General features: G+C 54.9%; 55 protein-coding genes, 1 tRNA gene and 2 pseudogenes (1 of these 58 running past the window's edge). 25 read left to right on the top strand and 33 right to left on the bottom strand.

All coding sequences use genetic code 11. The annotated features are described in order from the left end of the window. On the top strand, positions 1-146 hold the end of the coding sequence (locus tag H6G13_RS18905; protein WP_190485659.1) for a GTPase. 1,759 nt of this gene lie to the left of the window's left edge; the window shows 146 of its 1,905 coding nt (coding positions 1,760-1,905); its start codon lies off the left edge, out of view; it ends in the stop codon at positions 144-146. Between the two features lie 154 nt (positions 147-300). Here the strand turns inward: H6G13_RS18905 and H6G13_RS18900 are convergent, their stop codons facing one another. Both H6G13_RS18900 and H6G13_RS18895 read right to left on the bottom strand, forming a co-directional pair. After that, complete coding sequence (locus tag H6G13_RS18900) at positions 301-915, bottom strand: class I SAM-dependent methyltransferase (protein WP_190485657.1); 615 nt, start codon at positions 913-915, stop codon at positions 301-303. A 13-nt stretch (positions 916-928) separates the two neighbouring features. Then, positions 929-1,597 (bottom strand): class I SAM-dependent methyltransferase, encoded by a 669-nt coding sequence (locus H6G13_RS18895; RefSeq protein ID WP_190485654.1) that lies wholly within the window; start codon positions 1,595-1,597, stop codon positions 929-931. 158 nt (positions 1,598-1,755) lie between these two features. Between H6G13_RS18895 and H6G13_RS18890 the strand changes: the two genes are divergently transcribed. Continuing rightward, positions 1,756-1,947: a hypothetical protein gene (locus H6G13_RS18890; RefSeq protein ID WP_190485652.1), complete on the top strand. Its 192-nt coding sequence runs from the start codon at positions 1,756-1,758 to the stop codon at positions 1,945-1,947. Positions 1,948-1,964: 17 nt separating this feature from the next. On the opposite strand, the gene H6G13_RS18885 is transcribed toward H6G13_RS18890, so the two are convergent. After that, positions 1,965-2,576 carry an SRPBCC family protein gene (locus H6G13_RS18885; RefSeq protein WP_190485650.1) on the bottom strand — a complete coding sequence of 204 codons (612 nt, stop codon included), beginning with the start codon at positions 2,574-2,576 and terminating at the stop codon, positions 1,965-1,967. 230 nt (positions 2,577-2,806) lie between these two features. On the opposite strand from H6G13_RS18885, the gene H6G13_RS18880 reads away from it, so the two are divergent. After that, entirely contained in the window at positions 2,807-3,031 is a 225-nt protein-coding gene (locus H6G13_RS18880; protein ID WP_242028417.1) for a hypothetical protein, read from the top strand. A 7-nt stretch (positions 3,032-3,038) separates the two neighbouring features. Here H6G13_RS18880 and H6G13_RS18875 read toward each other — a convergent pair whose 3' ends face one another. Continuing rightward, complete coding sequence (locus H6G13_RS18875) at positions 3,039-3,998, bottom strand: YihY/virulence factor BrkB family protein (protein WP_190485648.1); 960 nt, start codon at positions 3,996-3,998, stop codon at positions 3,039-3,041. 9 nt (positions 3,999-4,007) lie between these two features. Continuing rightward, entirely contained in the window at positions 4,008-5,189 is a 1,182-nt protein-coding gene (locus tag H6G13_RS18870) for a histidine kinase (protein ID WP_190485646.1), read from the bottom strand. Positions 5,190-5,753: 564 nt separating this feature from the next. Here H6G13_RS18870 and H6G13_RS18865 point away from each other — a divergent pair. Continuing rightward, the gene (locus H6G13_RS18865) at positions 5,754-6,251 is read left to right on the top strand and encodes a hypothetical protein (RefSeq protein ID WP_190485644.1); all 498 of its coding nucleotides are present in this window, start codon (positions 5,754-5,756) and stop codon (positions 6,249-6,251) included. Between the two features lie 64 nt (positions 6,252-6,315). Here the strand turns inward: H6G13_RS18865 and H6G13_RS18860 are convergent, their stop codons facing one another. Then, complete coding sequence (locus tag H6G13_RS18860) at positions 6,316-6,699, bottom strand: histidine kinase (protein ID WP_190485641.1); 384 nt, start codon at positions 6,697-6,699, stop codon at positions 6,316-6,318. A gap of 197 nt (positions 6,700-6,896) precedes the next feature. Between H6G13_RS18860 and H6G13_RS18855 the strand changes: the two genes are divergently transcribed. The 9 genes from H6G13_RS18855 (at position 6,897) to H6G13_RS18815 (ending at position 16,470) form a co-directional block, all read left to right on the top strand. After that, entirely contained in the window at positions 6,897-7,331 is a 435-nt protein-coding gene (locus H6G13_RS18855) for a hypothetical protein (protein WP_190485640.1), read from the top strand. Between the two features lie 11 nt (positions 7,332-7,342). Beyond that, the gene (locus H6G13_RS18850) at positions 7,343-7,891 is read left to right on the top strand and encodes an HD domain-containing protein (protein ID WP_190485638.1); all 549 of its coding nucleotides are present in this window, start codon (positions 7,343-7,345) and stop codon (positions 7,889-7,891) included. Positions 7,892-7,980: 89 nt separating this feature from the next. Beyond that, the gene (gene leuC / locus H6G13_RS18845) at positions 7,981-9,384 is read left to right on the top strand and encodes a 3-isopropylmalate dehydratase large subunit (protein WP_190485636.1); all 1,404 of its coding nucleotides are present in this window, start codon (positions 7,981-7,983) and stop codon (positions 9,382-9,384) included. A gap of 414 nt (positions 9,385-9,798) precedes the next feature. Beyond that, positions 9,799-10,413: a Crp/Fnr family transcriptional regulator gene (locus tag H6G13_RS18840; protein ID WP_190485928.1), complete on the top strand. Its 615-nt coding sequence runs from the start codon at positions 9,799-9,801 to the stop codon at positions 10,411-10,413. Between the two features lie 754 nt (positions 10,414-11,167). Further along, entirely contained in the window at positions 11,168-12,955 is a 1,788-nt protein-coding gene (locus H6G13_RS18835) for a sugar phosphorylase (RefSeq protein WP_190485634.1), read from the top strand. Positions 12,956-13,149: 194 nt separating this feature from the next. Then, positions 13,150-13,737 (top strand): 3-isopropylmalate dehydratase small subunit, encoded by a 588-nt coding sequence (leuD, locus tag H6G13_RS18830; protein WP_190485631.1) that lies wholly within the window; start codon positions 13,150-13,152, stop codon positions 13,735-13,737. A gap of 118 nt (positions 13,738-13,855) precedes the next feature. Next, positions 13,856-15,457, top strand: coding sequence for a hypothetical protein (locus H6G13_RS18825; protein WP_190485629.1), 1,602 nt, complete (start codon positions 13,856-13,858; stop codon positions 15,455-15,457). 52 nt (positions 15,458-15,509) lie between these two features. Further along, positions 15,510-16,202 (top strand): GvpL/GvpF family gas vesicle protein, encoded by a 693-nt coding sequence (locus H6G13_RS18820; protein ID WP_190485627.1) that lies wholly within the window; start codon positions 15,510-15,512, stop codon positions 16,200-16,202. A 67-nt stretch (positions 16,203-16,269) separates the two neighbouring features. After that, positions 16,270-16,470 (top strand): heavy-metal-associated domain-containing protein, encoded by a 201-nt coding sequence (locus tag H6G13_RS18815; protein WP_190485625.1) that lies wholly within the window; start codon positions 16,270-16,272, stop codon positions 16,468-16,470. Positions 16,471-16,555: 85 nt separating this feature from the next. On the opposite strand, the gene hemE is transcribed toward H6G13_RS18815, so the two are convergent. Next, entirely contained in the window at positions 16,556-17,617 is a 1,062-nt protein-coding gene (gene hemE / locus H6G13_RS18810) for a uroporphyrinogen decarboxylase (protein WP_190485622.1), read from the bottom strand. Between the two features lie 177 nt (positions 17,618-17,794). On the opposite strand from hemE, the gene H6G13_RS18805 reads away from it, so the two are divergent. Then, complete coding sequence (locus H6G13_RS18805) at positions 17,795-18,322, top strand: phycobiliprotein lyase (protein WP_190485620.1); 528 nt, start codon at positions 17,795-17,797, stop codon at positions 18,320-18,322. A gap of 109 nt (positions 18,323-18,431) precedes the next feature. Next, positions 18,432-20,222 carry a hypothetical protein gene (locus H6G13_RS18800; RefSeq protein ID WP_190485618.1) on the top strand — a complete coding sequence of 597 codons (1,791 nt, stop codon included), beginning with the start codon at positions 18,432-18,434 and terminating at the stop codon, positions 20,220-20,222. Here H6G13_RS18800 and H6G13_RS18795 read toward each other — a convergent pair. The 7 genes from H6G13_RS18795 to H6G13_RS18765 form a co-directional block, all read right to left on the bottom strand. After that, positions 20,188-20,823 (bottom strand): hypothetical protein, encoded by a 636-nt coding sequence (locus H6G13_RS18795; RefSeq protein ID WP_190485616.1) that lies wholly within the window; start codon positions 20,821-20,823, stop codon positions 20,188-20,190. The two genes, H6G13_RS18800 and H6G13_RS18795, sit on opposite strands and share 35 nt — an antisense overlap. Before the next feature lie 34 nt (positions 20,824-20,857). Next, complete coding sequence (locus tag H6G13_RS18790; protein ID WP_190485614.1) at positions 20,858-22,030, bottom strand: acetamidase/formamidase family protein; 1,173 nt, start codon at positions 22,028-22,030, stop codon at positions 20,858-20,860. Positions 22,031-22,280: 250 nt separating this feature from the next. Beyond that, complete coding sequence (locus H6G13_RS18785) at positions 22,281-23,834, bottom strand: alpha/beta hydrolase (protein ID WP_190485612.1); 1,554 nt, start codon at positions 23,832-23,834, stop codon at positions 22,281-22,283. 140 nt (positions 23,835-23,974) lie between these two features. Next, entirely contained in the window at positions 23,975-24,550 is a 576-nt protein-coding gene (hpt, locus tag H6G13_RS18780; protein WP_199306371.1) for a hypoxanthine phosphoribosyltransferase, read from the bottom strand. 63 nt (positions 24,551-24,613) lie between these two features. Further along, positions 24,614-25,579 carry a TIGR03885 family FMN-dependent LLM class oxidoreductase gene (locus tag H6G13_RS18775; RefSeq protein WP_190485610.1) on the bottom strand — a complete coding sequence of 322 codons (966 nt, stop codon included), beginning with the start codon at positions 25,577-25,579 and terminating at the stop codon, positions 24,614-24,616. Positions 25,580-25,664: 85 nt separating this feature from the next. Continuing rightward, the gene (locus H6G13_RS18770; protein ID WP_190485608.1) at positions 25,665-27,296 is read right to left on the bottom strand and encodes an alpha-amylase family protein; all 1,632 of its coding nucleotides are present in this window, start codon (positions 27,294-27,296) and stop codon (positions 25,665-25,667) included. 106 nt (positions 27,297-27,402) lie between these two features. Then, a complete protein-coding gene (locus tag H6G13_RS18765) occupies positions 27,403-27,780 on the bottom strand; it encodes a sensory rhodopsin transducer (RefSeq protein ID WP_190485606.1) in 378 nt (125 codons plus the stop codon). 174 nt (positions 27,781-27,954) lie between these two features. On the opposite strand from H6G13_RS18765, the gene H6G13_RS18760 reads away from it, so the two are divergent. Both H6G13_RS18760 and H6G13_RS18755 read left to right on the top strand, forming a co-directional pair. Next, positions 27,955-28,755, top strand: coding sequence for an MOSC N-terminal beta barrel domain-containing protein (locus H6G13_RS18760; protein ID WP_190485604.1), 801 nt, complete (start codon positions 27,955-27,957; stop codon positions 28,753-28,755). An 84-nt stretch (positions 28,756-28,839) separates the two neighbouring features. Beyond that, the gene (locus H6G13_RS18755; RefSeq protein ID WP_190485603.1) at positions 28,840-30,276 is read left to right on the top strand and encodes an ABC transporter substrate-binding protein; all 1,437 of its coding nucleotides are present in this window, start codon (positions 28,840-28,842) and stop codon (positions 30,274-30,276) included. On the opposite strand, the gene H6G13_RS18750 is transcribed toward H6G13_RS18755, so the two are convergent. The 5 genes and pseudogenes from H6G13_RS18750 to H6G13_RS18735 form a co-directional block, all read right to left on the bottom strand. Further along, positions 30,273-30,761, bottom strand: a complete 489-nt coding sequence (locus H6G13_RS18750) for a hypothetical protein (RefSeq protein ID WP_190485601.1) — start codon at positions 30,759-30,761, stop codon at positions 30,273-30,275. The two genes, H6G13_RS18755 and H6G13_RS18750, sit on opposite strands and share 4 nt — an antisense overlap. A gap of 98 nt (positions 30,762-30,859) precedes the next feature. Next, positions 30,860-32,410: an N-acetylmuramoyl-L-alanine amidase gene (locus H6G13_RS18745; protein ID WP_190485599.1), complete on the bottom strand. Its 1,551-nt coding sequence runs from the start codon at positions 32,408-32,410 to the stop codon at positions 30,860-30,862. Between the two features lie 206 nt (positions 32,411-32,616). Beyond that, positions 32,617-33,993: a DUF2330 domain-containing protein gene (locus H6G13_RS28360; protein ID WP_199306449.1), complete on the bottom strand. Its 1,377-nt coding sequence runs from the start codon at positions 33,991-33,993 to the stop codon at positions 32,617-32,619. Positions 33,994-34,020: 27 nt separating this feature from the next. Continuing rightward, a pseudogene (locus tag H6G13_RS28800) lies at positions 34,021-34,521 on the bottom strand (RnfABCDGE type electron transport complex subunit D); the annotation flags it as partial. 415 nt (positions 34,522-34,936) lie between these two features. Continuing rightward, positions 34,937-35,431, bottom strand: a complete 495-nt coding sequence (locus tag H6G13_RS18735) for a hypothetical protein (RefSeq protein ID WP_190485596.1) — start codon at positions 35,429-35,431, stop codon at positions 34,937-34,939. Positions 35,432-35,931: 500 nt separating this feature from the next. On the opposite strand from H6G13_RS18735, the gene H6G13_RS18730 reads away from it, so the two are divergent. The 4 genes from H6G13_RS18730 to H6G13_RS18715 all read left to right on the top strand — a co-directional run bounded on the left by H6G13_RS18730 (position 35,932) and on the right by H6G13_RS18715 (position 39,295). Next, positions 35,932-37,065 (top strand): aminotransferase class I/II-fold pyridoxal phosphate-dependent enzyme, encoded by a 1,134-nt coding sequence (locus H6G13_RS18730; RefSeq protein WP_190485594.1) that lies wholly within the window; start codon positions 35,932-35,934, stop codon positions 37,063-37,065. Between the two features lie 221 nt (positions 37,066-37,286). After that, entirely contained in the window at positions 37,287-37,844 is a 558-nt protein-coding gene (locus H6G13_RS18725; protein ID WP_347277505.1) for an N-acetyltransferase, read from the top strand. 97 nt (positions 37,845-37,941) lie between these two features. Then, positions 37,942-38,721, top strand: coding sequence for an A24 family peptidase (locus H6G13_RS18720; RefSeq protein ID WP_190485922.1), 780 nt, complete (start codon positions 37,942-37,944; stop codon positions 38,719-38,721). 19 nt (positions 38,722-38,740) lie between these two features. Then, positions 38,741-39,295 (top strand): hypothetical protein, encoded by a 555-nt coding sequence (locus tag H6G13_RS18715; protein WP_190485592.1) that lies wholly within the window; start codon positions 38,741-38,743, stop codon positions 39,293-39,295. Here H6G13_RS18715 and H6G13_RS18710 read toward each other — a convergent pair whose 3' ends face one another. The 3 genes from H6G13_RS18710 to H6G13_RS18700 all read right to left on the bottom strand — a co-directional run bounded on the left by H6G13_RS18710 (position 39,296) and on the right by H6G13_RS18700 (position 41,414). After that, a complete protein-coding gene (locus H6G13_RS18710; RefSeq protein WP_242028416.1) occupies positions 39,296-40,396 on the bottom strand; it encodes a radical SAM/SPASM domain-containing protein in 1,101 nt (366 codons plus the stop codon). It lies immediately after the preceding gene. Positions 40,397-40,443: 47 nt separating this feature from the next. Continuing rightward, complete coding sequence (hisIE, locus tag H6G13_RS18705) at positions 40,444-41,094, bottom strand: bifunctional phosphoribosyl-AMP cyclohydrolase/phosphoribosyl-ATP diphosphatase HisIE (protein WP_190485590.1); 651 nt, start codon at positions 41,092-41,094, stop codon at positions 40,444-40,446. Between the two features lie 143 nt (positions 41,095-41,237). Beyond that, entirely contained in the window at positions 41,238-41,414 is a 177-nt protein-coding gene (locus H6G13_RS18700; RefSeq protein ID WP_190485588.1) for a hypothetical protein, read from the bottom strand. A gap of 221 nt (positions 41,415-41,635) precedes the next feature. On the opposite strand from H6G13_RS18700, the gene H6G13_RS18695 reads away from it, so the two are divergent. Next, the gene (locus H6G13_RS18695; protein WP_190485586.1) at positions 41,636-42,763 is read left to right on the top strand and encodes a spermidine/putrescine ABC transporter substrate-binding protein; all 1,128 of its coding nucleotides are present in this window, start codon (positions 41,636-41,638) and stop codon (positions 42,761-42,763) included. Here the strand turns inward: H6G13_RS18695 and gntT are convergent. Together gntT and H6G13_RS18685 are read right to left on the bottom strand one after the other, a co-directional pair. Further along, complete coding sequence (gene gntT / locus H6G13_RS18690) at positions 42,760-44,070, bottom strand: guanitoxin biosynthesis MATE family efflux transporter GntT (RefSeq protein ID WP_199306370.1); 1,311 nt, start codon at positions 44,068-44,070, stop codon at positions 42,760-42,762. The two genes, H6G13_RS18695 and gntT, sit on opposite strands and share 4 nt — an antisense overlap. Before the next feature lie 26 nt (positions 44,071-44,096). Further along, positions 44,097-44,852 (bottom strand): HEAT repeat domain-containing protein, encoded by a 756-nt coding sequence (locus tag H6G13_RS18685; protein WP_190485584.1) that lies wholly within the window; start codon positions 44,850-44,852, stop codon positions 44,097-44,099. Between the two features lie 151 nt (positions 44,853-45,003). Between H6G13_RS18685 and H6G13_RS18680 the strand changes: the two genes are divergently transcribed. Together H6G13_RS18680 and H6G13_RS18675 are read left to right on the top strand one after the other, a co-directional pair. Next, positions 45,004-45,663 (top strand): dienelactone hydrolase family protein, encoded by a 660-nt coding sequence (locus tag H6G13_RS18680; RefSeq protein WP_190485582.1) that lies wholly within the window; start codon positions 45,004-45,006, stop codon positions 45,661-45,663. A 468-nt stretch (positions 45,664-46,131) separates the two neighbouring features. Then, the gene (locus H6G13_RS18675; RefSeq protein ID WP_190485580.1) at positions 46,132-46,773 is read left to right on the top strand and encodes a DUF3386 domain-containing protein; all 642 of its coding nucleotides are present in this window, start codon (positions 46,132-46,134) and stop codon (positions 46,771-46,773) included. 128 nt (positions 46,774-46,901) lie between these two features. Here H6G13_RS18675 and H6G13_RS18670 read toward each other — a convergent pair whose 3' ends face one another. From H6G13_RS18670 to H6G13_RS18630, 9 genes are all read right to left on the bottom strand, one after another. Further along, positions 46,902-49,010 (bottom strand): TIGR00300 family protein, encoded by a 2,109-nt coding sequence (locus H6G13_RS18670; protein ID WP_190485577.1) that lies wholly within the window; start codon positions 49,008-49,010, stop codon positions 46,902-46,904. Positions 49,011-49,233: 223 nt separating this feature from the next. Further along, positions 49,234-49,641: a hypothetical protein gene (locus H6G13_RS18665; protein ID WP_190485575.1), complete on the bottom strand. Its 408-nt coding sequence runs from the start codon at positions 49,639-49,641 to the stop codon at positions 49,234-49,236. A 496-nt stretch (positions 49,642-50,137) separates the two neighbouring features. Then, complete coding sequence (locus tag H6G13_RS18660; protein ID WP_190485573.1) at positions 50,138-51,166, bottom strand: ABC transporter permease; 1,029 nt, start codon at positions 51,164-51,166, stop codon at positions 50,138-50,140. A gap of 205 nt (positions 51,167-51,371) precedes the next feature. Next, positions 51,372-53,045 (bottom strand): ABC transporter substrate-binding protein, encoded by a 1,674-nt coding sequence (locus tag H6G13_RS18655; RefSeq protein WP_190485571.1) that lies wholly within the window; start codon positions 53,043-53,045, stop codon positions 51,372-51,374. A gap of 161 nt (positions 53,046-53,206) precedes the next feature. Continuing rightward, positions 53,207-53,929 (bottom strand): response regulator transcription factor, encoded by a 723-nt coding sequence (locus tag H6G13_RS18650; protein ID WP_190485916.1) that lies wholly within the window; start codon positions 53,927-53,929, stop codon positions 53,207-53,209. A gap of 234 nt (positions 53,930-54,163) precedes the next feature. Next, positions 54,164-54,235 (bottom strand) — tRNA-Asn (locus H6G13_RS18645). Between the two features lie 178 nt (positions 54,236-54,413). Next, the gene (locus H6G13_RS18640) at positions 54,414-54,962 is read right to left on the bottom strand and encodes an NYN domain-containing protein (protein WP_190485569.1); all 549 of its coding nucleotides are present in this window, start codon (positions 54,960-54,962) and stop codon (positions 54,414-54,416) included. A gap of 154 nt (positions 54,963-55,116) precedes the next feature. Further along, positions 55,117-55,785, bottom strand: coding sequence for an energy-coupling factor ABC transporter ATP-binding protein (locus tag H6G13_RS18635; protein ID WP_190485567.1), 669 nt, complete (start codon positions 55,783-55,785; stop codon positions 55,117-55,119). 41 nt (positions 55,786-55,826) lie between these two features. Further along, complete coding sequence (locus H6G13_RS18630) at positions 55,827-56,102, bottom strand: hypothetical protein (protein ID WP_190485566.1); 276 nt, start codon at positions 56,100-56,102, stop codon at positions 55,827-55,829. 295 nt (positions 56,103-56,397) lie between these two features. On the opposite strand from H6G13_RS18630, the pseudogene H6G13_RS18625 reads away from it, so the two are divergent. After that, positions 56,398-56,531: pseudogene (locus tag H6G13_RS18625) on the top strand (photosystem II D2 protein (photosystem q(a) protein)); the annotation flags it as partial.

The raw sequence follows: 56,531 nt of genomic DNA, 5'->3' as shown, positions 1-56,531 counted from the left end.
TCTGGCCCGTACTGCTAGAAAATCCTGCCGCTCCAGACCGCAATGCCTGGGCCTTCGGCCATGCCCTTGTAGAATACTGGACCCAAGGTCTTAGCATCGATCAGCTTAGGACGCGCTTTAACCACTACCTGGAGCAAGCCGCGTAGGGGAGAGACACGAGGATGGTGGGTACGTGGATGATGCAGTCTATTCATATCTCCCCCATCTCCCCCATCTCCCCCATCTCCCCCATTTCCCCCATTTCCCCCATCTCCCCCATCTCCCCCATCTCCATTTCCCCGCATCCCCGCGTCCGTCTTCCTAGTCCTTTAAAGCAACTCCTTTGTATAGCGTTGTAGATACAGCGGGCAGCCCCTCAGGTACAAACCGCTCTACCGTCACCTGGTTAAAGTGCCGCTGCACCAACTCCTGAATATTGCGGTTCAGGTGGCAGCCATCGCCAATCACTTTTTGAATCGGCGTGAGCCGGTTTTGCCAGACCTGCACTTTAGGGTCTTCGTTCAGGCCATGCTCAACAAAGACAAACTTGCCGCCTGACCTGAGTACCCGGTAGATCTCGCTAAGGGCGTTATCCACTTTAGCAATGCTGCACAGTGTCCAAGTGCTGACCACATAGTCAAAGCTGTTGTCGACCATCGGCAGGTTTTCCCCATTGAGCACCCGATGTTCCACCGTTAATTCAGAGGCTGCAATTCGTTTTTGAGCCAGGGCATTCATGCCAGGATTGGCGTCGATGGTGATGATTTTATCGATGTGGCGCGGGTAGTAAGCCAGGTTTAGGCCTGTGCCAAAGCCAATCTCCAAAATATCTCCCGAAACCTCTGCCAAGACTGCCTGCCGATAGGGCGTCAACTTTTCATCAGACATGGCCCAATCCAACAGCCGAGGCAAGACCAGATTTGAGTAAAGTCCCATAGGTGCAATCCTTTTAGAGCGATTTCTTCAGGGCTAGGGTAAGACCATCAGCAATCGGCACCAAGCTAAGGCTAATCCGCTCATCCTGGTACAGCTTGTCATTCAAAGCGCGAATGGCGTTAGTGCGATTGTCCTGAGTGTCTGGATCAGCGACTCGACCCGACCAAAGCACATTATCGATTGCAATCAGCCCCCCAGGCCGCACGAGGTGTAGCGCCTGCTCGTAGTAGGTGTCATAGTTGCTCTTGTCGGCATCGATAAAGGCAAAGTCAAAAGTGCCAGACTCTCCCGCTGTAATCAGCCTGTCCAACGTTTCGGTGGCTGGTCCCAGCTTTAGATCAATCTTGTAATCGATACCTGCCTTTTGCCAAAACTGTCGGGCAATCGCCGTATACTCTTCACTTACATCGCAAGCAACGATTCTGCCTTGTGGCGGTAGGGCTAAAGCTACAGACAGAGCGCTATAGCCGGTAAAAACGCCTACCTCTAGCGTTTTGCGTGCGCCCATAAGCTGCACCAGTAGGGCCATGAACTGCCCTTGCTCTGGCGCAATCTGCATCTGTGCCATGGGGTGCTGTGCGGTTACCTGCCGCAGTTCCGCCAGAATGTCAGGCTCTCTTACAGAATGGCCTAGCAGATAGCGGTAGAGACGGTCATCCAGGCCGAAGGTCTGGTTGGACATAGCAACGGGGTGGAGGGGTTATCCCCATTATGCCGACTGTCCGGTAATGTATGGTCTCCTTACAAAGAGCGCTGATTCCATCTCGGGTGCGGTATACCTGAGTACAGCATAGCCGTTGACCCAGGGCAGCCTCGGCCAGACGTTTTGAGGAAAGGCCAATGGAAGAAGGGACTGTAGTGCAGGTCTCAGCCATGACTGGCTGGATCATTGGGGTGAGCTACCTCAAGGATCGAGGCTACCAGTGCTGGATCGTCAACCCTGATTTAGATGTGCTGAGCGACGGTACGTTTTACACCACCAGCAGTGCAGCGATGTCGGCGGGAAGAACCTTTGTAGAACGCTACCGATGAAACGCTACTGATAGAACCTATCGGTGAGCGCAGAGAACGCGTCTCATCTGCTCCATGTTGCCGGGCAGGTCGTAGCGCATAGCTTGCTCAATGAAGAGACCAGGAACGGGGATCAGCGGCTTGGCTGAGACCGAGTAGGTCAACAGCGTGCCCTCATGGAAGTCTTGCAGATCGAGGTCGGCGGCAAAGTGAGCAAAGGTGCCGCTCTCAAAGCGAAACTGAATGCGAGGGCGAGACGCTGCGCCCACGGCGTCATCGCACAGGCTCTCAAAAACTCGCAGGTAAATCTCGACCTGGGCCGTCAGCATCAAAAACCCTTTACGCCCCACCTGGTAGAGCCGCCGGTAGCGCTGGCTCGACGTTTTTACTGTCTCTAGCACTTCACTGTGGGTGATGTTGGGAAAAAATTGAGGCCAGCGGCTGTAGTTGGTCAGCTGAGGCCAGAGCCGCGTTTTATCAATGGGCACGTACATTTGTGCGGTTACGGCTCCGCCGCCATGAGGGCAGTATTGGGGATCAACTAAGACCTGACCCTTTAGTAGGGAGGCATGAGTTGCCAACGCTGGTTGGTCTAAGGCAAGGCCCGAAAGTCCCGTTCTGAACGTTTCTCTATCAGCACTAATGACCATCCGTTCTACTCCTATCTGCAGCAGGTGCCGTCACAACAAAATCCCATCGGGAATGACATTATTCTGGTTCAGGGAATTTACGGTTGCATTCTATGAGACCGTATTATCACTGTCCCTTTACAAACTTCCCTTCACAGTCGTGTTGAGGATGCATTGGCTTTACATCTTCAATTCCCATAAAAACCCAGGGTTCTCTTTCCTCATGTCACAATGAACACAAAGACCCTGAAATGGTTCCCAACTCTTTTGCTCTACGGGGTGATGCTATGTCCCGCCGCCTACGCCGCCTACAGCCTGCAACCCAGATCTTTCTGGGGCTGTTAGCTTTCACTACTGTGGTCTGGATTCTTCGAGGGCTGGGGATCTTAAGCTTTTTGCCGGGGGCTGTGATTTGGGTTTTGATCTTGCTGTGCTTTGGCACCGGCATTTTTAGCAGCCTGCAAAAAATGCGCTGAATCTTTTTTAGGGCAGACGGTCGTCTCGGCGGCGAATGGTAAAGGATTCGAACGACGGCGGTATCACAGTGCGTTGCATCTGCGGAGGAGCCTGTAGCGCCCGCTGTCGCCCCACGCTGATATTGACTTGACCACCAACTAACACCGCCAACAGGCCGCCATAAACCCAGGCCATAAGCAGGATTAGCAGGCCGAGGGTGCCAAAGGTCGCCTCGTAGGTTTGCAGGGGTTCGCTAGATCGCTGCCAAATGGCCAAAGCCCCTATCCAAAACGAGGCGGCGACCAAAGCACCGGGTAAGAGAGGGGTTCCCGGCAGCCAGCGGCTTGGCCCCAGATAGTAGAGGCCGGTAAACGTAGCGGTCAACACTCCCCAGGCCAATAGCCAGTAAAGCAGGCGTCGAAATATGGCTGCCCAGAGACTAAGGGAAGCCCCTGACTGCGCTGCTAGGTGAATCGAGCCGCTGCCCGCATAGGCCAGATGTAGGGTAAAGCCTGCTGTCAGCCCTAGCCCCAAGGCTAGTGCGATCGCAATCATCCGACCGCGCCAGCGCGATCGCCGCTGATTAATTGGAATCTGGTGGATCAGGTCGAGGGTTTTTAATAGGCCTTGCAAGGCTCCAGTTCCGGCCCACCAAGCCAGCAGCCCAGTCAAGATCAGCCACTGCTGCTGTCCAGTAGAGAGGCTGTCGGGCCAGGCTTCCTGGTTTGTTAGAGGGGCAACCGGCAAGACTTGGCTGAGGAGGCTACTCAAACCGCTGCGCCAGCTCGGCTGTATGAGCCCAGTGGCCAGTAGCAGTGCCAGACCGCCCAGCAGTAGCGCCAACAAGGTCAGGTAAGCGATCCCAGTGGTCAGGTTGGGCAAGCGGTACTTCCAGGTGTGGCGGACAACGTCCCGGAAAGTAGCCAGATTAAACAACCGGGCCAGGGAAAGTCTCAACTCGGGAAGTCTGGGAGGCGTTGGCGGCATGGGGAGATCCTAGTTCCCATATACCGGCAGCGTAAAGTAAAAACAGCTGCCGCTCTCGGGTTTAGAATCGACCCAGATTTGGCCGTAGTGAGCCCGAATGATGCGCTGGCAGAGGGCTAGACCCAGGCCATAGCCTTCCTTGTTCTCGTCCCGCTGGAGCCTGTAGCGTTCCTCGAAAATCTTGTCCTGGTTTTCGGGAGGAATGCCGGGACCAGTATCGTTGATAGTAATCTGCACTTTTTGAGTAGTGCGATGCAGGGCCAAGACCTCAATCCTGCCGCCTTCGGGCGTGTACTTGACAGCATTGTCAAGCAGGTTGACGACGACCCGGCGCACCTGCACGCTATCGGCATAGACCGTGGGCAGGTCTTGAGGAATATCAGTGACTACCTGCTGCTGCTTATCGGCAAACCGCCGTTGAAAAGAGTCCACTACTTCGAGGCAGAGGTCTTTTAGGTTCATTTCTTGAGGCTGGAGCTGCAGATCGACCGAGGCTCCTCTAGCAGCATTGAGAATGTCGGTGATCATCCGGTCAATGGCCCGGATTTGGGTTCTAGCATGCTTTAGCAGTTGGGCGGTTAGCGCAGGAGACAGGTTGATGCTGCGCTCACCTCGCGGAACGTGCCCCATTTCTAGGGTCTCTACAGCGATTGAGGCAGCGGTCAGCGGATTGCGCAGGTCATGAGCCAGCATGGCAATAATGCGGTTCTTAAACCGGAGCTGGGCTTCTAGTTCTTCCTTAGTCTGATTGAGCCGAAAAATCTCATCCGAGAGCTTCATGATTTCAGCTGAGTGGCTGATCTCGTTATTGAACTCTTCTAAATCAAGGCTGAGATCTGCTTGGCTGCCTTTTTTAACCGAAGTGTGAACGCCGTCAGTGGCTTCCCGATACCATCTGGGCCACCACATCTCTAGCTGGGGAATGATGTCTCTGCCGGCTAGCGTCTGCTGGGGCGAGGGCGATAGCTTGATCAGCGCTGGACTGGCAACCAGTTTGTAGTGCTCGGCCAGATAAGGCTGCTCTCCAACATCAACCACATCTAGGTGGAAGGAAAAGTGCTCTTCCAACCCTCTCATATAGTGACGAATTTGCTGGACATGCTCTGCAGAACCGGGCCGTTTGTCAATAAACAACAACAATTTGAGGGGCAGTTGGATGTCCTGCCGAATCCCGTTAACAGAGTCCTCCATGGAATCTCCTGGCTGCACAAACACGTCTTACCGCACTCCAGTTTTCTTAGCATAGACCAGCAGGGCAGCATCTATCTGAAATCCTCCTGTCTCTGGGTAGAGGATATTTCAGCTGCGATTCTTCATGATTAGGTCAGTTAGGCCGCAGTTCTAAAAGCTTAATTGCTTGAAAATCAGACCGAGATCTACGTGAGGGGCATCACTCTTAAGGCGGGTCTGTAATCAGCGCACACACAATCTGCAGCCAGTTCATCAGGTGGCACGTCGGGTTCCCTAGTACATAGGAAGATGCCATAAAACAGAATTGTCGAGGCTTTGCGAACTCATCCTTGCAAACGACTGAGTTATCAAGTTTTACACGAATGAGTTCAAAGAGTTATTACGGTGGCCCGTTTCTGTTTAGGGAAACTGTGTAGGTCTACTAAAGTGAGAATGGGCACTCATTTGGAAAGGCAATATCAATCATTCAGCTAGGTAGGCAAGGAGGGGTCAGTGAAATCTACTGTACATACTAAATCGGTTCGGCAGCCTTGGTTCGCGAAGTTAGCGCTGCGTAACTGCTCCTTGACTCCTCTTCTGGCGCTGAGTGCACTGATTTTAAGCGTGGTGCCGATGGCGGCAGGTCATGCAGCTTCCCCCCTCGAAGATAGTCGGCAAGAGGGTGAGTTACTAACTCAAGCCGGCAGTTCTGCAACTCCGACTCTTCCGGCCAATGGTTTGTATCTCTATGGTGAAGCACCAGAGGCAGATCAAATGGGCATGGGCTATATGGTGTTTGAATCTGTAGATCAGCGCTTAGTAGGCGCGCTCTACATGCCCAACTCATCTTTTGACTGTTTTCAGGGAGAGGTGCAGGGGCCTGAACTGGCGATGATGATTACTAACAGCTATACCCAAGAAACCTATCCTTTTGAGGTGGCTTTGGTGACGAACGATGCGATCGCATCTACCTCCAGCAGCACCCTCGCTCCTCTGACTCTAGAAGGCTTCCATCAGCTGCCCAACCTCAGTGAAAACGACGTGAGAATCCTTGAAACCTGTAAGGCCAACCTGCAGCAGTAGAGGTTTGGACTGTCTAGCAAGCGATATTCATTAGAACTCAAGCCCTGCACAAAGCTGTGTAGGGCTATCTATTTTCTGGAGTCGCAGCGAGGGGCTGACATCCCTTGAGACCCAGATTAGGATTGGTGCGGTAGGCATCTTGAGGCAGCCATACCGATATCTGAAACTGCTGATTAATAAAGTAAAGGTAGTCTACATCGGGGTAAAACTTCAGCCCCACTTTTAGATTAGAAAAATCGTCTTCACAGATTTCAAACCCAAATCGAACAACAATTTGGGCCGCTAAACACTCTGGTGTATCGGTAAACTCTCCGGCGGTTTCGCGCTCCTCGGCAAAGGTGGCTAAAAATCGGCTCAGCATGCGCGTCACTTTTTCCGGTGTGCCATTGCGGCTGGCATAGATAATGACAGGATTGTCTTCAACTAAAATGTGACAGGGGGTAGCCATATATCCAAATTCCTCATTTCCCTGACCGAAACCTCAGGCACCAGCGGGAGCAACAGTTTGCTTCCTAGTTATGATAAGTCCGTGAGGCATCTTCGCTGTCAAACTGGAGCAGATGGCAAAAACCTTGTTACCAGCTTGACTGCTAGTGTGTCCGCGCTATTCTATCCTGTAAGCCAGACTAGTTGATTCGGTGAGGCGTGAACGCAGCAGAACAGGCCAACAGTATTGAGTTTGCCAGCAAGATTGCCGCCGTTGTAAGCCTCTTTAAGGCGGCGTTTCCTGACCTGCGGGCTGACCTCAAGCCCTGGGCAAACGATGCCGAAACCCGCGAACTAGTTGACCCTGACTCGATTGATGTCGGGTTCCATTTTCCTGGGGTGAGCCGCCTATTTAGCTGTCGCAGCCTGCTGGTTCAGATTCGCTTTTATGAAGACCCCGAAACCCAGATGCGGCGCGTCATTGGCCTGGAAGTGGCAGGGTTTGACCACCGAGGCAAGCAGTGGACTCTATCAACCATCCACGACTGGACCTTTGCGGGCGATGAGGTGCCCGACAATACGGTTGGAGACCGGCTAAAGCAGTGCTGCCGGGAAGTTTTTGAAGTGTTTAACGGCCCGCCGAACCCGGCTTAGGAAAAGAGGATATGGATACCGAACAAGTTGGGCACTTGCTAGAGGCACTGGTCTTTGCGGCCGACAAGCACCGTGACCAGCGCCGCAAGGACCAGCAGGCGACGCCATACATTAATCACCCCATCGGTCTGGTGAGTATTCTTTGGCACGAAGCTGGCATTCATGATCCGATCGTGCTGATAGCAGCGCTACTGCACGACACGGTAGAAGACACCGACACTCAGTTCACTGACTTGAGCGATCGCTTTGGCAGCGAAGTGGAGCAGGTGGTGCGCCAAGTCACCGATGACAAGTCGCTGCCTAAAGATGTCCGCAAACAGCTCCAGATTGACCATGCGGCCAAGGTCAGCGATGCAGCAAAACTGGTTAAGCTGGCAGATAAAACCTACAATCTGCGCGACCTGGTCAAGTCGCCTCCGGCTGGCTGGTCGCTGGAGCGGCAGCGAGCATACTGCGAATGGGCCAAGCGTGTGGTGGATCAGATGCGAGGGGTGCACCCGACGCTGGAAGATCTGTTTGATGCCGCCTATGCAGACGCGATGGCCCGCAACCTGGTCTAGCCGCTTTGAGCTTTGCCTGAGGGCTGTGGCTTTGGGCTAAGATGGAGAACTGCACAGAACACTCTCTGCTTCCCTTCATTTAGAGCACCATGAGCAAAGGCACGCTGTTTGATAAGGTTTGGGATTTGCACACCGTTGGCACCCTGCCCTCTGGCCAGACCCAACTCTTCATTGGTCTGCATCTGGTGCATGAAGTGACAAGCCCTCAAGCCTTCGCCATGCTGCGGGAGCGGGGGCTTAAGGTGATGTTCCCAGAGCGCACGGTAGCCACTGTCGATCACATCGTGCCGACTGACAACCAGGCCCGTCCGTTTGTCGATACCTTGGCCGAGGAGATGATTCAGTCTCTAGAGCGCAACAGCCAGGAGCACAACATTGCCTTCTACAACATTGGCTCGGGCAGCCAGGGCATCGTCCACGTGATTGCCCCCGAGCAGGGGCTAACGCAGCCTGGTATGACGATTGCCTGCGGCGATAGTCATACGTCTACGCATGGGGCCTTTGGTGCGATCGCATTTGGCATCGGTACCAGCCAGGTGCGCGACGTGCTGGCCTCCCAAACTCTGGCCCTGGCCAAGCTCAAAGTGCGGCGCATCGAAGTCAACGGCACCCTGAAGTCGGGCGTGTATGCCAAAGATGTGATCCTCTACATCATCCGCAAGCTGGGCGTTAAAGGTGGTGTGGGCTTTGCCTACGAGTTTGCCGGAAACACCATTGAGCGGATGTCGATGGAGGAGCGCATGACCCTCTGCAATATGTCGATTGAGGGCGGGGCTCGCTGCGGCTACATCAACCCCGATGCCGTGACCTACGACTACTTACAGGGCCGCGACTTTGCCCCCAAAGCCGCCGAGTGGGACAAGGCCGTGACCTGGTGGAACAGCCTGCGCAGCGATGCCGATGCCCAGTACGACGATGTGGTTATGTTCAACGCCGAGGACATTGCCCCCACCGTGACCTGGGGCATCACCCCCGACCAGGGTATCGGCATTGATGAAGTCGTGCCCACCCCCGATCTGTTGGCCGAAAGCGATCGCGCTATTGCTGAAGAAGCCTACGTCTACATGGACCTGCAGCCCGGCAACCCGATCAAAGGCACCAAAATAGATGTCTGCTTTATCGGCAGCTGCACCAACGGTCGGATTAGCGATCTGAGAGAAGCGGCCAAAGTCGCCAAGGGTAGACAGGTGGCTGAGGGCATCAAAGCTTTTGTCGTGCCGGGTTCAGAGCGAGTTAAGCAGCAGGCTGAGGCCGAGGGCTTAGACCAAGTTTTTGAAGCGGCTGGCTTTGAGTGGCGCGATGCAGGCTGCTCTATGTGCCTAGCGATGAACCCCGACAAGCTTCAGGGCCGCGAAATTAGCGCCTCGTCTTCCAACCGCAACTTCAAAGGGCGGCAGGGGTCTGCCTCTGGCCGCACGCTGCTGATGAGTCCGGCGATGGTGGCTGCCGCTGCCGTTAGAGGGCAGGTTACCGATGTTCGAGACTTGCTCTAGTGAGTGTGTGCCTAATCTAAACTCCTAATTCCCCTGCCATCTGCCCCTAGTATTTTGCACTGGGGGCAGAGACTGTACCCCTGCAGATCCCCCACCCAAACACTCGAATTTAAACAGCCGAGCCTGCTTACAGCAGGCTTCTTAACCGAGGCTTTCCTTGGGCTTAACCCCTGAATGGGGTGCTCTTAATTTCTAGCCCCCACCATGTAGCTAGGTGCATTGCTGGCACTGTACCTAGCTCTAGGTGTGGGCTTTGCAACTTGAGGAAAAGCTCCAGGGCGCTGCACGTTCCATCTTGAGCGGCTTGCCTGCCAAACGCGTTATTTCAGAGAACTCAAGGTGGTGTGTGTGTCTGTAACCTCGCTCTTGACCGGTACGGCTGCTAATACGTCCACTCATCAGACCTTTGTTGAGCTGCTAGAGCAACTCTATCGGGAACGGGCTCTAGTGCCCTTTCCAGCCGGTCGAACCATTCCCTTGAAGGGAGAAGAAGTGCTGGTCGTTTGCCGGGGTGTGGTTCAGCTGTTCACCATTCAGCATGATGGTAGCGAGACACTGCTGGGTCTAGCGGGTCCCTCTATGCCGGTAGGCCTGCCGCTGACGGTGGTTGATCCCTACTGGGCTACCGCCCTGACAGATGTGGATGTTCTGCCCCTGCCGCTGGTTGAGATTGAGGCGTCCTCTATTTTGATGGCCGGCATCTTTCGCAATTTGACCCTGCGGCTGCAGCAGGCCGAAGCCTGGCTAGCCCTGTCTGGGAAGCGTTTGGTTGCCGACCGCCTCAGGCATTTGCTGCTGCTTCTGGCTAAGGATTTTGGCTACGTCGAACCCGAAGGGGTACGAATTCCAGTGCGGCTGACCCACCATCAGCTGGCGACCGCCATCGGCACCACCCGCGTAACAGTCACCCGCCTGCTCAAAGACTTTAAAGCTGAGGGCTGGATGACGATTGATCAGCGCAATATTGTGCTGCGGATGGATCAGCGCTTTCCCATCACCCACCAGCTGCATCCGCTCCACCGCGCCTAACAGATCGCGGCTTGACCCAGAAACTTATGCGGTTTTGAGCCGTCTATAGTCCTGCTAAGGTGCTTGACCGGAGCAGGAGATAGGGGCTATGGGGCTTGGTGATAGTTGCGATCGCATTTCTGAAAAATTTATCTCAATAAATTGGCTGGGCTGTTACCTCTGATACAGGGAACTCGCTTGACTGTCGGTAAATTTTTCATTTAAGGTACCTGTTTTTTTGACCGTTCACGGTTGAACAGGAGCTTAAACAATGCTTTTCTCTAGCCTTTACAATTCATTTCTAACTCGTCAAGTATTAGTAAATTTCAGATGAAAAGGGCAGGCAGGCAGACTGTATTTCGCTTTACTGGTTTTTATGAGCAGGCCCAAAGTTCTGTCAGCCTTGAAAGAAATTTGCCCCGCTCGAGATGAAATTTATAGGCTTCTCTTCAGATTGACATCAATTTAAAGAAAGCAAAATTGAGGGATAGTAAAGCGTCGCCTCAACAATGTTGTTGCGCTTTTTATCCGATCAACGAGTTTCATTAGTCCTCATTTCGACCTACAGAAATAACTGCTAGAGAGCAAAAACTGTTGCTCCTGAGAGAGGGTTTATGGTTTTCTGGTTGTTTAAACTGTTTGCGAAAACTGGTGATACTAATGGGACTCGCTAACCCATATGCGTCTGATGTCTCTGTAAATGCAGAGGCTTCACCTGAATTTCTTCACGCCCCAACATTTTAGAACGTGCGATTTTCAAGGAGATTTTGTAGCGATGACTGTAACAACTAGCAAACAGTTCGAACGAGTTTCTGCCTGCATTCAGCCCCTGCTAAGTCGGATTTATTCGGCAGACGTGGCTGAGCGCTTAATTGATGATATTTATACTTTAATGGAGCCCTGGTTATGCCCGTCCGGCCAGGAAAACTTAAAAAAATGGAGTCATAACAACGTCCTGCTAATCACCTATGGAGACAGCATTTGCAGCCAGGATGGCCGCAAACCTCTAAAGGTGCTAGGGGAGTTTTTAGAAACTTATGTGGAAGGGGCGATCACTGGGGTTCATATTTTGCCGTTCTTTCCCTATAGCTCGGATGACGGCTTTGCCGTGATTGATTATCTACAGGTCAATCCGGAGCTGGGAGACTGGGAAGATGTTAGACACATCGCTGACCACTTTAATCTGATGGTTGATTTGGTGATCAACCATATCTCCAGCGAGCACGAGTGGTTTCAGCAGTTCAAGCGAGGCGAAAAACCGGGCTGTGACTACTTCATTGATGTGGATGCAAGCAATGACTTGTCTCACGTTGTGCGCCCCCGCAGCTCGCCGCTGCTGACTAAAGTAGACACCACCAGTGGCCCTAAATACGTCTGGACAACGTTTAGCGAAGATCAGGTAGACGTTAACTTTGAAAATCCAGACGTGCTGCTGGAATATATCAAGATTATTCTGTTTTATATCAATGCTGGAGCTCGCTACATCCGGCTAGATGCGGTTGGCTTCCTCTGGAAGAAGCTATGCACAAACTGTATGCACCTGCCCGAAACCCATGCGGTAGTGCGCTTGCTGCGGGAAATGCTGCAGCTAATCGATCCGGGGATTGCGCTGATCACCGAAACCAACGTGCCGAATCGGGAGAACCTGAGCTACTTCGGCAACCGCAATGAAGCCCACATGATCTACAACTTCAGCCTGCCGCCGCTGCTGCTGAATGCGCTACTTCAGGGCAAGTCTGACCACCTGAAGACCTGGATGATGAGCATGCCGCCTGCCCCCATTGGCTGTGCTTACTTCAACTTTACGGCGTCTCACGACGGCATTGGAATGCGTCCGGCAGAGGGACTGCTGACTGATAACGAGCATCAGGAACTGCTGGCAACCATGAAGCGGCATGGTGGCCAAATCAGCATGCGCCGCCGCCCAGACGGCAGCGAGTCTCCTTACGAGATCAATATCTCCCTGTTTGATGCCCTTAAAGGCACGGTCAAAGGTGAGGATGAGTGGCAGATTGAGCGTTTTCTCTGCTCCCAAACCGTCATGATGTCGTTAGAGGGCATCCCGGCCTTCTATATTCACAGCCTATTAGCGACGCCTAACTATACAGAAGGCGTGAAGGAAACCGGACACAACCGCACGATCAACCGCTATAAGTGGGACTACGAAGATCTGCAGCAGAAGCTGAATGACCCCAACACGTCTCAGTCCATAGTGCTGCGGGAGCTGCGGCGGCTAATTCAGATTCGGCGGCGGCAGACCGCATTCCATCCGAATGCGACCCAGTACACGCTGCACCCGCGCAACACGGCCCTGTTTGCCTTTTGGCGGCAGAGCATAGCGCGGGATCAGAGCATTTTCTCGGTGCACAACCTGAGCAATCAGGTTCAAGACCTGCGGCTGTCTGAGCTCAATCTGGTCGGCACTGATGACTGGTATGACCTGATCAGCGGCACTCATATTGAAGACATCACTGCAATCTACCCATTGCAGCCTTACCAATCGGTTTGGATTACGAACAAAATCGACTCTGCCTTTGACGAAACCGTGCCCATTATTTTCTAGGGCTGGCTTGAGCTGCCTGCATGGGCGTAAGAAATTGCGCCCATGCTTGACGTTTGTAGCCAAGGTTTAAGCCGAAGCTGCGGGGTATTGAGTTCCCCAACAACATCTGCCTAAGGGGTTTCTATTGGCGGTAGGATGGTGTTTCGGGGGGTAGCGTCCTGTTGTTACGCCCCTGCTGTCAAGGAGGAAGCACCATGTCTCAGGTTAAGTCTGTTGCCGGGCGCGGTTTGCCGCTACGGGGCAATGATATCGATACCGATCGTATTATCCCGGCGCGATTTTTGCGCAGCGTAACCTTTGACGGCCTAGGAGAGCAGGTGTTTGCCGATGACCGGGCCCAGACCAAGGGCAGCCATCCCTTTGATCAGCCGCAGTATGCGGGGGCCAAGATTTTAGTGGTAAACCGTAACTTTGGCTGCGGCTCGTCGCGGGAGCATGCCCCCCAAGCGATTGCACGTTGGGGCATTCAAGCGCTGATCGGTGAGAGCTTTGCCGAGATTTTCTTTGGCAACTGTGTGGCGATGGGTATTCCCTGCCTGATGGCTACGCCTGAAGTGGTGAAAGTGCTGCAGGACGCTATCGAATCTAATCCTCAGGTCCAGCTGCAGGTGGATCTAGAGGAGATGGAGGTGCGCTGCGAAGAGTACGCGGCCCCCGTACAGATGGCAGCAGGCCCTCGGCAAATGTTTGTCAGCGGCACTTGGGATGCTTGCGGTCAGCTCGTGGCTCAGGGAGAAGCGGTCCGAGCGACTGCGGCCAAGCTGCCCTATATTCATTGGTAGGATTGGGCAGGGGTAAGAATAGGCACCCACGACTTCGCGATGACTTGTCCAATGACTATGAAGTAAATGTTAGCGGGAACTCTGTCTACTATGCCTGCATTGAGGAGGCGAGGAAGCAGTGGCTAACATCTGTTTACGGGGCTCTGGATTTGCACTGGCTGAAACGGTTTTTCGGTTTGAGCAGGGTTATCCTGGCTTGGCTCAAACTGTCCTGTCTTCCACGGCTGAATCGGCGGCTCAACGGCTGCTTAATTTAGTGCTGGAGCTGCGATCGCAAGATGGCGGCTGGCCTGCCGACTTGCCCCAAACCCCCGAGAATCTAGCACCCTACGTCAGCGAAGAGGTGGAGGAACTGCTAGGGGCCCTGAGCCGATCGGAGCCGCAAAAAACTCCTGAGACTGGCGGGCCAACAACCCAGCCCCAACTGCTGACGATTCTGATTCCCCAACTTCTCTGGGCCATTGCCAGCAGCGGCTATGAAATTATGCGGCTGTTGGAGGGGGTACAGGCTCGCCTACAGCAGCCTGAGGCCGCCGCTACCGTTGGGATTTTGCGGCTGGTGCCGGTGCTCTCCTGGCAGACCGGCCAGGGAGAACTGGCCGTTGATCTGGCTACCCAGAGCGTCCCCCAGGGGAAAGGGCTGCCGCTCGATGGAGCAGTGCAGCTGACCGAAGGAGATCTAGAGGGCAGCCTGCGGCCTGCATGGAGCTGGTTGTCCGAAATTACCCGGCAGGTCAGCCAACGGCACCCGGCTTTGCAGGATTTGCTGGAGTTGGGGTGCCCGGTGGAGGCGCTATCTCCTGGTTACGACTGGTGCTCTGGGCGGCTGAGCCTCAGCTTCTACTTAAATCTGGAAGAAACTGCTAATCATGCTCTGCTGCAATCGTCTACAGCCGCTTCCACGCTAGACGAGTTTGCCGTCGATGAGTCTAGCCCCTTGCTAGAGGCTCAATCTAAAGCCCTGCCGACTCAGCGGTTGGCGCTACCGCCGGAAGCGGCTCAGGGGGCGCTGGTGTGTTTGCCAAAACCAGGCGCTGCCCCTGAAGAGACCTTGGCTGCCTGGCTCACTCTTACCGACGAAGGCTGGATTCAGACGTTTTTGGGGGCGGTGGCGCGCGATCTTTTTTATCACAGGATGTTGGCGCTAACGGGGGCCGTCAAAATGCAGCCATCGGCTTTGGCCCTGGTGCAGGCAGCTTATGAAGCGGCTGGAGCCGTACAAGGGGCAGACGGCCTGTTTAAGCAGACGTTTGTGCATCAGCCAATGCTGCTGGCCGACCTTTGGCCCCGACTGCGCTGGTACTGGACGGGCACTCACCCGCTGGTGATGCAGCTGATGGGGGGAATGCCTGTGCAGTGGCTGCATCCGGGGTCAACCTGGCAGAGGGGCATGCTGTACCTGCAGCCGGTAGTGGCCCTGCCGCTAGAAGGCCAAGGTGGATGGCTCGATCTGGCAACTGGGCAGCTGCTGCCCGCACCCCCCGAGCCTGCGCCAACCACCACAATTTTGATGTTGCCGACCGCTGAACTAGGCTACCAGCCTTTGCCCATAACGACTTTGACTCATTGGGTTGAGACGCAGCTAGGGCAGCGATCGCACACCCTAATCGCCTGCCAACGCCCAATTGCCGTTGACCTGCACTGGCTGGATATGGCCCAGGCTCAGCAGCAGGCGCACCTAAATTTTTCTTGGCAGTTTGCCCTGCAGGCAGGTAGCTGAGCAATCTAGTATTCTCAAAGATGAGGGTAAATTGGTTAGCTTAAATCGCTCAATGAATGTTGCCTCAGAGTCTGCGCTTTATGTCTATGCAGTGTGTCGGCTGCCAGCAGCAGGGCTCACGCTGCCGCTAGGAATAGAGCGAGAGACAATTTTAGTCACGGTAGAGGAGATGGCTGCGATCGCAGAACCCGGCCTCGACCTGGCAGCTCTCCAGGCCGACGACCAGCGCCTCCTGACCGCTGTGCTGACCCATGATCGAGTGATCTGCGATCTGTTTAACCAGACGACGCTGCTGCCCCTGCGCTTTGGTATTCAGCTCGCGCCAGACAGCTTAGAGAAACACCTGCAGGACAATCTAGAGACTTACCGCCGCCGTTTAACAACCCTGGTTGATAAGGCAGAGTACCAGGTCAAGCTCACCCCTGCCGAGATTGCCCTGCCCCCACTGCCAGAGGGGCTCACTGGGCGAGACTATTTTTTGGCTAAGAAAAATCGCCTGCAGGAACAGGCTGTCGAACAGCAGCGTCAGCAGGATGAGCTAAACAGGTTGGTAGCCGACATTCAGGCTGCCTATCCCAAAATTCGAACTGGGGAATCTGACGAAGGCATCCCCCGCCTATATTTGCTGCTAGGGAAAGATCAGGCCCAGCCCCTGCTGCAGGCTGCAGAAAGCTGGCAGCGGCAAAGCCCTCATTGGCAAATTGCCCTCAGCGAGGCATTACCCCCTTACCATTTCGTATCGTGAACGGGCTTGACTCTTCAGCACGCTGGACTGTGTAGGCTAGGGGTATGTCCCCATTGAGTAAAAGACAATGACAACTCTTAACCTGACCGTTCCCGATATGGCCTGCGGTGCCTGTGTTGATACGATTACCCAGGCAGTGAAATCTTTAGATGCCGATGCGGCCATTGCTGCCGACACCAAGACAAAGGCTGTGAACATCACCACCAGCGCCGACGCCAACACGGTGACTCAGGCGATTACCGATGCGGGGTATACGGTTAACGCCTGATTTTGCCCTGCCTATGGTTAAACCCCCGTAGAGACGCGATGAGTCACGTCTCTACGGGGGTGTTGTGACTTTGGGGCAGATCGGATTAGGCGCAGGCCATTAGCTGATCGACCTGTTTAGCCGTCTCAAAGAAATAGGCCGCATTGTCTTCGGGGGTGCCGGGTAAAATGCCGTGGCCCAGGTTGAGAATGTGGCCTCGGTTGCCTGCCTTACGGATGGTGTCGAGAATGCGATCGCGAATAAACGGCTTGGCCCCAAACAGCGCTGCCGGGTCTACGTTGCCCTGCACACCGATATCGGGTCCGAGGCGGCGACGGGCATCGGCCATGTCTACCGTCCAGTCAACGCTGACGATGTCTACGCCAGACTCGCCCATCAGCTCCAGCACGCCAGCGCTGCCGCTGATGTAGAGGATCATTGGGGTGTCGGGGTGGGTGGCCTTGACCTGCTGCACGACCCGTTGTTGGTAGGGTAGGGCAAAGGTGCGATAGTCCATCGGGCTCAGCTGCCCGGCCCAGGAGTCGAACATTTGCACGACCTGTGCGCCGCAGTCGATCTGGTAGCGCACGTAGGCAGCGATGTTGTCGGCCAGTTTGCCCAACAGCGTGTGCAGCATGTCAGGCTCGGAAAACGCCATGCCCTTGATCACGGAGTAGGTCTTAGAGCCCTTGCCCTCAACGGCATAAGCGGCCAGCGTCCAGGGAGCGCCGACAAAGCCCAGCACAGCAGCTTCGTTGCCGACTTCTTGGCGCAGGGTTTGCAGAATGGTGCGAATGTAAGGCAGCGACTCTTCTGGATCTAATGTCCGTACTTGGTCAATCTGCTCGCGGGTGCGGATAGCCGGTTCAATGATCGGTCCCTTGCTCTCGATGATGTCGAAGGGAATGCCCATGCCTGTGAGCGGCGTGAGAATATCGGAGAAGAGAATCACGCCATCGGGCTTAAAGGCACGCCAAGGCTGCAAGGAAATTTCAATTGCCAGGTCAGCATTCTCAGAACGCTCCCGGAAAGACGGATATTTGTCCCGCAGGTCGCGGTAAACCTTCATATAGCGTCCGGCCTGCCGCATCATCCAAACGGGCGGGCGATCTAGGGGTTCTTTGCGAGCTGCTCTGAGTAAATAGGGCACCTGGTCAAGTCCGGTCATTGAAGCGTCACCACGTTGTTGCTAAACAGTCTTTAAGCGCAATGGCTAGCTTATCATTCTGCGATTCTTTAATTGGGGGGCTCCTGCCGCTTTGGCCTGGATCAGCGCCTTAGAAGGGAGCCGCTTCACCGTAGAATTAAAGTCTATGAATTGGTTGACGGGACATTGGTGGGATCAATGGAAATTGTGAATTTTTTTGAAACGCTTGCCGGCAAGTGGTTCTCCCAGCGCACCACCCACTATTTGGCGACCCAAACTTCTAAGGCAGGGCAATCTAACTTGATGATTGAGTTCCTGCCGCACATCAACGCGGCAGTGATGAAATTATGTGAAGAACTGGGGCAAGACTCAGCCCAAGCGGCGTGCGGCCTCCGCATTAACCAAGACAGCCGCATTGATGGAGAAACTCAGTCGGTGCAGACGGCTGCCCTGATGGTGGCCCTGCAGCCGAGTGATGACCAGTCGGGGGTGCTGCTGCAAAAGACGGAAGGGGCTGACCAAGGTTCGGTAGGCCACTACACCCTAGCCGATGAGGTGATGACCATTGCGATCGCAGCCCCCGGCGGACAAGTTGAAGAACGGCTCTGGTTCGCTAATCCCAATGTGCGGATGCGAACCAGCGTTTTGCAAGGACCAGAGGGTGTTAAGCTGACCTCCTTTTGCTCCGAAATTCGCTTAGGCGTCAGCCGTCCCCCCGAGGAGTAGCTGTCATCGAGGTTTGAGGTGAGTGCCTTGACCGTGCATTCCTGACCTTCTGGCTGTAACCTGTCAGGGATGAGAACGGTACAATGCCGAAACTGACACCGTCGAGACCATGCAGACTACCGCCCCCAACTTCGCGCTCGAACCCACTTCCAGCCCTGCTCAGCCGCTGTCGATTCGACCTGAAGAAGGGCTCACCCTGGAAGTTTCGGTGACCAATCCCTCGAGTCGCGTAGACTACTTTCGGCTGATCTGCACCAACTGGCCTGAAGAAGGCCTCTCGGTAATTTATCCAAGAATGGCCAGAAGTCCCCAGCTAGGCGCAGCCGACTGCCTAACGCTAGAACCTGGTGGGCAGGGCACGATCCTGCTGTCGCTGGTGCCGCCCTTAAACTTGCGGGCCGGTCGCTATGTGCCAACGGTGCGGCTAGTCTCCGCCAACAATCCCGATTTGGCCCTGATGGAGCGAATCCACCTCCAGGTGGAGCCTCGCTATGGGCTGTATGTTGAACCGGCTGCTTCGAAGGCTGTGCCCCCGGCGGTAGAGAAGCGGGGCTGGCCGCTGCTTCTAGGACTCTTGACAGGGTTAGGGCTGCTGGGTGGACTGCTCCTATGGCTGCTCCTACGCTCTCCAGCTGACCCCCAAATCGTTGAGTTTTACCCTGAGCGATCGGACTATGCTGCGGCTGACCAAGCAGTAGCCGAGGTGGGCTGGCAAATCGCTCACACCGATCAGATTGCAGCTCTCAAACTGACTGGCTACGACCCAAGGGGCAAGATTGTTAGTGGTCCTATTACTTACGATTTGTCCCAAGCCCTGCCTTCGGAGCTGCAGCCCTTCTGCAACGAGGTGGCGCAGATTTTGAACTGCCGCAATGTACCAACCGAGGTGCGGCAGCCAGGAGAATACGTGTTTGAGCTGGTGCTGCTGCCTAAGTCGCCGCTCACTCAGGAGGCCCAGAGTAAAACCAGCAGCCTAGTCTCAATTCAGGGAACGCCGCTGCCAGCGGTGGTGGAACTGGTGCCTGATCAGGTGATCTACTCCGAACAGGGAGCAACCCCAGCCTCAAACGGAGCCAATTTCGCGCCACCTGTAACGGAGGCGGGGGTGAGCCTAAGCTGGGAGGTCATGGCCCCTGCGGGCTTGCGAGATCTGCTGCTGGTGGTGCGGCAGGAAGATGGCACGGTATTGGGCGGTCGGCGCTATTCTCTGCGCAACCCCGCTGACTTGACCGCCCTGACCCTGCCCAAAGATTTGCAGCCGTTTTGCCAGCTAGGTGCAACGCTCGTGTGCCAAAACGTCCCCACTGGAATTGCGGAGGTGGGTCGCTATACCTTTGAGCTGACGCCAGTGCCGCTAGGCCAGCCAGGGACTGCACCGACGCCTGCCCGCACAGAACTTGTGCAGATTGAGCCGCGTTCGGTGCGAATTGCCGCCTTTCGGATCAATGGTCGCGATGCTCAGCCCCGCTACGTGATTCCAGTGGAGCTGGGGCAGCCAGTGCCAGGACTGACTCTGTCGTGGGAGATCGAGGGGGGCGAAACGGCTCGGGCTGTGCTGCTGCCTTCGCCGGGAACGGTGCCGTTGCAGGGCAGTGTGCCGCTGCCGATCAATCCGGCAGGAGAAACTACGCTGGCGCTGCAGGTAAGCAACGGCACTGGCGAACCCATCACCCGCTCGGTAACGATTGCCACTTATGACCCAAGTCCGGGTGAAGGGGCAGCGGCAGCAGCAGCGGCTCAGGCCGCCCAAGCAGCAGCAGCGGCAGCTCAGGCCGTTCAGTCTAGCCAAGCCAGAAGCCGTCAGGCCCAGCCAGCGAGTGCTGCCCCAACTGCCCCCCTGCCAGCGCCAACCGAGGCTGAACGGCTCAGTCCGGCGGAAGCGCCCCCCAGACTGGATTAGCAGATCGATAAACGCCTAGAAAAAAGCAGCTCAGGGCCGCCATCTGCACGATGTGGTAGATGTCTACGGGGCTAAAGGCCCCAAACCCTGCTTTAGGCAACGCCAGGATTCCCACTGCCAGGGCTGAGACGCCTACCCCTGCCACCATCCAGTGGCTGCCCGTCTGCCGTTGGGGCAGCCCCCAGCCCAGGTGCAAACCCAGAATCAAGAGCATGGCCAGGAGATAGTCTGCCACGACATAGGCAAAGTCCAGCCGCAGGGTAATGGCATAGAGGTAGGTCAGCAGCTTGGTAGCAGCTAGCAGCGTGATCCACCGCTGCAGCTTGGGTTTCACCGTGGCCTGAGCGGTGGCGACCAAGATGAGAAAGCTGCAGATACCCATCGCATAGGTCAGTACTGCCCAGAGCCCTCGCTGAACCGGGTAGGGGATTTGAGCGGCGAAGCCGTGATAGGTGCCGCCCAGCAGAGAGGCCAGACTGACACAAATAAAAGCTGCTGCCCAAAACCGCTCAATCCGGTTAAAGCGCAGCAGACAAATGGCAAAGAGGGCGGTTTCGAGTGCGATCGCATAATCCGTCAACGTTGTAATCGGTTCTGTCACAGCCTCGAAACCACCTTCCCCTAAACTCTAAACCCTACCGCTCCAATAGCGGAGCAAACTCAGCTTTAGGAATCACCCCATGAATACCTTTAACAATGTCCACCACCTGAGACACCTCAAAGTCGATATTGGCACTGCCGTAGAGCAGAGCATCGGCCTTGGTCAGGCCATACTTCTCGTTGACGATCCGCAGGTATTCACGGACAGAGGCTTTCATAGCTTCGTCCAAGTCACGGTCTAGGCCAACCGCTAGCCAGGCATCTTCTGTTTCACCCATGGGGTTAGTCAGCGCCATGTCTTTGTGGACAATCAGCTCAAAGGTCGGCGTCAGCGAGCACTCAATAGCAGTGAGGGCTACTTCGCCGTTGCCCTGGGCGCAGTGGGGGTCGCCGGTATAAAACAGCGCACCGGGCACCTGCACCGGTACATACAGGCTGCTGTTTCGGCCCAGGTACTTAATGTCAATGTTGCCGCCATAGACCCCTGGAGGCACGGAGTTAACTGCATCTTCAGGATTAGCTGGAACGATACCCATGATGCCCATAAAGGGCTTCAGAGGAATCTCTAGGTTGGGCAGACCGTTGGTGGGCTTGAAAATACCAATTTCCTTGCTGGTTTCCAGGGGAACGACTTTGGTGTAAATCGGTGCATCGTTTTCGGGATACTCGCCAGGGAGCGAGCCTCGCCCGTGACGGTTGGAGATGACGCCGTAGGGCACCCGATACTCGATGTCCAGAGTCTTGATCTCTAGCACGTCTCCCGGTTCTGCGCCTTCGATGTAGATTGGCCCAGTAATGACGTGGGGTCCTGGCCCAGTCTTGGTAACCTGAGCTTTGATCGTCATCTGGTCGGCCAGAATGTCAGCCTCCTTGATGCCGCCTTTGGTCAAAAACTCGACGGTGTCGCCCTGGTCAGCCAAAATCCCTTCGTGGGAGACGGTGTCGACCTTAATGCGATCGCCCGATTTAATAGTCAAAATTGGGACACTGTCGGGCTTAAACAGCTCTCCCCAAATCACGTTTTCAGGGGTGGAGGGAACATAAATTACCTCAGCCGCCGTGGCTTTGTGTAGCCCAATGAAGCTTAGAGCAATTACCCCCAAGGCAACGCAGGCCCCAGTCAGAAATTGTCGCCGGGAGCGACTCAAAAACTTTTTCGGCAGTAAGGAAAAATAGGCGCTCAATCGTCCAGTCCAAGGCTGTCCCATAGTTTTTGGAAGAAACACATCAAGATTGTACGCTGGCTTGAAACGGCGTTGAACCTATCAAGATGGGATCAGTTAAGGTTCTTTAGGGACTTGGTGGTGTAGCAAATTTTACAAGCAGGCTCATCGGCCACGAATTGTAGTTCTGCTGAACTGCTAACTTGAAAGCTAATGGACGGGCGAAGCAGTCCCGTGGCAACCGTAAAACGAATAAAGCCAAAGCTTCAAACGGCCAACTTCGACTAGCCCTGAGCTATCTCATTCTCAGTTCGGGCAGCACGTCTACCGGAGCAGTGCTGCCGTAGGCAGACTCTAGCTGTTCCAGAGAGAGGTCTTGCAAGATCAGTAAATCTAGCGGTTCCTCACTCAGGTATTGGCCATAGGTCGCGCTGAGGTAGGGCTCATAGTCACTTTGTTGGGCGATAAAGCGCTGCATAAAAGCGAGGCTGAGAGCGCGAGTGTAGGCAGCAGCCAAGCTGGAGTTTGCCTCGGTTAGCCCCGGCAGCAAGACTAAGCCGCCAGCCGAACTTGAGGCGTCCGCTGGCTGGGCGGCTGTTTGTAGCGCTAGGAATTTGTCAGGACTGTTGAGCCAGAGAAAAGGGTGAATCTGCTCGGAAATAGCGGGGGTTAGAAGGTCGTCGGTGCCGCCAATCAGCAGCACTGGCACCTCGATGTTGCCAACTTCCTCAGGGCCAAAAATAGCGCTAGCGAGGGGGTTGATAGCGACGACAGCTCCAATGCGAGGGTCGAGCAGCGTCGCGTCGGTGGTCGGCAGTTCCAGGGCCTGACACTGAAGCAGCAGCGACAGATTGAGCACATAGCCATCGGCTGAGCAAACGGTGTCAAGCCGGGAGCGGCTGATGTTTGCGCCAGCAACGGCTAGAGCCGTATAGCCTCCCACGTAATCGCCGATGATGCCCACCTGCTCTAAGTTCAAGTCAAGGGTGGGTTGGGTAGTCTCCCAGGTTTCTAGAAAGTCTAAGGTGGCGGTAATGTTTCGAGGTTGGTTTAGAAAGTCGGCGGGCGATAGTTCTGCGTTGAGGCGATTTTCGAGTGCGGTGCGGCCCGTAGCTGCAGTACGGGGAGGGTTGGCAATAACGACAGCCATGCCGTAGGAGGCCAGCCCATTGGCCAATGATTCGTACTCGTTCAGAGTGGCTCCTTGGCTGGGCGCGATCGCAACTACAGGCAAGGGCGAGGGAGCCCCTTCTGGCAGGTATAGATCGGCTGGAAAGCTGTCAGCAGAAGTAACCGTGAGCTGCTGTCGTTGGGGCCGGTAGGGGCCAGGTTGGCTCAGGTCGCGCCAAGAACTAGGGGCAGCGGCGGCAGCTTCTTGGTTAGACTGGGTTGCGATCGCAGCCAAAGCACTCTCTCGATATTCCCTAAAGACCGCCAGCGCCTGCATGAAAAACAGCGCCTCGCGGGTATTGAGCCGCATATTGGTGGGATAGTTTTGCAGAAATCCCAGAACCGTAAACCCCTCAGGGGCCTGGGCAGTGGCAATCAGAGAGGCGCGAATAGCCCGGAATCCGTTATTGCCGGTCTCAGTTTGAAAAATGTTGCCCAGCCGCTGCAGAAACGAGCTGCCCAGAGGCGTGTAGCTGAGGTTGCCAATCGTGAGCGAGTCGATTGGGTAAGCCTGGGTCAGCACAGCTCTAAATTCCTGCAGCTGCTCATCTCCAATGAAGGGCGCATAGCGAGCCAGATCGCCCGTCAGTTCTCCCTCTAGGGCAAAGGTTGTGAGCGACTCCACACTGATCGACTGCAGCAACGGCCCCACGGCAAAGACAATTCTCTCGGCACTCAATGCAGGCCTAATGCTTAGGCAGGCTGCTAACAGCCCCACTCCCCACAAGCATCCTCGAGACAGCCATTGGGAACCCATATGCGCGTAGATTTGCCCTGGCTAAAAGACATTTGCATTTTAAGAAGGATTCCGTCGGCTGACTACGCTTCCATCACAAAAATGCCGGGAAGCTGCCGGTACTGCTCGTTTCTATCAAGGCCGTAGCCCACAATGAAGCGATCGGGAATGGTCAGGCCCAGATAGTCAATGGTAATCGCCACCTGCCGTCGAGAGGGCTTATCCAGTAAGGAGCAAAGCTTAAGTGAGGCAGGGCCGCAGGCGGCTAGGTTTGCCAGGGCCACCGAGGTAGAGCGCCCGGTATCGACAATGTCTTCGACCAAAATTACGTCTTGGCCTGCAACCAGATCTGGCGGCAAGTCCATCAGTACCTTGACGTTCCCTGAACTGTTTGTAGCTGCGCCATAGCTAGACAGGCGAATCAGCTCGACCCGCTGAATGGGAGTTTGCATTTGGCGAATCAGGTCGGACAAAAAGATAAAGGCCCCTTTAAGCACGCCGACCACTACAGGAGATTTGCCAGCATAGTCTTGGTCTAGGGTTTGGGCTAGGCGAGCGACGGTATCAGCAATTTCGGCCTGGGAAATCAAGGGGACGAGTGTGCTCATCAGTGGGTAGCCAGAACTGGCGCGAGTAATCCAGTGCAGAATATGCGCCATGCTACCCCATCTGCAGGGAGTGCGCCTTGGCGGAGCAGGATTGCTGACTACGCCCCAAAGGGCTCAGCGGGTGAGCTGTGGCAGCACCTTTTCCCCAAAGTCGTGAATGAACTGCTCCTGCTGTCGGTTGACGTTGTGCAAAATCAGCTCGTCAAAGCCTAGCTCAATGTCTTTTTGCAGCCACTCAATATGCTGCTGTGGGTCGGCAGAGACGCGAACTTTTTGAGCCACTTCTTCAAGCGTGACCATCTCGCTTAGGCCGTCAAACTGCTCTGGCGTGTGCAGCTCTGACAGCACAGGGCTAGGAAAGATGTTGTTGCGCCACTGATGATGGGCTCCTTGAAGCGCGGCTTCCTCGGTGTGGTCGTAGGAGAGCTGCACTTTGAGAATCATAGGTTTACCTTCGCCGCCACCGCGCCGGAAGGCTTCGACCACCTCTTTTAGCATCTCGGGAGGATGGGAGACGGTGATTAGGCCATCGGCCCAGCCGCCAACCCATTCGGCAGTTTTGGGGGTAATGGCAGCGCCGATGATGGGCGGGAAATAGTCTGGGCGCGTGTAGAGTTTGGTTTCCTGTACGCTCACATGCCCCCGATGGTTGACGGTTTCGCCTGCCCAGAGCGCCCGCATAATGTCAACACATTCCTTGAGGCGTTCGTTGCGATCGCGTTTACTCGGCCATTGAGTACCGGTAATTTTCTCGTTCAGGGCTTGGCCGCTGCCCACCGTAATCCAAAAGCGGCGGGGAAACATTTCCATCAGCGTGGCAGCAGCCTGGGCGATGATGGCAGGGTGATAGCGCTGGCCGGGGGCATTGACCACCCGAAATTCTAGACTGGGTGCAGCCTGCATTGCTGCTCCTAGCCAGGACCAGGCAAAGCCGCTCTGGCCCTGGTCTTCACTCCAGGGGTAGAAGTGGTCGGAGGAAAGGCAGCGGGTAAAGCCTGCCTGTTCTGCTAGCTGCACCCACTGGAGCAGCTGGCTGGGCGGAAACTGTTCGTGGGAGGCGTGGTAGCCGATGTTGACCATGGTGAGAGGGGTGAGGGGGTGAATGGGTAGGGGGGAGATGATGTGGATGGATGGGGGGTCGGCTGTGACTTGTCCTTACTTTGGGTTAGGGTTGGCGTTTGACTTTGAACCAGCGGTAGCCGTAGGGGGAGAGGGAGATAGAGTGGTCGCTAACAGGGTCGTAGGTGCGATCGCTAAAGAAATCGACCAGGTGACTGAGGTGGTTAGCCTTTAGCGTGGCGGTACAGGGTTTGCCCGAGAGGTTGTGGACTGCCAGCATGGCTTTGTCCTTTTGGTAGCAGCAGTGGGCAAACACGCAAGGCTCATCGGCTTCGATCACCTCGGGCTGTCCCCAGCCAAATTCCATTGCCTGCTTTCGCATTCGCGTTGCTCGCTCGATCCAGTTCAGCAGCGAGTTGGGGTCAAGCTGTTGGCAGGCCACATTCACCTGCTGGTAGCCGTAATCCCCGCTGCTGATCATGGGGCTGGCAAGCTGATCTGCTGAGCCTGTGGAGAAGCCGCCATTTTCCTCATTTGCCCACTGCATGGGGGTGCGGACGCTGCCGCGGCCCTGGAGGGAGAGATCGTCGCCCATGCCGATTTCTTCGCCGTAGCGCAGCATGGGAATACCGGGCAGGCTAAACAGCAGGCTGTAGATCAGCTCCAGGCGACGGCGGTCATTTTCCACCATCGGCGGCAGGCGGCGGCGAATGCCCCGGCCATAGATTTGCATATTTTCTTGGGGGGCAAAGACTTTAAAGATCTCCTGCCGTTCCGCCTCAGTGAGCTGGTCTAGGGTGAGCTCATCGTGGTGCCGCACAAAGTTGAGCCAATGGGCATCGGCAGGAATCTCTGGCAGGAGCTTAAAGCCCTCCTTCAGGGTATTGGCATCTTCTCGGGCCAGCGCTAGAAACATGTACTGGTTTAGCAGGAAGTTAAACAGCACGTGCATGCGATCGCCTTCCCCGAAGAACATGGGGATTTTTTCGGGGGGTTCGTTGGCCTCGGCCAGCAGAATGGCGTCGCTGCAGCGGTTGGTGACAAAGGAGCGCATCTCCTTGTAGAAGCCTTTGAGCTTTTCAGGCTCGACGTCTTCTAGCCCTGGGGTTTCTAGCATGTAGGGAGCCGCATCAATGCGAAACCCAGAAACGCCTAGAGCCAGCCAAAAGCCCATGATCTTGCAAATCTCTTCCCGCACCTCAGGGTTGGTGAAGTTCAGGTCTGGCTGCTCTTTATAGAAGTGGTGCAGATAATAGGCTTGAGCGGCTTCGTCATATTCCCAAATGCTGTCTTCGACGCCTGGAAAGGCAACATCCTTCTGCGCAACTTTGTCTGGGTCGGGGGGCGTATCCACCCAGATGTAGTAGTTGCGGTAGGGGGAATTGGGGTCGGAGCGAGACGACTGAAACCAGGGGTGCTCGACCGATGTGTGGTTGATCACCATATCGATTAGCACCCGGATGCCTCGCTCCTTGGCCTGCACCATGAATTCTCCAAAGTCGCCCAGCGTGCCCAGCCGGGGACTGACGTTGTAGTAATCCATTACGTCGTACCCATTGTCGCGATTGGGCGATGGGTAAAAGGGCAGCAGCCATAGACAGGTTGTTCCTAGGCTGGCAATGTAGTCTAGCTTTTGCGTTAACCCTGGAAAATCGCCAATGCCGTCGCCGTTGCTGTCAAAAAAGGTTTCGACATTCAAAGAATAAAAGATCGCGTTTTTGTACCAGTGTGTTCGCATAACAGTCAGGCAAAAATTGCCCACTCCCTTCTAGTTAACTGGTAGGGTGGGCACGGCCCACCGCCTCAAGAAAAGTTGGCGCTGCAGCGGGTTAACCGACTGAAGGTTAACTAACGGCAAAAGCAATTGTGCTCAGCAGCGCGTTCTCGGCCTGCCGCGAGTCTAAACGGCTGTGCTGCACCACAATCGGCACATCTGATTGAATGACGCTGGCATACTCAGTGCCTAGAGGCACCGGCTCAGGGTCTTTCAAATCGTTAAACCGTACGTGCTTCGTTCGCCTAGCGGGGACAGTCACCGGGTAGGGGCCAACCGGTTCACGATCGCTAAAATAAATCGTGATCTCAACATGGGCTTCCTGATCTGAAGTATTCAGCAGGCAGGCAGTTTCATGGCTAACAAATTCTTGCCCCTCACCTGTACTTCCGGCAGGAATGTATCCCTCAGCGATGGCCCAACAGGTTTTTCCAATAGGTGGATTCATAATTGATAGGCTGAAGCAGAGGAATGATCTCAGTTCATGACGATATCTGGAACGGGATTTGACCCGTTACTCTGTTGAGAGGCTACCGAGTTCAACCTTATTTTCCTTCTGCCCAAAGATTCACTCTCCGGTTCACGGCAGTCTACTAATAGATAGAGGTTCTTTGTTTCTGCTATGTCCTCTGTGTCGCTCAATCCTACGCTGGCCCGCATTGATCTGTACCCGGTTAAGTCTTTTGACGGTACAGCTGTGCCGCAGGCCGAGATCTTGCCCGGTGGGTCGCTGAAGTGCGATCGCAGGTTTGCCCTCTTTGACAGCCAAGGCCATTTCGTCAACGGCAAGCGCGATGCCCGCATTCATCAGCTCCGGGCTCTGTTTTCTGAAGACTGCACCAGACTGACGCTCTGGATTGACGGCAGTGATGAGAAAACCACCTTTGATCTAACTCAGCCTTGGGACGAGCTAGAAAGCTGGCTCAGTAGTTATTTCCAACAGCCTGTTACTCTGCAGGAAAACCGTCGGATGGGCTTTCCCGATGACACCAATTCGCCGGGGCCTACGATAGTCAGCACTGCAACGCTAAAAGCCGTGGCTGCCTGGTATCCTGATTTGGATGTGGCCGAAGTGCGTAGGCGCTTTCGCACCAATTTGGAGATCGATGGTGTGCCTGCCTTTTGGGAAGATCAGCTCTTCGGAGAAGAGGGTCAAACCGTTGCGTTTCAAATTGGAGAGGTGACCTTTTGGGGCATTAACCCCTGTCAGCGCTGCATCGTGCCCACCCGCGATACCTGGACCGGGACCAGCACTGCCCAGTTCCAAAAAACGTTTAATCAGCAGCGGCTGGCTACCCTGCCAGAGTGGGTTAACCGCTCCCGGTTCAACCACTTCTATCGGCTGGCGGTCAACACGCGGCTGCCCACAACTGAGGTGGGCAAGGTGCTGAAGCTGGGCGATCCGCTGCGGCTCATCCAGTGAGCCTACCTCATCCCTAAAGCTTGGTTTGTGAATACCTTTAACAGCTCCTCACAGCTTTGTGACGGCAGAGGCTAGATTGAACTTATGACCAAGAAAAATGAGATTCCGGCGCTGGTTTTAGCTTTGGGCACCACCCTGCTGCTGTTGGGCGGCGGCTTTTGGTGGCTGACCCGCCATACTGAGCTGGGCCGTAACTTGAGTCAATCGCTGCCGGAGATTACGCCTAGTGCCGATCCTGCTGCCCCCAACAGTCCAGGCCAGTCAGCCCTGGAGCAGCGCTTTAGTACGGGCGAGCGGCTGCTGATTACCGGAGTGACCTCAGCCCAAAAAGAGGCGGGGATTAGTGCGATCGCATCTGGCGACTTCGCCCAAGCCGTTAGTTCTTTGGAGGCGTCTCTACAGCAAAATCGCAACGACCCCGAAGCGCTGATCTACCTCAACAATGCCCGTATTGGTAACGGACAGAGCTATACCTTGGCGGTAGCCGTGCCGACGACAACTTCAGTGGACCCGGCCCAGGAAATCCTGCGGGGGGTTGCCCAGGCCCAGCGGCAGGTGAATGAAGCCGGGGGCATCAACGGCGTGCCCCTTCGTATCGTGATTGCAAACGACGACAATGCCCCTACCGTGGCCGCCCAGGTAGCTGAGTCGCTGGTGCAAGATCCTACTGTGCTGGGCGTTGTCGGCCACTTTGGCAGCGAGACTTCTCTGGCGGCAGGTGAGGTCTATCAGCAGGGCGGGCTGGTGATGGTGTCGCCCACCAGCACCGCCGTCGGGCTGTCGGGCTTTGGCGACGCTGTTTTTAGGACGGTGCCGAGCGATCGCTTCACGGCTACTACCCTGTCTCGCTACCTGGTCAACAGCCTGCAGCAGCGTAATGCAGCGATTTACTTCAATGCCGACAGCGACTACAGCCGATCTCTAAAAGATGAGCTGACTACGGCGCTGTTGAGCGATGGCGGCCAGGTCGTTGCCGAGATCAACGTTGCCCAACCCAGCTTTAACGCCAGCAATAGCTTAGACCAAGTGACTCAGCAGGGGGCGGAGGTGCTGGTGCTAGCCACCAACACGGCTACGCTAGATCAGGCGCTGCAGGTAGTCCAGGCCAATCAAAACCGCCTGCCTCTGCTTGGCGGCGACAGCCTCTACAATCCTCAGCTTTTGCAGCGAGGTGGAGACAATGCCGCCGACATGGTGGTGACGGTGCCCTGGATTTTGCTGTCTAACCCCAATACTCCCTTTGTGGCTACGGCCCGTCAGCTCTGGGGTGGCGGCGACGTCAACTGGCGCACCGCAATGGCTTACGATGCAGTGCTGGCGCTGGCTGCCGGACTTGCGCCCAACCCCAGCCGCTCAGGGCTGCAGGCGACTCTATCAGGATCTGGCTTTACCACTGAGGGCGCTACGGGCACGATCCGGTTTTTGCCTTCGGGCGATCGCAATCAGGCCATGCAGCTAGTTCAGGTGCGCCCCGGCACTCGCTCTGGGTATGGCTACGACTTTGTGCCTGTGCAGCCCTAGCCGCGAGAGGCTAGCTGTTCCAGGTAGGCCATCGCCGTTTTCAGATCCCAACGGGTGTAAAGCTGCACCAGCTTGATGGCCTCCATTCTCTGGTCGGTTGCAATCAGTCTTTGTATCTTGAGCATTGCTTCCCCCGAAATTTGGCTGGCGGCACCGAAGTCCTGGGGGGCAAATAGGTCAGGAAAGCCAACAGGGGCGATGCCGTTGACAACGTATGCCTTGGCTTCCTTAAGGCTGCAGCCCGTCTGCTCTTGCACCAGCTTAATTGCTTCAGTCTTCTGGTTTCTGTCTAGCAGAGTCTGCACCTGGGCGTTGAGTGCCTCTCGGTTGATGGGGGCGCTGGCGGCCTGCTGGGGCCTCTGGGCTAGAGAGAACGAGGGCGGCGACGGCAGGCGCTGCTTCTGCTGGCGCTGCAGGCGCTTAGTCAACCAAAAACCGAGCACAAAAGCCAGTAGGGCTATCAAGATCAGGCTCAGGGGACTCATGGGGCTAGCCTCCACCAAAATTGCTCCTACCCTAGCTGCCAAAGCGGGACTTAGAGTGCGATCGCAACAGTCTGCAAGATTTCGCGCAGGTCTTGAGGCTAGGGATTTTGCTGAAGATACTGGAGAATGCCGCGTGCGATCGCATTGGCCATTGTCTCTTGCCAGGCCGGATCTCGCAGCCGAGGCGCATCTTGAGCCCCAGTGACAAAGCCCAGCTCTAGCAGGGTTGCTGGCATGGAGGTGCGGCGGATCACAAAGAAGTTCGCCTGTCGCACACCTCGATCATTCATGCCGGTCGCTGCCAGCATGCTGGCGTGAATAGTCGCTGCTAGCCGCCGCCCAGACTCAGAGGCGTAGTAAGACTCAGTGCCATTGACCTCGGGTCGGCTGAGGCTGATCGCATTGGCGTGAATGCTGACAAACACGGTGGCATTAGCCCGCTCGGCAACATCGACTCGGGGCTGCAGCTCCACAGTGCGATCGTCATAGCGAGTCATGATCACGGTGACGCCCTGGCTCTCCAAAATCTCCCGCACTCGCAGAGAGATCGGAAAGATCACGTGTTTCTCCTGCAGACCGCCAATGCCGACTGCACCCGGGTCAACCCCGCCGTGACCCGGATCTATTACGACCACCCGCCGCTCGTTACGCACCGAAGGTGGAGGAGCCGCTGGCCGGGGTGTGGGCGGTGGGGTAGTGGGGGTAGGTGGCACAGCGATTGGCTGAGTCGGTCTGCTCGGTGGCGGCTGGGCTGCCACGGGCGATGTCGCTGTTGGGGGCGGGCTGTCAGGAATCGAGCTAATCGCCACCCCCCGAGGCGGCAGCAAAATTACGCCGCCTTGGTTGTTCAATACTCGCCAGTCAGGACTGGCCGCCGCTAGGGCCAGCGTGATTCGAGTGGTGGGCGGGTCTGACTCTAGCTGGGTTATCTCCCAAGTGATAACGCTGTAGCGGTTGCTGGGCAGGGCGATGGGCCGGAGGGTAGATGCGATCGCAGTATTGGGTAGCTCAATCGTTAACTGGCGGTTATCCGGCCCTCTACCGCTCTGGGTCACCCTGGGCTGAGGCACATTGCCGCTAACCCGCAGCAAAAAGCCGTCCCCAGTGGTTGAAATGCCCTCTAGCTGAGCTGCTCCCCTAGCGTTGCCCTGGCGCACGATTTGATTGGCAGCGCGTTGGTTAGCGGCTTGGCCGGGGGCTGCTTGACTAGGGGGCGCGGTCTGGGGTGCGCCCGAAGCAGGCGTTGCGGCGGCAGTACCGGGGGCAGGCAGCTGCACCACCCACTGGTTAGCGCTGAGGCCCCGCACCTCGACCTGCTGAGGGCTAACCGCGTAGCTCTCACTCAGCTCAATCACAATACGAGTAGTCTGAGCATCAAACTGGCCTGCCCTCACCTCGCGCACGGCTCCACCTACCCGCTGGCTCTGAGTGGCCCGGCCCAAAGTCGTCCCCGGCAGGTCTACGACAACGCGGGTGGGGCTAAAAATCATCTGCGCCCTCGGCTGCACCCCTACATCGGTGGTGAAGGTGAGCCGATTATTCTGGGCATCGAACCACCAGGACTGGAGCTGCGCTGCTTCAGCCGGTAGTGTAATCACCAGCGCACTCAACGCACTCAATGTCCCCGGAATTAGCCAGTGAGAATGCAAACCTCGAAAGTCTCCCAAATTGCACGGGTTCTTAAGATGCAAAGGATCCGACCGGAAAGGCCGGATCGCTGGAGATAACTATACCAGCCTGAAAATTATTTGCATCAGGGGATACGGTATCTCCGGAAGATTGCCCATAGCGCTACAAACCCTCTCTATATAGTAGTCTTTCACCAGACAAGCCCGGCTTTTCGAGTTCTTACGCTTTAGGGCCACAGCCGACGCCACCAGGGAGTGGGGGCAGTTTCTACTGCTGGCAGCTTCCGGCGAATCTCGGAGACATCCCAGCCGGTCAGTCGAGCTAGGGTTTGGGCCTCGCGCTCAAACCGCTCAGGCAAAGATCTGCGGTAAGCCTCTGCGGCTTCACAGGCTGCTCCTCCGCTAAACGCATGGCGCAAAATGTACCGACCCTGAAAATTTTCGCGGTTTGACGTTTCCTGAAATACCAAGTCCTCCGGAAACTTGTCGCGGGCATAGCGAACGTGCAGACGAGTGATGAAGACATTATTGCCTGGAGGCGGCATCAGTCCTGTCCGGGCCTGTGCCTGTGCCGATCCGATCCAAAAAACGCCTGCCTGGCGCAGTTCCTCTGGTGTTAGGGGATTGGCGGCGCAGGGGTCGCACCAGCCCATGTCCCAGGCATATTCAAGGAAGGCAACGCTGCGGTTCTCCTGCTGGTGGCTGAGCTGAAACATGGAGCGGTAGAAGTCGCTGAACTCGTCCTTCACGAAAACTGGAATCTCAGCCTCAGAGGGAATTTTCACGGTGCGGTAGTTGGTCACCTCGACCTGCCCAGAGGGCGTTAGTAGATACACCATTAAATCCTGCTCCTGCTGAGCGTTGACCATGCCCAGCCGAATTGGCAGCATGAATCGGGGCGACTCATAAGCCATTTGTAGCGGCCGCAGAGACTGGAAGCCGCCGCGATCAAACTCCTCCAGGTTGACCTTAGCAACAAAAAACTTCATGCCCTGGCGAATGTAGGGCTGCAGCAGACCGCTGGCCCCAGATGGCAGCTGGTAGTCGTTTTGCCGCAGCCAAGTTTCTAGCCCGTCTGATTCGCGGGCGCTGAGGATAACAATGTCGTATTCACCCACGGAAAAGCTGGCTTCTACGGTGACGCCTAAGGACTGATCGGCAGCGGCTCCCCTGGCAGCCTGACTGGTCAAGCTACCAGGGGCCATGCTTGGAGCCATGGGGTAAACCGGGGCACAGGGATCGGGGTCGAAATATTCCACTAAACGGGGGGCGCTAAAGGCATCGAGCCGCTCCACAATGGCCGGATCGCCTACGTTGACCTGATCCTCAGTGAGCAGCACTGGCACCGGCACTACCAGGGCAAAGTCCTGCACATCGCCCTGGTAGTCATTGGCCATCGTCAACACGGTGCGGTTGCCGTCTCGCGCAATGATCACCTGCGATGCCTGGTTGTAGAGGCTGGTATCGGCCTTGGCCACGTAGAAGCCGCAAAAGGCCCAGGCAGCCGGAACTAGAGTAAAGAATGCGATCGCAACCCCACCAATTATCCCCAGCGAGGGGCCTAATCGCCTCAGCAGCGAAGTTTTCCCCAGGGTTTTCCACATGAAGGTGGGGGCAGTCCACAGGTGATCCAGCAGCAGCGTTAATGGCGACAGGGCAAATAGCGCCCAGAAGACTGCTGTGGGCAGGTACAGGTAGTTTCGTAGCCAAAAGGTGAGCAGTGCGATCGCAGCTGCCCACAGCAGCCGCGCCGGACGAGCATTGGGAATGGCGCGGGGGTCGGTCACCATGAATAGGGCAAACAGCAGCAGCGATCCGCTCATTAGCCGGTGTGACCACACGTCCCAGCTCCAGCCCAGCCAGAGATTGCGCAGTGCCTCTAAAGCTGCATAGGTGCTGAGAAAGGCCAGGGTCGTATCCCAGCGGCCTACCCGCTTTAGCACCAGACCTCCTGCCCCCAGAAAAATTAGGGCGTACCAGGCTTCCTCGCCCCACTGGCCGGGAGATACCCAGGCATCATGGGTCAGCAGCAGCACGGCAATAATGCCGAAGTTGGCCGGGTTAAAGAAATGCTTGTCGCCCACCCGCAGCACAAACTTACTCGCGATCGCAAAAAAGCCTGCCAGCGCCATCGTCGGCAGGTGATCCACCCGCAGCAGCAGGCTGAGGCCCAGAGCAGTAATTAAAGGACTGCGCCAGTTAAAGGGAGCAGCAGGCAGCGGCTCAGCGGCATGGTCCACAGTGTCTAGCGTGGGAGGCAGGCTGTGCCCTAACTTGATCCAGGCAGCCGCTCTTGTCATTAACCATTGGGTCAGTAGGCAGGCTGCGATCGCACAGCCCACTCCTGCCGGTCGCAGAGTCCAGTCGCGAGTCGCTAACCCCAGCAGCAAAAACAAAGACAGGAACAAGATCTGATAATCGCGGGCATCTCGCAGCACAGCCGGTCTCCTTCTAAACACGCGGTTGCTGCCAGTATGGCGGTCGAATCAGCTCCCAAAAATTTGGTTACCGCTTTTGTAACCACTGAGCAACGCCTAATACCTGTGCTCAGCCAAGGCTAAGGCTGGCTGGCTGCGGCTGGGCTTGAGCTTGGCCCCAAACAACTGCTGCATCGCTACCACCGAGCGATTCTACCTGCCAGGTCGCAGGCACCCAGCCCGAAGCCAGCCAGCCTTCGTCAATGCCGTCAAAAACGATGGCTTCACTGCCCCGATAATTGAAGCAGAAAAATGACCCCGACCCTGAGTCAGAGCCCGAGAAAAGCACTTCGGATGAACTTAAATCAAATTGGCCAAAAACCCGGTCAAACTGCAGAACTGTTCGTGAGCGTTGATCCTGCAAAGCTGCAGTTAAATGACGCAGGTTAAACACTAAATGGGGCAGGTTAACTAAAAAGTCTCCCTCAACCGTCCCCAGCAGAAGATGGCCAGTCGTAAATCTATAGGAAAATCTAAACCAGCCGCTGCTAACTCGCTTTGATGATTGCCCTTGATGAGCTGTAGCAGCGGGAACAGAGGTACCTAAAAGATTTAGCCGGTTCATAGCGGTTGGAGAGATGTCAGTTTTTAACGAGAAAGCCTAAATCTGACCTCAGCATCAGACTTAGCGTTAGGCATTTGAAGGAACCAGTGGAAGGAAAAACCTCTGAAGCTACTTAAAAAAACTGCATTTCAAGGAACGGATTAATTTAGGAATGGTTGCAGAAAGACCCAGATTGAGATCGAAACAGAATACTTTTGGGCTGGCTATTTTCAAGACTGCAGGTAACAAGTTTTTGGCAAGTCTTGCTTTGCGAGGCGCTAATTTGCCTAATAAAAAATCCTATTTTATGTAAACCATGATACGAAAAAGACTTCAGTACAGTGGAATTACTTAGGGCTCTTTATGATTTCTTTTCCAAAATAAATCGAATGTTTAAGTACAGGTTAAGACAGCGCTTCGAGAATTGTGCTGGCTCCTATGTTTGCTGTGCGCTCCACCAAAAAGCAGGTGCAGGGTGCTAGCTGATTTAAGATCCTGCAGAAGCCTTCTAAACCCCTGCTATGCATATTGAAAGCCAGATTATCCGCGCGACGGCACCGAGTTCTGCTGAAAACATGGGGTCAGTCGTGCCCCCCATTTATCTGTCGTCTACCTTTGAACGCGCTGCCGATGGCACCTATCCGCACGAATATATCTATTCTCGCAGCGGCAATCCTAATCGGCAGGCGCTAGAAGCTGCGATCGCAACCCTAGAGCGCGGCACCGAAGCCGCCGCCTTTGCCTCTGGGTCAGCCGCTACCATGTCGGTTTTTCAGGCGCTAAAGGCTGGCGACCACGTGATTGCCCCACAAAACGTCTACTTTGGGGTGCAGGAAATGCTGCGGCAGATTTTTGCTCCCTGGGGCCTCGCTTTTGACCTGGTAGATACGACCGATTTGGCGGCGGTGCAGCAGGCAATAAAAGCCAACACCCGGCTAATTCTGATTGAGACGCCTTCTAACCCGCAACTGGCCGTCACTGACATTCGAGCCGCTGCCCACCTAGCCCATGAAGCCGGAGCTTCCCTAGCCTGCGACAACACAGTGGCCTCGCCCGTGCTGCAAAATCCGCTAGAGCACGGGGCTGACTTAGTCATCCACGCCACCACCAAATATCTGGCCGGACACAGCGACGTGATCGGCGGCATAGTCGTGACCCGAGAGCTATCTCCCCTATTCAACCAAATCCGTCTAATTCAAGGCATCGGCGGTGCGGTGCCCTCGCCCTTTGACTGCTGGCTGGCTCTGCGGGGGCTGCAAACCCTCGCCTGCCGGGTTCATACTCAGGCCGCAAACGCCCAGCGCTTGGCCGAGTTGCTCAGCCAGCATGGGGCGGTAGAGCGGGTGCTGTATCCGGGCTTGGCCGACCATCCGGGCCATGCGATCGCAGCCCAGCAGATGAGTGGTTACGGCGGCCTGCTCTCGATTTTGGTCAAGGGTAATCAGGAAACGGCCCTGGCAGTAGCCGCCAAGGTCAAACTATTTACCCGCGCCACTAGCTTTGGCGGTCCTCACAGCTTAATTGAGCACCGGGCTTCGATTGAGGCTCCGGGCACCCAAACTCCGGTGAATCTGCTGCGGCTGTCTGTCGGACTAGAGCATCCAGAGGATTTGATGGCCGATCTGGATCAGGCGCTGCAGGGCGCTGGTCAGTAGCAAGGCTTTTAGAGGCAAAGCATTGCAGCCAAGATCAAGGCAATCTTGCTAAGACTGCGGACGCAATGCTTTAGGAGTTTGTGCTGAATTACTCCGATAATGTGAAGGTCCAGAGCTGTGTGCCGCACCTTAAGCTGCCGCGCTCTATTGACAAATAGATCTGAACCGGGTGCGATCGCAGCGCCGAAATTACCCAGAAACTGCAGAGTAGGGGAAACGACGTGGAAGAGTCTAGGGGGCTACCGATCAAGATCAGGCCCGAACAGGTGAGTGACTACGGAGCCATTGCCCAACTGCACACGTTGGCCTTTGGTCAGTCAAGTGAAGCTCGGCTGGTTGAAAAAATTCGCCACTCCGTTGCCTATGTGTCAGATCTGGCCCTAGTAGCAGAGATCAACTGTCAGATTGTGGGCCACATTTTGTTTAGCTACGGGCAGCTTGTGGGAAAAGACACAGTGCCAGTGCTGGTGCTGGCCCCACTAGCAGTGCTGCCTCAGCATCAGCGGCAGGGCATTGGTAAGCGACTGGTGCAGCAGGGCCTGAGAGCCGCTAGAGCTAGGGGCAACTCGCTAGTGACGGTGTTAGGAGAGCCAGCTTACTACAGCCAGTTTGGCTTTGAACCTGCTGTCCGCTACGGCATTGAGTCTCCTTTTCCTGTGCCAGAGGCCGCTTTCATGGTCAAGCTAGTCGGCCAAAACTCTGACCTGTTGCACGGCAAGCTGCAGTACGCACCCGCCTTTGATGACGTGATCCAGGAGGCTACCCATGCAGAGGCTTAGGTTGATGGCCTATCGGCGCAACGGGGTATGCTGCGAAGAATAGCGGTTTTGTTTTAATGCCTTGCTGTACGCGCTGATTCCGTCGCTGCTGGTGTTTATGTTGGGGGCTGCCGTAGGCAGCTTTCTGAATGTGGTGATCTACCGCATTCCGGAGGGGCTATCGCTGCTGTATCCACCCTCCCGCTGTCCTCGCTGCCACACCCCGCTCAAGCCCTACGACAATGTGCCCGTCTTTGGTTGGCTCTGGCTGAGAGGCCGCTGCCGCTATTGCAAAGCACCCATTGCCGCCCGTTATCCGCTGATCGAGGCGTTCACGGGAGGGCTGTTTTTAGCAACTTTCTGGCTGTTTGGCTTCTCTGGGTTTACGCTGGGCTACTGGCTGCTGCTGAGCTGGCTGGTGGTGCTGACGTTTATCGACTTTGATACCCTGACGCTGCCCAATTCCCTCACGCAGTCTGGGCTGGTTGTAGGGCTAATCTTTCAAGCAGCAATGGGGTATAGCGAAACCGGATCGGTCGCGGCGGCAGTGCATCGGCTGATGGGAGGCGTGATTGGGGCCGTGGTGGGGGTCTGGCTGTTTGACCTGATTACTCTGTTTGCCTCGGCAGCATTGGGGCAGACAGCGATGGGCGGCGGCGATGCTAAGCTGGCGGCGATGTTGGGGGCCTGGCTGGGCTGGCCGGGGGTTTTGCTGAGCGGATTTTTGGCCTGCTTGAGCGGGGCCGTGGTGGGGGGTAGTGCGATCGCACTGCGCCTAATCAGCCGTCGTCAGCCCATGCCCTTTGGGCCGTTTCTGGCATTGGGAGCAGTGATTGCAATTTTTTGGGGCGATGTATTGATTGGGGCTTATTTGAGGGTGTTTTTTCCGTCTTTGTAGGCGTAGGGAGGAGGGCGCAATGGAGGGGGAACGGCTGGGGAGGTATTTAACGCTGGGGGAGTTTTGTACCTGTACTCAGACATATCGCCGTTTTGCTGATGTGATTGATCCTTGGCCGAGACAGGATGAGACTTTGCAGGCGCTGAGAGACCTGAATCATTACCTTCTAGACCCCCTGATTGACGCGTTTGGCTGGGATGGGTTTCAGCTTACCTATGGCTTCTGCTCGGTTGATTTGAAGAAGTTTCTGGCCCAGCGTGATCCGGTCACGGGTAAAAAGTATGGCCGGGTGGACCCCAGCCGAGATCAGCACATGGCCCATGAGCGCAACCGCAATGGACGGCTCTACTGCTCTCGGCTAGGGGCAGCCTGTGATTTTTGGGTGGCGGGTGTGGGGAGCGATCGCATCCTCGACTGGCTTTTGAACCAGGCTCTTCCCTTTGACTCAATCTATTACTATGGCCCGGATCGTCCCCTACACCTCAGCTATGGCCCTGAGCACAAACGGGCTATCTGGACATTTTCCGCTGCAGGCATCCCCACCCAGCGTGGATTAGAACGCTGGCAGCCCTAATCAAGTTTCGCCCCAGTGGGGCTGCAGCCGCTTCATGAGGGGGTTGTAGAGCTTGAAGTAGGCAATAGAGCCGATCTGCCGCAAAACTGCTTTGGAAGTCGTATCGGCTCCCATGCAGCGCTGGCACACAGGGTTTTCTACCTGCCAACGGTCAAACCCTTGCCGCAGTTGACAGGCCGGAGCGGCGTTGAGAATATCTCGCAGTGGCTGCTCCTTGACGTTGCCCAGGGGAATTTGCCCCTCGAAGTCTTTGCAGCAGGGCACCACCGTTCCATCGTGGAGAATGCCTGCCTGCTGAGCGGCCCCATTGCAATAACCAAAGCTGGCAGGCACTACCGACTCGGCCTCGACATTGCCCCAGCTATCGAGGGGAAAGGTTTCTAGCACCAGCTTGGGATGCAGGGGAATAAGCTGCCAACGGCCAGGACGGTGGCGGTCGATTTGCTGCTCTATCCAGGCTGGATCAGGACGGTCGGGGAGATCTGCCAGAAGGTGGCTGGCCCACCTGCTGAGGGTTTCGCGCATTTGGTTCTTGCCTTCAACCACCTGCATGGGCTTGTGGGGCACTAGGAAAGGATTGGGAGTGGTGTCTAGGAACTTGATGTGAACTCGGGTGGGGCTGGTGGCTGCTTTGAGGTTAGTTTGCACATAGCGAGTGATGCCCTCGAAGTAGGCACTAGCCGAGAGCTTGGGTGGGGCACCACGCAGCGTAAAGGTGGAGGGATCGGGGGTTTGCAGAGAAATGGTAACTTTCGGAATGCCCGAATTGACTAAACGCTCGACGTGGTCAGGCTTGAGCTGGAACGTGCTGCCGTTGGTAGTCAAATGAAGCTGGAGGTGACGCTCTGCCGCCATTTCAATCGCGGCAAAAATGTCTGGATAGATCAGCGGCTCACCCATCAGGTGAAAGGTGATCGTTCGGGTGATGGGCTGTGCTGCCAACTCGTCTAGAATCTGTCGCAGCAGCTCCAGATCCATGTGCCCTCGCCTGCGCTCCATGATGGCATCGGGGCAAAACTCGCACTTGAAGTTGCAGACGTTGGTGACTTCAATGTGCAGGCGATCTAATAGAGCCATAGCCAAGTCTGAGCGAGACAGCATGTTTATGCCGTCAAGATACCAGACACGGCCGAATTCTCCCTGAGCCTTTAGCGGCGTCGTTCCTGCAACTTGCGGTAGACAGCCTTGATGTCCACATCGTGATGAGCTAGTGCAACCAGGGTGTGATAGAGCAGGTCAGCTACTTCCCCCGCGATCGCATCTGCCTCATCATCTTTAAAGGCCATGACGACCTCTGCGGTTTCTTCGCCAATCTTCTTGAGAATCTTGTTGTCGCCGCCCTCTAGCAGCTTGCAGGTGTAGGAACTGGGGTCCGGGTGGGCTTTGCGATCGCAAATCACCGCAAACACCTGAGACAAGGTATCTGCTGGGGGAGCCACCTTCTGCCCATCCACCTGATGGAAGCAGCTACGCTCTCCCGTATGGCAAGCCACATCTCCGATCTGCTCCACTGTCACCAGCAGCGCATCGCTGTCGCAGTCGTAGCGAATAGCCTGCACCTTCTGCAAGTGCCCCGAGGTTTCGCCCTTATGCCAAAATTCCTGGCGCGACCGGCTCCAAAACCAGGTATCGCCCGTCTCTAGAGTCTTCTGCAAAGACTCCCGGTTCATCCAGGCCATCATCAGCACAGTGCCATCGAGATAGTCCTGAACGATGGCGGGCACCAACCCCTGCTCGCTGTAGCGAATCTGGTCAATCGGTACAGCCGAGATAAAAGGAGCCTGGTAAGTGGAAGTCATGGCAGGGTCAGGAGCGTATTCATCTATCTAACTACTCTATGGCATCGCGACCCGGCAATGGAGTAATGCCGGGTCGCGACTAACGGCAGTCTGAGATTAATCGAGCTGCTAAAGTCTGCTCTCTGGCCTACAGACGGCTCGCTTTACTGACTTTTTGGGCGTTTGCCTGGGCAGCTTTCCCAAAGACAGACGACTTGGCCATTCTCATCGATACTCCAGTTCGCCACAATCTGAGGTTGAATGAGCCGCTGAATGAGGGGATTAGTAGCGGATTGAGTATTGATCCGGTTTGAGGAAGACTTAGGCTGTGTATAAGTCATGGGGCTACACCTTACAGGAAACGCAGCAAAGGGTAAACTATGAGCTTTAGTAAGCTACCTCTGACATTGTTGACCGGGATTCCATCTGAAGGAAGACGACATTCAATTCTCAAGTCTGAATTCTGGGTAGTTTGGAGCTAGGATCGGTTGGGTGTTGGCTAAGGCGTTTTTTTAACAACTTGTTCTTGTTGCATTTTTGACTGACCTGGGGAATCACAACTATGGCAGAATTTGAGTCTCAGCTAGGACGTCGTCTTCCTGGTGTGCGCACGGGGCGTCGTCACTTCCTGAAGCTTTCGGCAGGGGCCCTGTCTGGGCTTATGCTGTCCAACTGCCGACGGGGGCTGTCGGATGTGCAGGCTGGTGGAGATGGGCGCTCGGATCTCCTAGAAATCTATTCTTGGGCTGCTTATACCGACGATGAGGTGATCCGGGCGTTTCAGGATCAGACCGGCATTGAGGTGAGGGTGACGCTTTACGACTCCAATGAGACCATGTTGGCCAAGCTTCAGGCTGGCGGCGGTGGTAACTTCAGCATTGTCTACCCCTCTGACTACATGGTGCAGGAGATGATCGGCCTAGATATGCTGGCATCGCTCGATAAGAGCCAGATTCAAGGGCTGGACAATCTGTTGAACAACTGGGTCAACCCCGGTTATGACCCAGACAATACCCACAGCGTTCCTTTTGCCTGGGGCACCACTGGGCTAGTTTACAACCGCCAGTCGTTGAACCCTCCGCCGACGGATTGGGATTACCTGTGGCAGAGTCGGGCCGATTTGACCCGTCAGGTGACGCTGCTAAACGATGTGCGAGAGGTGATGGGAGCCGCGCTTAAGTCCTTAGGCTATTCCTACAACTCCACTAATCCGCAAGAAATTGAAGCAGCCTATCAAAGGCTAGTGGAAATTAGGCCAACGCTGGCCTCGTTCACCACGGATGCCTGGCAAGATCAGATTTTGGCTGGGGATCTTGCGGTGGCGATGGGCTATTCCTCAGATGCGATCGCAGTCCGTGAGGACGACCCTGATCTGGTCTACATCGTGCCCGATAGCGGCGCTTCGCTCTGGACCGATACGATGGCCATCCTTAAAACTGCGCCCAACCCCGAAGCTGCCTACGCCTGGATCAACTTCCAGCTTGATCCGCAAAATGCGGCTCGCAACGTAGAAAAGTTTAACTTTGCTACCCCCGTCAGGCCGGCCATTGAGCTGCTGCCGCCGGAACTGCAGGCCAACCAAAACCTTTTTCCGTCTGAAGAAGTTTTGAGCCGCTGCGAGTCTATCGCGCCCGTTGGAGATGCCGTCGATCTATACGATCGCTACTGGACTATGCTGACCAGCGCCTAACGCAAAGTCGCTGGAACCGTCATACCAAGCGTAATTGCCCGCAGGCTCATAAAGCTGGTCAGCGCCAGCCAGAGCAGGTGCGGGCTGGCGGTAGCCTGAGCTAAAAATGCCAGCGGCAAAAATCCTAGCCCAGCGGCGATCAGCGTTGAGTTGCGCAAGGTGTGACCGGCGGTTAGGCCCAGAAAATAGCCGTCGAGCAGATATGCGATCGCACCCATGCCCAAGCACGGCAGCAGCCACCAGACAAAGCGGCGCACCTCAATCAGCACGTCGCTGTGGCTGGTTAACAGGCCAAACAGCAGATCTGGAAACAGCGCCAGGGCTAGCGCAAAGGCCAGCCCCAGTGCAAGGCTGGTGCTGCCGCCCAGTCTGAGCAGGTAGCTGAGCTGAGTGCGATCGCGGCTGCCGTAAAACCGACCCGCAAAGCTCTCGGTAGCGAAGGCAATGCCGTCAATGAAGTAGGCAGACAGGGTCACGCCTTGCAACAACAGGGTATTGGCAGCCAAAACCTGCGTTCCCATAGCCGAGCTGAATTGGGTAAACATCGCAAAGCTAATGACCAGGGCAAAAGTGCGAATCAAGATATCTCGGTTGAGACGAAACAGTCCCTTCAGCGCTTGAGTTTCCCAAATTTGCGGAACAACGGCCCGCCATTGGGCCCAATTGCCTTCTCGCAGGACCAAACTCAGTCCGACTGCCAGCATTAAATATTGGCTCAGAGCAGTGCCCAGCCCAGCCCCCATACTGCCCCAGCCCCACAGGTTAATAAATAGATAGTTCAAGACAACATTGCTGGCGTTGCCGACGATCGACAGAACAATCACTCGCTGCCCCTGCTCTCGGCCCAAAAACCAGCCCAGCAGCACCAGGTTGAGCAGCACTGCCGGAGCATCCCAAACGCGGGCATTGAAAAAGTCGTAGCCCGATTGCTGCACTGCGGCTTCTGCCGTTAATAGACCAAACCCTAGTTCTCGAATCGGCACCTGCAGCAGCAAAATCAGCACCCCTAGGGTAAGTGCGATCGCACCATTGCGTAACGCAATCAACCGCACCTCGGCAGCATCTGATCGGCCCTGAGCCTGGGCAGTCATGCCGGTTGTGCCCATGCGTAAAAAGCCAAAGCTCCAGTAGACCACGTTAAAAATCACCGTGGCCAGCGCCACCCCTGCCAGATGGCGAATTTCTGCCAGGTGTCCCAAAAAAGCCGTATCTACAATTCCCGCTAGGGGAACCATCAGATTAGAGACAACATTAGCCGCAGCCAGCCGAAAAAAGTCAGCCCGAAAGGAGGCTTGAGCAGTTGCCATAGAAGGTTTCAGGCCCCAGCCTGCTCCTAAAAGAAGCCGTCTTGCTCAATATCTTCAATGGTCTGCAGCCCCCGAGTGTCGCCTATTTTCAGCAGAGCAGAGCGAGCATCTTCCCTTACGCCTAGGTCGTCGTCCTCGGCAAAGGTCTCTAGCAGGGCATCCACGGCGGTGTTGTAGACCACATTAGAGGGCAGTTCCCGACAGAGCTGGCCAATAGACCAGGCACAGTTGCTGCGAACGGCTGCCACAGCGTCGCGTCGCAGAGCTTCGATTAGGGGGGGAATGGTGACGATAACGGCTTCATAGCTGACATGAGCCATTTGGGCTAGAGCACTAGCGGCCCAAAGCCTTACTGCTGAAATGTCAGTGCGAAGAGCGTCTACTAGCGGCAGCAGGGTCCGGCCATCCCGGCTGTTGCCCAAGGCCCACACAACGCCTTTACGCACGTAGCCATTCCAATCAGTGTTGAGCCGTTTAACCAGCGGCTCAACGGCAGCGCCGCTAGTGTTGCGGCCCAGAGCATAGGCAGCACTGACCCTGACTAGAGGACACACATCATCCAACATGCCAATGAGAGCCGGGATGGCACGCTCGTCTTCTAGTTCACAAAAAACTCGCGCTGCCAACATGCGCTGCTGAGTCTCAGAAGACTCTAGCAACGGCAGCATTTCCTCTGGATCGTACTGCGGCCCACTCTCTTCCTCAATGGGTCCGAGCTGATCTAGAGGATCGGCAAACTCTACCTCTGGGTCCAGAGTTGTCAACTCATCTTCGTCATACATATAGCCACTTTATCGGTTAACGAACCACTTTGCACCTGCTTTTGGCGAGAGGAAAAAGTCATTCTATACGGGGACAACAGCCGGAAAAATCTATTCCCTTTAAGTGCGGATGATAGCCTCTTAGAGAACGGTTGCAGATGTGAGGCTTTAAATGGGTACAGATGTTGCGGGACTAGGATACTTGGCGCTGCCAGAGGCTGGATCGGGTGCAGGCGTGATAGTGCTGCAGGAATGGTGGGGCTTGGTACCCCACATCAAAAGCGTAGCCGATCGCTTTGCTCAGGCCGGTTTTGTCGCCCTAGCCCCAGATCTATACGGTGGGGAGAAAACGACTTCACCCGATGAGGCCGGACGACTAATGATGGCCCTAAACATTGAGAAAACAGCTCAAGATTTAGAAAATGCGGTTGACTATCTGCTGCAGCATGATGCTGTTGTTGGAACGAAGGTGGGTGTGGTCGGCTTCTGTATGGGTGGGCAACTGGCTCTGCTAGCAGCGACCATAAGCGATCGCATTGGCGCTGCCATCGACTTCTACGGCATTCATCCCAACGTTAAGCTGAATGTCTCTCAGCTCAGGGCTCCGGTGCTGGGTCTTTTTGGCGATCAAGATACGTTTGTGCCGCTAGAAGCGGTGGAAGATTTGGTTGCGACGGTGCGTCATGCGGGCAAACCTATTGAAACCCACCTGTACTCGGGCGCTGGCCATGCCTTCTTCAACGACGCTCGGCCAGAAGCGTATAACGAGGCGGCAGCGGCTGATGCGTGGGTGCGATCGCTCGACTTTTTTCACGAGCATCTGGTGGGTTGAGGGATAAGGCAGAATTTACCAGATCAGCTCACCCGCAAAAACCTTTGAATTCTGAGGATTTTCTTAAAGATCTTGGCGCTTGTTCCCAATTTTGAGAAAAATCAGCCAGATCGCGGATCTCTCATCTCAGCATCTGTCTTAAGATAGACATAACCCTATAGATTGCAGAGGAACCTACCGATGTCCCCCTTATCCCCGGTAGGTTTTTTCTTTTTAAACCTCATATGGATCCAATAAGCCTTTCCCGTCGCTAAAACTATCAGCCAGATTGCCGATTTTTCGTTCTGGCATCTGTCTTAAGGTAGACATAACCCTATAGATTGCAGAGGAACCTACCGATGTCCCCCTTATCCCCGGTAGGTTTTTTCTTTTTAAACCTCATATGGATCCAATAAGCCTTCGCCGCCCAGTATCCTGGAAATAGAGAACAGCCCGCCTTAAGGGTTTGAAAGTTACCAGGAGAATTGCATGGTTGGAACCCAAGTCTCAGCTCGAGAACTGTTTCGGGCTGCCTATGAAAACCGCTACACCTGGACTAAAGGGTTTCCCGGGTATAGCGCTGATGTCACCTATACCCGTAATGGGGAAGTCTTCAGCGGCCAGATTAAAGTCGGTGCCGATCTCAAGCCAGAGGTTACTGCGATAACCGATGAAGAGGCCCAAAAAGCAATTCACGGTCAGCTGTTTGAAATTGCCATTCACCGGGTTCGTCGGGACTTTGAAGATACCCACGGCAAGAACACCTTTGCTTACGGCAAAACCCTGGAGGATGGCTCTGTAGAAATTCTCATGGGCGGCAAGTCCGAGGGTGATCGCTACCAGCTGCGTAACAACGAGGTTTCTCTGGTTCACCGTCACATTCATGGTGTGGTTGTCACGATCAACACTTTTAGCAGCCATGATACGGGCGAGGGGTATCTGTCCCACCGCTACGACTCGGTCTACCACGACCCGACAACGGGTGAGCAAAAAGGCGGTCTTAGCTTGTTTGAAGACGACTATGAAAAGGTAGGCGACTACCACATTTTGTCTCGTCGCCATATTGTGACCCAGGGCGACCAGCCCGCTGATGAGGAGTTTCGCTTTTCCAACATTAAGCTGCTGGGGTAGGCGGCTGTCCTGCAAACCTTAGCAAGAAAAACTAGCAAAAGGAGAGGGGCCAGTCATTTGACTGGCCCCTCTCTTTTTGCTTCACGGTGCAGCTTTATTTGGAAGGCAGAAAGTTGTGGCCTCTTGCCTTAAACGACCGCATAAGGATTGTTGAGCCGGTCGAGCTGCTTCACCAGTAGGCTCAAAAACAGTCCCACATCGGTAACGACGCCCGTAGACTCCAGTGACCCCCGGTCAGCTAGCTTAGTCACTACAGCAGGGTTAATGTCTACACAGACCATCTTCACACCGGCAGGGGTCATATTGCCAACGCCAATGGAGTGCAGCATGGTAGATAACATCAGAATCATGTCAGATCCCTGCACCATGCGGGCATAGTCAGCCTGGGCTTTGAGCAGATCCATTTCGGTATCAGGCAAGGGGCCATCATCGCGAATTGAACCGGCCAGGGAGAAGGGCACTCCGTGTTTGACGCACTCGTAGAAAATGCCCCGGGTCAGCGCTCCCTGTTCCACGGCTCCGGCAATGCTGCCGTAGCGGCGAATGGTGTTGATGGCCTTGAGGTGGTGACGGTGCCCGCCTCGCACTGAGATGCCCTGGTTCATATCAACGCCGAGGGAGGTGCCGAGCATGGCCTGCTCGATGTCGTGAACTGCGATCGCATTTCCCCCCAGCAGCGCCTGAATGTATCCTTCGCGAATTAGGTGCGACAAATGCTCACCGCCGCCCGTGTGAATCACCACTGGGCCAGCCACCACGGCGACCTTACCGCCCTGATCGCGCAGCTTACGCAATTCCCAGGCTACCTGCTCCACAATTAGCTCTACCCGTCTTTCGCTAGAGACGCCAGAGCCCATGAAGCTAAACTCTTCGGTCACGGTCGTGCGATCGCGGCTGGTTGCCTTACGCACGCTGCGAATGCCGTCAACTCCAGTGACTACCTGATCGCCCACCTGCAGATCCCGCAGCAGCTTGCAGTGGACAACTGGCTCAGTAGCCGTTTGCTCGACAACAATAACGCCATCCATGCGCTGGTTATTGACCCGCACCCACTCGCCGCCTACGCGAATTTCTGTGGGGTAAATAGTTGTGCTATAAAAGTCGTCGGGAGCCACCCCGGCCTGGGAAATAGGTGTAAGCACCGCATCTCGGACGGCTTCGGGCAGCGTTGCAGCACCCAGATCAATAAGCTGGGCCATAATCTCGCCCATTACCTCAGAATCTGGAGCCGAAACCCGCACCTTGGCCGTAGAGGTACTCTGCCGCTGTTCTCCCAGCTCAAAGTTGAGCACCTGGAAGCTGCCGCCTCCTTCCACAATCAAATCTAGCGCCCGGTTGATCAGACCAGAATCGAGCAGGTGCCCTTCCAGGGAAATAGTGCGGCTCTCAATGGCTGCCTCAGCATGGAAGTCGTCGCGCACTGGCTCAGTAATGCGCAGCGTCAGGCACTTGGCGGCACCTCCTGCCTTCAAAAATTCTGTCAGCGGCGTCTCAAGCACCTGAAAACCGGCCTCGGCCAACCGCTGCTTTAAGCTGGCGCTGGCCTGATTCATGATGACAATTTGCTCGACGTTAACGGCATTACAGGCAAAATTGACAGCATCCGCTTCACTGATGGCAATTCGCTTGTGGGCCGGTACCCGCATCTCAATCAGGCGATTGGAGTAAGCGTCAAAGGCCGGAGGGTAGTAGAGCAAATAGCCCTCGGCCAGGGGGCAGAAGCAGGTATCGAGGTGGTAAAACCGCTCATCCATCAGCCGCAACGACAGCACCTCAATGTCCAACCACTGAGATACTAGGGCATGGGAATCAAGCTCGGTGCGAAAGCCGTAGCCAGCCCAGAGCCAGCGGCCCTCTCGATCGAGCAGCGCATCTCCGGCCCCCTCAAAGGGCAAATCCTTAGGCAGTTCGTGAACAGTACATCCCTGTTCCTCAAACCAGGCTTTGAAGTGGGGTTCTTCACCTTGGCGCTCTTTGTGAAGAAAACGGCTCAGCACCACCTGATCTCCCAAAATGAGACCGGCATTGGCCGTAAACACCATATCGGGCCATCCCTGCTGGGGCTTAACTAAATCAACCGCTGCATGGGTTGAAATGACCTGATAGAGACCCTCCCACTGCTCCTGAGCCGCTTCACGGGAGGAACGGTGGATATTACCCTCCATCCAGGGATTAATAACGTAGTCCACCTCATAGTGGTGCGGAGAGCACATGAGGAAGCGAAGAGGTGCCTTCATAAGTCCTTCAGAAGTAAGATTAGGGATGGACAGAACAGCCTGCCCAAAAAATATGGGTGCCAACGGAAATCTACAGCATGCTCCTGCAGAAAAATGCTAGGAGCCAACTCTTTATTTTAAACCCTCGAAGGGTTTGCTAAGAGCGTCACATCCTCAGGTCGAGAAACCCTGACTTTGCCGACCTCTGCTGCAGTCTATCTTTAATCCCCTTCTCTTCCCTAACCTAATGTGGTGATACGTTGATAGAGTCCGTGAAAAAGTGGGCTCTTGTCAGTCGACTGCTGGTCAGGCTGGCGCTAGTCAAATCCCCGTGCTTGAGACGATTTGCGATCGCAGGATCAAATTCTAAATAGCTAGCTTCATCTTCTAAGTCTGGCTCAGGCTGTACCTGTTTCGGCACCCGTTTCAAAACTTGAGCCTGGTTAAAAGCAGCGGGGGGCGCTTGGATAGAGGCCTGCCTTAAGTCTGCAGCGGTTGCATAGTTGGCTGAGGAGTCTAGGCCTACTGCAAGCAAAAATACACTGGAGCCAATCACAATAGCCAGCCTGAGATCGATTAACCGCAGTACCCAGTAGCCCCAATTCAAGAGCATCTGAAGCAGGTTTTGAGAGCCCTCAGGTTTGATTTCCACAGCTATAGTCCTCCGAGCAGACAACAACTTTACTGAGCGATAAGGCAACGGTCTTAATGTAGTAACTAAAAAGTTGCTTGACTGACCGCGAAAACCGAAGAGGCATTCTTTGCGGATGAGTTCGGCTGGTCGCTTAACTTCTCAGAGCAAAGTTATTTGAACTTTTACTTCTCACACCATATCAAATTAAGAGGTATTACAGAGAATAGCGTGTTCTGACAAGCTGACTTGGATGTAGAGCTCCCAAGTTTTCCGGATATTCCTATCAAATTTATCTATTCAAATTGTTCTAAGGATTGAGTTAAGGCAATTTTTAGCTCAAAATCCTACCTATTCAAACAGAGATATGGCCCTGCTCATGCCTGCAGTTTCCCTTAGCAAGCTCAGGTCGAATGCTGATCTGCTGGCTTTAAAGGAACCCCTATTATGAGAGTTGCAGTAAGAAGCGGTCTCAGCAAATTTGAGCAGAAAAGGCAGGCCCGATCCCATGTCAAAGCTAGTAACGAATGCGGGGATCAATGTAGGCATTAAGAATATCGATCAAGATACTAATGACTGCCACTATGACCGCAAAAAAGACCATCAAACCCTGCACAACGGGATAATCTCGTTCAGAGATTGCTTCGTAAAGTCGGTTCGCCAGTCCCGGCCAGGAAAAGGTTACTTCCGTCAGCACAGCGCCTCCGAGCAAAGAGGCAAAGGTGAGCCCTAAAACTGTAATGACAGGAATGAGCGCATTCTTGAGTGCGTGGGCTGTAACAATCCTTCTTTCCGAAATACCTCTGGCCCTAGCAGCTTCAACATAGTCTGCCCGCAGCGTCTGCTTGAGATTGACCCGCACAATTCTCTCAAATACGCCGCTAATCAAAATGCCCAAGGTTAAGCTGGGCAGTGCCAGATAGTATATTGCCGTACCAAATTGGGCCAAATTGCCTGATAGCAAACTATCCACCAGATACAGCCCGGTAAATCCCTGGGGCGCAGTCCCGCTCAGCGGGTAGCGGGTGCCAATCGGAAACCAGCCTAGCTGTACAGAGAAGATGAGCTGCAGAATCATTCCAAACCAGTACATCGGCACCGCGTAGGTAAGAATGCCAAACAGCCTCCCGCCCGCATCGAGGGCAGAGTTGGGGCGGGAGGCTGCGATCGCACCTACCCCCAACCCCACCACTGCCGCCACCACCATGCCGCACACCGACAGCTCTACCGTGGCTGGAAAATGGTTTTGAATAATTTGCCAGACGGTCTCCCCCTGGCTAGACAGAGAGCTGCCCAGATCAAAGCGCAGCAAATTGCCCAAGTACCGGACATACTGCAGCCAAATCGGGGCATCTAACCCTAGTTGACCGCGCAGAATATCCTTTGCTTCCTGAGGGGCTCTTGGCCCCAACAGGGCATCAATCGGATCGCCCGGCGTAGCCCTCAGCAGGAGAAACACCACTGTCGTAATCGTCCAGATCATCAGCGGTGCCAGCAGCAGCCGCACCAGGATGTAATATCGCAGTGCGCTAGATCGAGAAGCCATTAAATTTGCTCAGTAATCTGCTCATCAGCCTAGTTCAATTCACCCTCCCAGTAGGCCCGGCAACAGCCCGCCTGGTAAGCGACCCCGGAAACTGGGCCGCCCTAGCCCTACCAGCATCTCTGTGGCAAGGACGTCAGAAAGCCTAACCCAAACTACAGCCTTGACCGGCTAACGTTGTCTTCAGCTTTCTGACCAACGCCATAAATCATCCTTTGCTGATTGACCACAGCAAAAACTGCTGGGTTGGCTGAATAGCAACGCCATCCACACCACTCTGGGCAAAAACATAATCCTTGTTCTGCCACAGCGGAATATAGGGCACGTCCTCAACCAAGATGTTTTGCAGGCTCGTAAGGATCTCCTTACGGGCCTGAACATCCTGTTCTCCTCGCTGCTTCGCCACGAGGTCATTGGCCTCCTTGCTGTAGTAGAAAGAGCCGTTCGCTTGGCTGGCTCCCTTTTCGCACAGAGTTTGGATCGTTCCCTGATCGCAGCTCATAAAGGGCTGGATAAAGGTGTCGGCATCGTAGTAGTCCGGGTACCAGTTAGACAAAACTGCCGGATAGATCCCCTTCTCCACATTCTCCCAAAGCGTTGCCCCTTCTGTGCTTTGAACAGTGACTGTAACCAGTCCGGGTAGCCCTCTTTCGATAGACTCTTTCAGCGTATTGGCCACAATGCTACGGGTAGTTGAGGCAGACGGGTACCAAATCTCAAAGTTAAACGGATTAGCTTCAGAAAACCCTGCTGCCGTCAGCAGTTCTCTGGCTTTAGCAAAATCTCCGTCCCCATAAGCCTCTTTGAAAACCGGCTCGTAGATATCAAAGCTGGTCGGCAGCAAGCTGTAGAGGGGTTCGGCCTGCCCCTGAAAGACGCGATCGTTAATCAAATTTCGATCAATCATGGCCGCAACCGCCTGCCGCACTCTAGGATCGTTCAGGGGCTCGATTTTTTGATTTAGGCTCATGTAATTAATCACGGTGGTGCCGGCCTCTATGACCTGCCAGCCACCAGAGTCTGCCTCTCGCTCCAAACTTGCGATTTGGTCAGGGTCGAGGGTCTGATAAGCCACATCCAAACCGCCGGTCTTAAAAGTGTTGTAGAGGTTGGCTGGGCTGGAGAACATTTGGATATCGATGCCTTGGTTCTCTGGCTGTTCGCCCCAATAGTTCTCATTGACATCCAGCTTAATAGAGTCGCTGGTGAAAGAGGCTAGCTTATAAGGCCCAGAGCCAATAAAAGCTGCGGGCTGAAATTGCCCGGCACCGATTTCATAAGTGTCAGGTGGAACCGGGGTCACTCCCCAGAAGGTGAGCAAAGAGGTAAATGCGGCAAAGGGAGATTTGAGCTTGATCGTTAGCTCATAGTCTCCAGTAGCAGTCACAGACTCAATCTTTTCAGATAGCAGAAAAGCCGGACGGCCGCCGTTTTCCATGAACCGCTGAATCGAAAAGGCCATTACCTCAGCATTAAAAGGGGTGCCGTCGTGCAGGGTGACGTCCTCCCTTAGCGGCATGGTGTAGGTCAACCCATCAGCGCTGATATCGGGCAGAGCAGTGGCTAATTGAGGCTCTAATTCGGTTGTTCCGGGTTGATAGCTGTAGAGGCGATCGCCCAAGTTGTAGAGCAAGATGCCCGGAAAGATCTCATAGGCATCTGCTGGGTCTACGGTTCGAGCTTTGAGCGTGGTGCCAATGGTGACCCGTCCGCCGCTGCTTTCAGCTTGAGAAGTCGGTGCCTGGTTGGGGTTGCTGCCACACCCAACGACCAAGGCCAGACACAGGCTAAACAGTCCAACAAACTGACCAAACACTCGCCACTGGCGGCGAGACAGAGGGCTTCGCTGCTGCGATCGCAGCCTAAAGGCCGATGGAAACATAACCCCGCTCTCCCAATAAGGCACAAACAAACGATCCCGCCTATAGTGCGGGATCTCGAATCTGCATAGTTGTATCACCCCATGCCGTTACTCTGTCAATGCAGCAAAGTACCCATCCAAGGCAGTCAGGGGCGAATTTAGCGCTAAACAAAGGCAAATGCCTACTCAACGGCTGCCTGAACATCCGCTGGCAGTTCCAAGCAATAGCCTGCCCCGTAAACAGTCTTAATATACTTGGGATGCCGGGGATCAGGCTCGAGCTTAGTTCTTAAGTGCCGGACATGAACCCGAATGGTTTCGATGTCATCATTGGGTTCGTAGCCCCAGACTTCCTGCAAAATTTGACTGGGGGAAACCGTTTGACCGTGACGCTGCAGCAGACAGTGCAGCAGCTCAAACTCCAGGTGGGTCAGCTTAACCGTCCGGTCAAACCAAATCGCCTCATACCGCTCAGGAATGAGCGTCAGCGGACCGTAGTTGAGAATCTCGCTGTGCTTAGCCGCTTGGGGGATCCGATCCGTGCGGCGCAGCAAAGCCCGAACTCGGGCTAGCATTTCCTCTAGCTCAAAGGGCTTAGTTAGATAGTCATCTGCTCCAGCATTAAACCCGTCTACCTTGTCCTGGGTCTGTCCTAGAGCCGTCAGCATCAAAATAGGAATTTCGGATGTGCGCTTGTCTCGGCGCAACCGCTGACAGACAGTGAACCCGTCGACCTTAGGCAGCATGAGGTCAAGCATGATCAGATCCGGCAGCAGTTGAACTGCTAGAGCTTGACCCTTAATCCCGTCACTGGCTTGGCTAACGTCATAGCCAGCCATTTCAAGGTTAACTGCAACCAACTCTGCAATTGCAGGGTCATCATCGATGACGAGTATACGAGGCATCATTAAAACGGTTATGTCTATCTAAGACCAGGCGTAAAAGACCTGGAAGTTTATTGAAGCGCTATATAGGATTAAAAAATTCCTATACAGATTGTAAGCCAGCCGCCCAAATTATCCCCGATAACGGGTTCTTGAGCTTACTAGCTTAACGTTTGCTTTATATTAAAACCTTCTTTGCCTTTAAGAGTGTAGTGCTAACAACGACTACAGGCAAAAGAGGGTCTAGTTGGGAAACTCCCCAGGCAGGATTCGAACCTGCGACCAATCGGTTAACAGCCGACCGCTCTACCACTGAGCTACTGAGGATTGCGAAATTCATAGTAGCGAGAATTTTGTACCTTTGGCAACCCCTTAAGCAGAAATTATCCTGCAATCTTCCCCATCTCTCACCTCGAAGCTCCAAAGACTCCACTTTTAGGGCGGTTTGAGCCGTCAAAAGTGGCTCTAGAGGCAATGGGCTGGGCCTGCTTTTTCTAAGGAAGTCTCACTTCAGCCCAAATCTCAGCCGGGTCAACTTATCCCTGGCCCCTTGATCAAGAGTGTGCATGAGAGATCGTTTAACCGGCTTTTGCCGCTGCTTCTGGCGCTGTTTAATCTGGTTAAACGAAGTCTGTACCTCCGACTCAAGCTGAAGCGCCGACATCCATTCTGCTCCGTATCCCATAATCGTGAGTTGCTGAGCCCTGTCAGAGGTCGCAACAATCAGGCGCTGATTTAGGGAAGCTCTCTTGCCCCGGTGCTGAGCACAGACTCGCTCAATGTAGCTATCTGCTGTCTGCCCAAACCCTGTGTAGTAAACAGCTAAGTGCTGAGTAATTACCTCTTGAGCACTGGGAGTCGTCTGGGCATAAGCATCAAACACCAGATGAGTCTCAAAGCCTTGGTAAGCACTATAGTTGGCCAAGACCTCAATCAAATCCCCCCTCGCAATTTCTAGGCCACTCTGATCGCGGGCCTGCTTGAGCGAGGTCCAGGCACCAATGATGTTATAGCCATCCACCAACAGGTGTGCAGTGTAGGAAGGCCGACTCATGACTTCCGGTAAAGCTTATAAGAGGATTAGAAAATCTATAGCTTTACCTTACTTTATATTCTTTAAAACTGAAAAGCTCACCGCAGTTTTGCCCAGCGGCACCCGTTTTGTCTGGCAATCAATCGAGGCGAATTCCCAGCCTAAGGGTCCAGGCTCAAGGTTCTGAGCCTCCAGCCAACAAGCTTTTGAGCCTTTGGGGATGCCCTTGATCCTTGACCTGGCCATTCTCCAGTAAAAAGGCGCGATCGCAATAGTCCAACTCAATTAAGCGATGCGTCACCCAAAGGGCAGTCAACCCTCTTTCCTTAACCAACGATCTCACCTGCATCACCAAATCAATTTGGCTGTCAGGATCAAGCAGCGCTGTCGGTTCATCCAACAATAAAATGCTGCAGTGACGAGCAATGGCTCCAGCGATCGCCACTCGCTGCTTTTGCCCGCCACTAAGCGCATAGATAGGTCGCCGCTTCAGGTGCTCTAGATTGACAGCTGCCAGCGCCTCGTCTACCCGAGCCCGAACCTGGGCGATAGTCAGCCGCTCCTCTACAAGCCCAAACGCCACGTCTGCTCCAACGGTGGGCATAACCAGCTGATGATCGGGATTCTGGAAAACAAATCCCACCGGGTCGTGCACCTTAAAAGTGCCCGTTTGGGGCTGCAGCAAACCCGCTAAAATTCTCAGCAGAGTTGACTTACCACTGCCGTTGCTGCCCAGCAACATGCAAAACTCACCCGCCTCAACGGATAGAGAGCAGCCCTGTAGTACTGATTTTCCAGAGGGCCACTGAAAGCCTAAATCGTTAAGTGCGATCGCAGCAGTCAAAGCCTTACCCCCAACCTATAAAGGCAGCCCACCAATTTAGCCTATTGCTCTGTAGTCAAAGCAAAAAATCCAGGTGGCCGCCCAGAAGCCGTAGCTGTTCCCGACTTCTCAAATATTTGCACCGCCGCTAGTTCGCTCGACAGCACACTAATTTTCTTATTCGGCTGCTGATCACAGGTCAACTCAATAATCGTTGTACTCCCTGTACGTAGCCCTTCCAGCGCAGACTGATAGGCCGCTTCCGCTTCTTCCTCAGTTTTCTTCTGGACCGAGAGCGGTAGGGCCGTGTGCTTCAGTGTCAATTCAATCGTGAACATACCAGCGTTACCCAACAGAAAGTATCAAAGCGTAAAACGCACTACTTTGATTCTGTCAGCATTTCGCAGGAATGGGCAGATCCTCGTAATAAGCATAATTACTCAATCTTCCGTTTGGCTGAGAAACCACTAGAAGATCCCGAGCGAGATCCGTATAATGATAACCACGGTAAAGAAAAGTAAATACTGCTCATAATTCGTAGTGATTTATGCTTATTGCCTTAGATTTTCACTGCGGGTTCAAGGGCAGAGCCTTTATCTTCCCTACTTACATACTTTGTTTGGAGAAACGCGTATGACCATTGCAATGGGACGCGCTCAAGCCCAACGAGGAGCGTTTGACGTTCTCGATGACTGGCTGAAGCGCGATCGCTTTGTCTTCATCGGCTGGTCAGGTCTGCTGTTGTTCCCCTGCGCCTACATGGCCGT

Source organism: Pseudanabaena sp. FACHB-2040 (assembly GCF_014696715.1).
Classification (GTDB): Bacteria; Cyanobacteriota; Cyanobacteriia; order Phormidesmidales; family Phormidesmidaceae; genus JACVSF01.
This window is presented reverse-complemented; position numbering and strand designations above follow the sequence as displayed.

Excerpts from the sequence above, each read along its gene's own strand:
- H6G13_RS18790 (WP_190485614.1), bottom strand. The coding sequence starts at position 22,030 with ATGGGACAGCCTTGGACTGGACGATTGAGCGCCTATTTTTCCTTACTG.
- H6G13_RS18860 (WP_190485641.1), bottom strand. The coding sequence starts at position 6,699 with ATGGCTACCCCCTGTCACATTTTAGTTGAAGACAATCCTGTCATTATC.
- hpt (WP_199306371.1), bottom strand. The coding sequence starts at position 24,550 with ATGGCGCATATTCTGCACTGGATTACTCGCGCCAGTTCTGGCTACCCA.
- H6G13_RS18815 (WP_190485625.1), top strand. The coding sequence starts at position 16,270 with ATGACAACTCTTAACCTGACCGTTCCCGATATGGCCTGCGGTGCCTGT.
- H6G13_RS18675 (WP_190485580.1), top strand. The coding sequence starts at position 46,132 with ATGGTTGGAACCCAAGTCTCAGCTCGAGAACTGTTTCGGGCTGCCTAT.
- H6G13_RS18900 (WP_190485657.1), bottom strand. The coding sequence starts at position 915 with ATGGGACTTTACTCAAATCTGGTCTTGCCTCGGCTGTTGGATTGGGCC.
- H6G13_RS18800 (WP_190485618.1), top strand. The coding sequence starts at position 18,432 with ATGCAGACTACCGCCCCCAACTTCGCGCTCGAACCCACTTCCAGCCCT.
- H6G13_RS18875 (WP_190485648.1), bottom strand. The coding sequence starts at position 3,998 with ATGCCGCCAACGCCTCCCAGACTTCCCGAGTTGAGACTTTCCCTGGCC.
- H6G13_RS18820 (WP_190485627.1), top strand. The coding sequence starts at position 15,510 with ATGAATGTTGCCTCAGAGTCTGCGCTTTATGTCTATGCAGTGTGTCGG.
- H6G13_RS18835 (WP_190485634.1), top strand. The coding sequence starts at position 11,168 with ATGACTGTAACAACTAGCAAACAGTTCGAACGAGTTTCTGCCTGCATT.
- H6G13_RS18805 (WP_190485620.1), top strand. The coding sequence starts at position 17,795 with ATGGAAATTGTGAATTTTTTTGAAACGCTTGCCGGCAAGTGGTTCTCC.
- H6G13_RS18735 (WP_190485596.1), bottom strand. The coding sequence starts at position 35,431 with ATGAACCGGCTAAATCTTTTAGGTACCTCTGTTCCCGCTGCTACAGCT.
- H6G13_RS18720 (WP_190485922.1), top strand. The coding sequence starts at position 37,942 with ATGTTGGGGGCTGCCGTAGGCAGCTTTCTGAATGTGGTGATCTACCGC.
- leuD (WP_190485631.1), top strand. The coding sequence starts at position 13,150 with ATGTCTCAGGTTAAGTCTGTTGCCGGGCGCGGTTTGCCGCTACGGGGC.
- hemE (WP_190485622.1), bottom strand. The coding sequence starts at position 17,617 with ATGACCGGACTTGACCAGGTGCCCTATTTACTCAGAGCAGCTCGCAAA.
- H6G13_RS18655 (WP_190485571.1), bottom strand. The coding sequence starts at position 53,045 with ATGTTTCCATCGGCCTTTAGGCTGCGATCGCAGCAGCGAAGCCCTCTG.
- H6G13_RS18650 (WP_190485916.1), bottom strand. The coding sequence starts at position 53,929 with ATGCCTCGTATACTCGTCATCGATGATGACCCTGCAATTGCAGAGTTG.
- H6G13_RS18660 (WP_190485573.1), bottom strand. The coding sequence starts at position 51,166 with ATGGCTTCTCGATCTAGCGCACTGCGATATTACATCCTGGTGCGGCTG.
- H6G13_RS18700 (WP_190485588.1), bottom strand. The coding sequence starts at position 41,414 with ATGACTTATACACAGCCTAAGTCTTCCTCAAACCGGATCAATACTCAA.
- H6G13_RS18710 (WP_242028416.1), bottom strand. The coding sequence starts at position 40,396 with ATGCTGTCTCGCTCAGACTTGGCTATGGCTCTATTAGATCGCCTGCAC.
- leuC (WP_190485636.1), top strand. The coding sequence starts at position 7,981 with ATGAGCAAAGGCACGCTGTTTGATAAGGTTTGGGATTTGCACACCGTT.
- H6G13_RS18895 (WP_190485654.1), bottom strand. The coding sequence starts at position 1,597 with ATGTCCAACCAGACCTTCGGCCTGGATGACCGTCTCTACCGCTATCTG.
- hisIE (WP_190485590.1), bottom strand. The coding sequence starts at position 41,094 with ATGACTTCCACTTACCAGGCTCCTTTTATCTCGGCTGTACCGATTGAC.
- H6G13_RS18765 (WP_190485606.1), bottom strand. The coding sequence starts at position 27,780 with ATGAATCCACCTATTGGAAAAACCTGTTGGGCCATCGCTGAGGGATAC.
- H6G13_RS18715 (WP_190485592.1), top strand. The coding sequence starts at position 38,741 with ATGGAGGGGGAACGGCTGGGGAGGTATTTAACGCTGGGGGAGTTTTGT.
- H6G13_RS18850 (WP_190485638.1), top strand. The coding sequence starts at position 7,343 with ATGGATACCGAACAAGTTGGGCACTTGCTAGAGGCACTGGTCTTTGCG.
- H6G13_RS18685 (WP_190485584.1), bottom strand. The coding sequence starts at position 44,852 with ATGTATGACGAAGATGAGTTGACAACTCTGGACCCAGAGGTAGAGTTT.
- H6G13_RS28360 (WP_199306449.1), bottom strand. The coding sequence starts at position 33,993 with ATGTGGAAAACCCTGGGGAAAACTTCGCTGCTGAGGCGATTAGGCCCC.
- gntT (WP_199306370.1), bottom strand. The coding sequence starts at position 44,070 with ATGGCAACTGCTCAAGCCTCCTTTCGGGCTGACTTTTTTCGGCTGGCT.
- H6G13_RS18770 (WP_190485608.1), bottom strand. The coding sequence starts at position 27,296 with ATGCGAACACACTGGTACAAAAACGCGATCTTTTATTCTTTGAATGTC.
- H6G13_RS18890 (WP_190485652.1), top strand. The coding sequence starts at position 1,756 with ATGGAAGAAGGGACTGTAGTGCAGGTCTCAGCCATGACTGGCTGGATC.
- H6G13_RS18680 (WP_190485582.1), top strand. The coding sequence starts at position 45,004 with ATGGGTACAGATGTTGCGGGACTAGGATACTTGGCGCTGCCAGAGGCT.
- H6G13_RS18750 (WP_190485601.1), bottom strand. The coding sequence starts at position 30,761 with ATGAGTCCCCTGAGCCTGATCTTGATAGCCCTACTGGCTTTTGTGCTC.
- H6G13_RS18760 (WP_190485604.1), top strand. The coding sequence starts at position 27,955 with ATGTCCTCTGTGTCGCTCAATCCTACGCTGGCCCGCATTGATCTGTAC.
- H6G13_RS18870 (WP_190485646.1), bottom strand. The coding sequence starts at position 5,189 with ATGGAGGACTCTGTTAACGGGATTCGGCAGGACATCCAACTGCCCCTC.
- H6G13_RS18885 (WP_190485650.1), bottom strand. The coding sequence starts at position 2,576 with ATGGTCATTAGTGCTGATAGAGAAACGTTCAGAACGGGACTTTCGGGC.
- H6G13_RS18880 (WP_242028417.1), top strand. The coding sequence starts at position 2,807 with ATGGTTCCCAACTCTTTTGCTCTACGGGGTGATGCTATGTCCCGCCGC.
- H6G13_RS18730 (WP_190485594.1), top strand. The coding sequence starts at position 35,932 with ATGCATATTGAAAGCCAGATTATCCGCGCGACGGCACCGAGTTCTGCT.
- H6G13_RS18670 (WP_190485577.1), bottom strand. The coding sequence starts at position 49,010 with ATGAAGGCACCTCTTCGCTTCCTCATGTGCTCTCCGCACCACTATGAG.
- H6G13_RS18630 (WP_190485566.1), bottom strand. The coding sequence starts at position 56,102 with ATGTTCACGATTGAATTGACACTGAAGCACACGGCCCTACCGCTCTCG.
- H6G13_RS18640 (WP_190485569.1), bottom strand. The coding sequence starts at position 54,962 with ATGAGTCGGCCTTCCTACACTGCACACCTGTTGGTGGATGGCTATAAC.
- H6G13_RS18695 (WP_190485586.1), top strand. The coding sequence starts at position 41,636 with ATGGCAGAATTTGAGTCTCAGCTAGGACGTCGTCTTCCTGGTGTGCGC.
- H6G13_RS18755 (WP_190485603.1), top strand. The coding sequence starts at position 28,840 with ATGACCAAGAAAAATGAGATTCCGGCGCTGGTTTTAGCTTTGGGCACC.
- H6G13_RS18775 (WP_190485610.1), bottom strand. The coding sequence starts at position 25,579 with ATGGTCAACATCGGCTACCACGCCTCCCACGAACAGTTTCCGCCCAGC.